Here is a 57671-nt window from a genome sequence, read left to right as displayed (position 1 = left end):
GGTTTGAATGGTGTACAAAAGCTACTACAACCAAAGCCACTACCATTGCCAATCCGGATAAGCTCACAATTCGGTAGCTTTTACCGTCAAACGAACCACCGTTCAGGATACTGTGTTTCATTCCGTAGAAAATATACAAGTCGAAACCAATCATCATCCAAACAATCAAACGGATCCAGGTATCCAATGGCAGGAACACCATCATAAACAAACATACCCCAACACCTAATATTGGCACTAACGGCACCAATGGTGTTTTAAATGCTCTTGGCGCATCCGGCATTGTTCTTCGCATTACAATAACACCAAGACATACCAGGATAAAGGCAAATAAGGTTCCGATACTGGTCATTTCTCCAACCACACGAGCCGGAACAAAAGCAGCAAACAAACTAACGATCAACATGAACAACAAGTTGTTTTTAGCCGGTGTTCTATATTTTGGATGTACTTCCGAGAATACTTTTGGCATTAAACCATCTTTACTCATCGAGAAGAATACACGACTTTGTCCCATTAACATTACTAAAATTACTGAAGCATATCCTGCTAAAATCGCAAGAATAATCGCTTTATTCAACCACGGATAAGCTGGCGTAATCATACCCGACGCATCGGCTACTCCCATATGATCAATTGCAATCGCCACCGGTGCAATTCCATCGGCTCCGGCAAAAGCAGAATAATTTACCACTCCGGTCATTACGTGCGCAAACAAGATATAAAGTACCGTACAAATGATTAACGATAGTAAAATACCGATCGGCATATCTCTTTTCGGGTTTTTCGCTTCCTGAGCGGCCGTCGACACCGCATCGAAACCAATATAGGCAAAGAATACGATCGCCGCAGCACGGATGATTCCTGTAAATCCAAATTCACCGAAAGTACCGGTGTTTTCCGGAATATATGGTGTATAGTTTTCCGGACGGATATATTGCCATCCCAATGCTATAAACACCAAAACCACCGATACTTTTAGCAATACGATAATACCGTTTACCAAAGCCGATTCTTTTGTTCCGCGCATTAATACCAATGACATAACCATTACAATAAGCACCGCAGGAATGTTAATCAAACCACCTTCAAAAGGCGAATGCGTTAACTGTTCACTGAGATGAATACCATAACCATCTAAAAATTTCGTAAGATAGCGCGACCAACTGATGGAAACGGTTGCCGCACCAACGGCATATTCCAGCACAAGATCCCAACCGATAATCCAGGCAACGAATTCCCCCATAGTAGCAAACGAATAGGTATAGGCACTACCTGCAACCGGAATCATTGATGAAAATTCGGCATAACATAAACCGGCAAAAAGACATCCGATAGCCGCTACAACAAAAGAAATGGTAATCGCCGGTCCTGCATTGGTTGCTGCAGCCAAACCGGTAATCGAAAACAATCCTGCTCCAATAATCGCTCCTACGCCTAACGCGGTTAATCCCGACGCCGTTAATGTTTTCTTTAATCCTTTTTCTGATTCCGAGGCTTCTTCGATGAGTTGCCCCAATGGTTTACGTTTCCAAATAGACATAAATATAGTTTTTCGGTTTTTTTAGTTTCCAAAAATATAATTTTTTAAAAACATTCACATATAAAATACAGTTTAATCCGAAAAATGTCGCTTTTAAAACGTTTTTTGTAAGATTAAAACCAAAAACCTACGCTAAACCAGGTGCTACCATCTTTGGTTTCGGGCGACCAACTGTATTTCACTTCAATTGGTCCGATAAGGGTTTCAAAACCATAACCCAGTGCATATCCGGAATAATTGGCATTTAAAAACCAATCGGTCGTATTAAAGATTTTCTGACCTACATAGGCGTAGTTTGCCGTAAAGTTGATATGGTGTTTTTTGTAAAATTCGTAATCCAGTGTTGCGCTTCCTTTGATATAGCTGTCACCGGCAATACTCAGAAAATCGTACCCGTAAAAATGGCGGAAATTATTAATCATCTGATAACCATAGCCACCCAGTACAAAATTATAATACGGCACGCCTTCTTTTCCGATCGTAAATCCGGCTTCCGACTGTACTTTTAACGAAATCGTTTTATAAAATGTTTTTACAATACCGGCGTCTGCTTTGGCAATAGAAAACTGACTTAAACGATCGTGACCGTCTTTTGTATAGGCCGTGGTATGGAAATCACCTGAAAAATACCAGCCTCTTTTCGGGAAATATTTTTGATCGAACGAATCGTATTTCAGATTTCCGAAAATGGAGAAATAATCGTCACTACTAATCACCCCTCCAATATTTTCGAGAGTAGAAGATCGGATTTTCAGATGTTTATGTTCCAAACCGGCCCCGATCAGGAACTTCTGAGCGAAAACCGTTTGCAGGTAAATTTGGTTAGTAAAATCCGAAAAATCAACATTAATCGATTTTAGCCCCAGGTTTGTCAATATTTGTCCGTCGCTAAAATCGGTTGCCACATTTTTATTAAAGCGGTTGTAGCGGGAATTAAACCCGAAACTCCAGTAAAAACCATTATCGATATAATAATTCAGGTTATACCGGAAATTGTCTCCCAAAATGACATCTAGTGAAACCACGTCGTTTTTGAGCAGAAACTTTTTCTGTGTCAGATTGAGCAATACCGCACTTTTATATAGTTCATCGTAATGCAATCCAAACTTCAAATACCGGTTTAGCGGATTTTCTTTTAAGTTCAGTACCAGATTATCGCCTTTCTCGGCTTCTTCAAAATAATACGAAATTGAACTAAAGTTTTGTGTAGCATTCAGATTATTGATTCCTTTATCCAGCGTCGCATTTGTGATTTTTGAATTCTGATGAAAGCGCAGTTTTCCCAAAACATAGGCTCTGGTATAGCCTTCAATACCGTTGATTTCAATTTTGGAAATTTGTAACGTATCGGTAAGTCTTCGAGGCTCGAACAGTACCGATTTACTAGCGATGGCTCCCAATTTTGCCAGATCTTCATACACGGAAAAAGCCGCTTCTTCTCCTTTTTTGATGATTTCGCCACCCTGATCAAACGAGATCACGGAATACCCTTGAATATTGGGTTTGATATAAATATCGGTCGCTTTCTTTTTGGCTTCCATCTGTCCGATCATCGAGAAATTCGTGATCTGCAATAGCACGCCCGTAGCTCCGCCAATCGTATTCCGATCTTTTAGTCCGTCCTGTACATCGACACCGATAATAATATCGGCCCCCATTTTTTTAATTTCTTCAAGCGGGTAATTGTCTACCACACCGCCATCAATCAAAATACGGCCATCGATTTCCACCGGCGAATACAACGACGGGAAAGCGCCACTGGCCAAAATTGCCTGTGGTAGTATTCCTTTATTCAAAACCACTTTATGTCCGTTTTCAATATCGGTTGCAATACAAACAAAAGGAATGGGCAGATCGTTAAAATTGCGAATATGTCGCACATGATTGGTAAGTCGCGTCAACAGGTTATAATTATACAACCCTTTTGATAGAGCTGTAGGAACTCCTATTTTAAAATTATTAAACGGAAGCGATAACGCATATACTTCGTCATTGCGTTTTTCAAAAAAACTTTTGGATGTTCGCGGAATATAATCCTGTAACAAGGCATCCGAATCGACTTCGCGGAATATCGAATCCAGCTGTCGCGCCGAATATCCGGAGGCATACAAGCCCCCAATAATAGCTCCCATACTGGTTCCTCCGATATAATCGACCTGAACACCTGCTTCTTCCAGCACTTTTAACACTCCAATATGTGCCAGTCCCTTTGCACCACCACCACTCAATACAACTCCGACTTTAGGTCTTTTATCCTGTGCTTGTACCGCCTGTATCAAACATAGGCTCAGAAGTAGCAGTAGTATTTTTTTCATATCACTTGGAAGAATTGGTTGCCTTGTAAAATTCGGTAATTTTTTTGGCTTTTGAAAGTCCTACGACCTCAGAAATTTCTTTTTCCGATGCCTGCGTCAGTCTTTTTACCGATTTAAAATGCTTTAACAGTGTAATCATGGTTTTTTCGCCGATACCCGGAATGGTTTCTATAGAGGTCTGCAAAGCGTTTTTACTTCTTTTATCCCTGTGGAATGTAATCCCGAAACGGTGTGCTTCGTTCCGAAGATGCTGAATCGTTTTCAGGGTTTCGGATTTTTTATCGAGATATAACGGAACCGAATCACCCGGATAGTAGATTTCTTCCAGTCGTTTTGCAATTCCGATAATGGCAATTTTGCCGCGCAATCCCAATTCTTCCAAACTTTTCAGGGCCGAGGACAGCTGTCCTTTTCCACCGTCGATAATGATCAGCTGCGGTAAGGATTCGTTTTCGTCAAGCAGGCGTTTATAACGACGGTATACCACCTCTTCCATTGAGGCAAAGTCGTTGGGTCCTTCGACAGTTTTAATATTAAAATGGCGGTAATCCTTTTTACTCGGTTTCCCATCTTTAAACACCACACAGGCCGAAACCGGGTTCGTCCCCTGAATATTGGAGTTATCGAAACATTCGATATGACGCGGTTCGACCGACAAACGCAAGTCTTTTTGCATTTGCGCCATGATTCGGTTGGTATGTCGGTCCGGATCGACAATCTTGATTTGCTTCAGCTGATCCAAACGATAGTATTTGGCATTTCGTTCGGACAAATCCAGAATTTGTTTTTTATCGCCCAGTTTGGGTACGGTAACTTTTATCGTTTCTCCCAAATCCATTTCGAACGGCACTACGATTTCTTTTGAATTGAGATGAAAACGCTCGCGAAGTTCCACTACAGCTAGTTCGAGCAACTCCTGATCGGTTTCCTCGAGTTTCTTTTTTAACTCCATCGTATGCGAACGTACAATCGCTCCATGCGAAATCTGAAGAAAATTGATATATGCCATACTTTCGTCCGATACAATCGAAAACACATCGATATTCGAAATTTTCGGATTTAAGATGGTCGATTTGGCCTGGTAGTTTTCCAGCACTTCGATTTTTTCCTTTATTTTTTGTGCTTCTTCAAACCGCATTTCCGAAGCAAGTGTGATCATCAGTTTTTTAAAGTCTTTTAAACTTTCTTTAAAATTACCTTTTAGGATTTCCCGAATCGCATTAACGTGTTTCTGGTAGTTCTCAAGTGATTCGTAGCCTTCGCAAGGGCCTTTACAATTCCCGATATGGTATTCGAGACATACTTTAAATTTTCCGCTATCGATATTCGACTTACTCAAATCGTAATTACACGTCCGCAACGGATATAACTCCTTAATGAGTTCCAACAGCGTATTTACCGTTTTAAAACTGGTATACGGTCCGAAATACTCCGATCCGTCCTTTACCATATTACGAGTTGGAAATATCCGGGAAAAGGGTTCTTTTTTAATACAAATCCACGGATAGGTTTTATCATCCTTTAACAACACGTTATACCGCGGTTGCAATTTCTTGATCAGGTTGTTTTCCAATAAAAGTGCATCCGTTTCCGTAGGAACAACTATATGTTTAATGGATACGATTTTTTTGACCAGAACGTTTGTTTTGGCCGTATCGTGTATTTTATTAAAATAGGAAGCTACCCGTTTCCGTAGGTTCTTGGCTTTTCCGACATATAAAATTTTTCCATCTTTATCGTAATATTGATAAACACCCGGACTATCGGGTAAGGTTTGTATCTGAAGCTCTAAAGAAGGAATACTCATTGTACGTCTGCTATTTTCGGAATTGCATTCAAATTTACAAATAACATTTCTGATAACCGAAAAACAGTGTCAACTTAGCCGGCATACGGTAGAAATAGTTACTTTTATCTTTTGTTTATATTTATGAGTTACCAGCACAAAGGCATTACGATACTAAAAGAGACTGTATTACCGGGTGAAAGCAAAACCATCAATATGGAAATTGCAAAGCTTCACACAATGACCAAATTAAAAATTCCGATCATTGTAGAACGTTCCAAAATAGCCGGACCAACCGTTTTATTTACGGCCGGATTACACGGCGATGAAATTAACGGAACGGAAATTGTCCGACAACTCATCGTACAGAAGATCAACAAACCCAAAATCGGGACGATTATCTGTATTCCGATCATTAACATTTTCGGATTTGTCAACAAAACGCGTGAATTCCCGGATGGACGGGATTTGAATCGGGTTTTCCCAGGTAGTAAAACCGGTTCGCTGGCCAGTAGGTTTGCTTATTATCTACTAAAAGAAATCATTCCTCACGTGGATTATGCCATCGATTTTCATGCCGGTGGCGCCAGTCGTTTTAATGCGGCGCAAATCCGGATCATTCCAGATAACACCGAATTAAAAGCACTGGCTGATGTTTTTCACGCACCGTTTACATTGTTCTCCAAAAATATCAACGGTTCGTTTCGCAGTGCCTGTCATAAACTGGGTGTAAAAATGTTGCTTTTTGAAGGCGGAAAATCCAACGACATCAACAACAGCATAACCGAACAAGGTGTAGACGGTGCCAAAAGAGTATTGGCCTACCTGCACATGCTAAACGACCGCCAAAAAACCAATACGCCAGAAGACAAAATTATTTATATTGAAAAATCGACCTGGGTACGCGCCCGTTTTTCCGGTTTGTTTCACAGCAATACCGAAATTGGTCAATATGTAGAACGCAGCGATTTGCTTGCGGTGGTTTCCGATCCGTATGGCAAAGAAGAACACAAGCTAAAAGCACCAAATTCCGGTTATATTATCAATGTAAACGAATCGCCAATTGTATATCAGGGTGATGCGATTTATCATATTTCAACGACATTAAGCCATGACAACTAAACGCGAATTGCGAAAAAAATATAAAGAACTGCGAAAAGCACTTTCACCGGAAGCGATCGAAACCAAAAGTCTCGAAATCGCCAACCGTTTATTGCAGGTTGCCATCTGGAATCACACCTATTATCATTTGTTTCTTCCGATTACAGAGCAAAATGAAGTCGACACTGAGTTTGTTTTACAAATCCTGGCTGGTAAAGACAAAGAAACGATTATTTCAAAATCGGATTTTGAAACCGGAAAAATGGTACACTATTTGTTAACCGATAGTACGAAGATCCAGAAAAACGAATACAACATTCCGGAACCGGTAGACGGGATTGAAGTTCCGTCATCAAAAATCGATGTGGTTTTTGTTCCGCTATTGGCTTTTGACACGAATGGACATCGTGTTGGCTACGGAAAAGGCTTTTACGACCGGTTTCTTTCGGAATGCAAGAAAGATGTGATCAAGGTTGGATTGTCGTTTTTTGAGGCCGAAAATGCGATTGCCGATGTATTTGAGAGCGATATCGCTTTGGATTATTGTATCACCCCAGATAAAATTTATCGTTTTTAGCTTATGAAATCATTTGTCGTACTTTTAGTTTGCAGTTTTGCACTTATGCTTTCCGGTTGTAGTACAACGGTTCATACTACCCGAAACTCCAATTCCGGTAAGCCACTTCCTCCGGGTCAGGCCAAGAAAATTTACGGGACCAAAAGCGCCAAGCCTTTTGCACCGGGACAACAGAAATAAAAAAAGCGTCATCTCTGACGCTTTTGCTTTTTTATTTTCCGAAGGCTTTTTTGTTAAACACAATCAGCATTCCTACGGCTACGGATATCGCCATATCGGCTACGTTAAAAATCGCATTAAAAAAGGTGAAGTGTTTACCTCCCCAAAGCGGTAACCATTTTGGCAGGTTACCTTCCCAGATTGGGAAATACAACATATCGACTACTTTTCCGTGGAACCAGGTTCCGTATGGATTGGAAGCAAATAAAGTTGCCGGTTCGTGAATACTGTCATTAAAGATCACACCATAGAAAACCGAGTCAATAATATTTCCGAAAGCACCGGCCAGAATTAATGCTACCGCTACGATCAGGTAGTTGGAACTTTTTTTCTTTACCGAATCATACAACCAGTATCCGATTCCGCATACGGCTACAATCCGGAACAAGGTTAAGAACAGTTTACCGTAGGCTCCGGGTATTTCGACCCCCCATGCCATTCCTTCATTTTCGATAAAATGAATACGGAACCAATCAAAAACATAGACTTCATCGTTGAGTGCGAAATTGGTTTTAATATAGATTTTAGAAAGCTGATCAACAACCAGGACCAGTATTACTAACAAATAAGCTTTTCGTAAGGACATTTTCAATAATTTGACAGCAAAAATAAAAGAATTATATAATAAAAACGCTCCTTACGGAGCGTTTTCGGGATATTTTGAAAAGATTAACGTTGTAAATTTTTCGCTTCGATACTCATAGTCGCATGCGGAACGAGTTTTAATCTTTCTTTACTTATTAATTTTCCGGTAACTTTACAGATACCATAGGTTTTGTTTTCAATTCGGATTAATGCATTTTTCAAATCCCTGATAAACTTTTCCTGACGGATGGCCAACTGAGAGTTTGCTTCTTTCGACATGGTCTCACTTCCTTCCTCAAAGGCTTTGAATGTTGGCGACGTATCATCGGTACCATTATTCAGGTCATTCAGATAAGCACTTTTAATCAGATCCAAATCGGCTTTTGCTTTTTCCATTTTCTTTAAGATGATCTCTCTGAACTCGGCTAAATCAGCGTCGGAATATCTTATTTTTTCATCCACCATAATTTCTTTTTATTTTGAAATTAATACTCTAGTTTTAATGTCATCAAACTCAATTTCTATACCATTGTTGAGCTGTTCTTCAAAAATTAAAGTTTCGGTTAACGTTTCTGCTTTGATATAGTCTTCATTGCTTATGACTGCATTTTCCAATTGCAGGTCTTTTTGCAGATGCACTTTAATTTTGTCCGTTACTTCTAATCCCGAATCTTTACGGATATTCTGGATACGGTTAACTAATTCCCTGGCGATACCTTCTTTTCTTAATTCATCGGAAATCGTAATGTCCAATGCCACTGTAATCCCACCGGAATTTGCTACCAGCCAACCCTCGATATCCTGAGAAGAAATCTCAACATCTTCAGTTGTTAAATTAACACTTTTTTCTGATATAACAAGCGTTAACGTTCCTTCTTTCTCCAATTGGTTGATTTGCTCCTGAGAAAAATTTTGTATCTCCTTAGAAATCAAACCCATATCTTTCCCAAATCGCGGCCCTAAGGCTTTAAAATTTGGCTTGATTTGTTTTACCAATACCCCGGAAGCATCGTCCAACAACTCGATTTCCTTCACGTTTACCTCAGCTTTGATCAAGTCGGAAACCGCTTCGATTTCAGCACGTTGCTCATCGTCAAGCACCGGAATCATTACCTTTTGCAATGGTTGACGCACCTTAATCATTTCTTTTTTACGCAGGGATAATACCAGCGATGAAATGGTTTGCGCCTTCTGCATTCGACTCTCTAACGATTTATTAACAAAGTTTTCAACGTATACCGGAAACTCGGCCAAATGTACACTATCGTATTTTTCCGACTGTGTAGCCTGGGTTAAATCTTTGTAAAGTTTATCCATAAAGAACGGTGCAATCGGTGCGCTTAATTTCGCTACCGTTAGCAAGCAACTGTATAACGTTTGATATGCCGCAATCTTATCCTGCGCATAGTCACCCTTCCAGAAACGTCTTCTACAAAGACGTACATACCAGTTACTCAGGTTTTCCTGAACGAAATCGGATATCGCGCGCGCCGCTTTCGTCGGTTCGTAATCGGCATAATAGTCGTCTACATTTTTAATCAATGTATTTAATTCCGAAAGGATCCACTGATCAATTTCCGGTCGTTCTTCCAATGGTACTTCCGCTTCTGTATAACTAAAGCCATCTATATTAGCATATAACGCAAAGAACGAATACGTATTATACAACGTTCCGAAGAACTTACGACGCACTTCGGCCACACCATCGATATCAAATTTCAGATTATCCCACGGATTTGCGTTGGCAATCATATACCATCGGGTCGCATCAGGCCCGAACTCTTTTAAAGTTTCAAACGGATCGACTGCATTCCCTAATCTTTTGGACATTTTTTGTCCTTCTTTGTCTAACACAAGCCCGTTCGAAACCACGTTTTTATACGCCACTTTATCGAAAACCAATGTAGCGATAGCATGCAAGGTGTAAAACCATCCGCGTGTCTGATCGACTCCTTCGGCGATAAAATCGGCTGGAAACGCCAACTGATCGTCTATCAATTCTTTATTTTCAAACGGATAATGCCATTGTGCATATGGCATCGCACCACTATCGAACCAAACATCGATCAGGTCGCTTTCGCGTTTCATCGGTTTACCACTAGCCGATACCAACGTAATGTTATCCACTACATTTTTATGAAGATCCACCAACTCGTAGTTGGTTTCACTCATATCACCTATTACAAAGCCTTTAAACGGATTTTCACTCTGAACTCCGGCAGCAATAGCTTTTTCAATTTCAGTGTATAATTCTTCCACGGAACCAATAAGCATTTCTTCGGTTTTGTCTTCTGTTCTCCAGATTGGCAACGGAATCCCCCAATAACGGGAACGCGATAAATTCCAGTCGTTTGCATTTTTTAACCAGTTTCCGAAACGTCCCTCACCGGTTGCTTTAGGTTTCCAGTTGATCGTTTCGTTTAAGTCGAACATACGGTCTTTTACCTCGGTTACTTTAATAAACCAGGAATCCAACGGATAATACAGAATCGGTTTATCGGTTCTCCAACAGTGTGGATAACTGTGTACATATTTTTCAACCTTAAAGGCTTTATTTGCTTCTTTTAAATGGATCGCAATTTCAACATCTACCGAGCGCTCCGGCGCTTCTCCGTCGTTATAGTATTCGTTTTTAACGTATTTACCTCCCATTTCAGGTCCCATTTGTTTGACAAACTTACCTTGTAAGTCTACCAAAGGAACCGGATTTCCGGCATCATCCAATACCAACATTGGTGGCACTTCCGGTGTGGCTTCTTTCGCTACCCTGGCATCGTCTGCACCAAATGTAGGCGCCGTATGCACAATTCCGGTACCATCTTCCGTCGTTACGAAATCACCCGAAATCACGCGGAACGCATTTTCCGGATGCTGATACGGTAACGCATAGTCCAATAATTGTTCGTAACGGGTTCCTACCAGCGTAGCTCCTTTTACTTCGGTTAAAACGGTATACGGTATTTTTTTATCTTCTGCTTTGTAATTCACAAAGTCTTCTTCGTTTTCAGACAGGAAATATTTCCCGGCAAATTGTTTTGTCAGTAAGGGTTTTGCCAACACCACATTGATCGGCTCGAAGGTATACTGGTTAAAGGTTTTCACCAATACATAATCGATTTTCGGGCCAACGGTTAACGCGGTATTCGACGGCAACGTCCACGGTGTAGTCGTCCATGCTAAAAAGTGGACCACTCCGAAACCTTGTAAAGCTTCCGGCAATGTTGCATCGATCGCTTTAAACTGCGCTACAATGGTTGTATCAGTCACATCGCGGTAACTTCCCGGTTGGTTCACTTCATGTGAGCTCAATCCGGTTCCGGCTTTTGGCGAGTATGGTTGAATGGTGTATCCTTTGTACAGCAAATCTTTATTGTAGATCTGTTTTAAAAGCCACCAAACGGTTTCCATATATTTGGATTTGTAGGTGATATACGGATTTTCCATATCCACCCAATACCCCATTTTTTCGGTCAGGTCGTTCCACACATCCGTATAGCGCATTACGGTTCGCTTACACGCTTCGTTGTATTCGGCTACCGTGATCTTGGTTCCGATGTCTTCCTTGGTAATTCCCAGTTCTTTTTCGGTTCCTAATTCTACCGGTAATCCATGCGTATCCCATCCGGCTTTACGCTTTACCTGGTATCCTTTCTGAGTTTTATAACGACAAAAAATATCTTTAATAGAGCGTGCCATTACGTGGTGAATTCCGGGAAGACCATTTGCCGATGGCGGTCCTTCGAAAAACACAAACGGCTGGTTTCCTTCACGGGAAGTAATACTCTGTTCAAAGATGTTCTGTTTTTTCCAAAATTCAAGCACTTCAGATGCTACTGTTGGCAAATCAAGTCCTTTGTATTCAGTAAATTTCGTACTCATTTTATCGTTTTTTCTAATCAATTTGCGAAAGTAAGGATTTTTGAATAATTCTTAGTTAAGACAATTAGAAAATAGATGGTTTACAAGGACTTTTTGTTGTTTTTTACTGAAAAACTTCTTTGAGTACTTCCAGCGACCGTGGTTTTTTAAATCCGTCGAAGTGAAAGGTGTAATAATCGAGTAGTATTTTGAGCAGTATTTGTCGTTCTTTTCCGTTAAAGATCTTTTGATCACTATCAAACTTCAGCTCTTTTAACTTCTTAAACAACAGTGTCTCCTGTTCCGTCAGACAGGTAATTCCATGAAAAGGCACAAACATCCCTTCGGTCATTTCAAAAAAGGCATATTCGTCATTGGAAACATCCGGATAAAATCCGAGGAATTTAGTGATTTCCATCAGCAGCATCAGGTGAAAATTGGCCACTTCATCGTGCGTATCCAACCAAAGCAACGCGGTTTCCAAAAACGCAAAGAGGTTTTCGTTCTGTTCTTCTTCCCGGATACAATTATGAAGCATTTCGGAAATAAAAATCACGATGGTACTCTTCACCACATCGACATTAACCGTCATATAGGGTGTTGCCAGTTTTACTTCTTTAAACCGTTCGAGTGTTCCTTTATTTTTGTGACTGGCTTCGATTTCCAACAACGTCAGTGGCTGGAAATAGGCAATTTTCTGATTACTTTTTTTTCCGGAAAAAGCACTTTGCACAAAATAGGATTTTAGCCCGTCGGATTGGGTAAAACATTTTACAATCAGGCTTTTTTCCTGAAACCGGATGGAACTAAGCACTATTGCTTTTGTTTTGACAAGCATCTTATAATTAAAATTTCCCGGTCGGATTACCGAATCACCATTACTTTTTTGACTTTGGTTTCAGAGCCGTCTTCCGAAGAAATAAAGATCATATACACCCCGGAAGCCACTTTATATTTCCCAAATGCACGCGTATCCCATGTTATCGTTCCACCTTGTGAAGTCGTTTCGTATACCAGGTTTCCTTCGATATCGGTGATTTTCACATTGGCCTTATCGATTAGTCCACTAATGTTTACATCACCTTCAAATCCCGGACGCACCGGATTTGGAAACACATAAACATTATTCAGATTCTCATTGGCCTTTGTTGCCGTTCCCTGAAACGAAACCATTCCTTTATCGGTAGCAAAAAATACTTCTCCGGTAACGCCGTCAATTTCAATATCATTGATATTATTACTGGGCAAAGGGGAATTTTCCTTCGTAAATTTATGCAATACACTCTGTCCGTTTGGCGACACCTGAAAAACCCCACCACCGGCAATAGACAACCACTTGTTGTTTGATCCGTCGACTGCAATATCCAGAATTACCTGTTGGTAAAAAAGTTCCTGAGCCAAACCGTCTTCCAAGATGATAATGGCATTAGTGGTTAAACTGGTTTCGGTTAAAAAACGATCTACACTCGGCAAAATCCGCAAGCCTTTATTCGTTCCGATCCAAAGCTGGTTCCGGGTATCAACAGCAACCGTTCTAACATCGTTATCGGCAAGATTTCCGCTATCCGTACCACTCTTTATTGTAATAAACTTATTTCCATAGTTTTCGTTAAATCCGATTAGCCCATTACTCACCGACGGAATCCATTTGGTATTGTTTTTATCGACTATCAGCGGTCCGTAACTATTGGTTTCCGGTTGTACGGTTGCATTAGACAAATCATAGGACACCCATTGATTGTCGGCACGAAGTACTTTGAGCCCTTTTGCCACCAAACTATTGGTCATCCAAAGATTTCCTCTTCGGTCAAAAGCAGGGCCATTAATACGGATATCATTATTATTAGGCGGCGGTAACGATTCCAACCCGTTATTACCCGTATTTAGCTGTGTATAAAGCGTAACCACTGCATCATTTTCTATTTTTAAAAGCCCGGAATAATACGAACTCACAAAAACCTGATTTTCATTATTCGGATTAAGCGTCACCCTACTAAGCGATTTCGCTCCGCTTAACTCTTCATAAGGAATCAACGACCAGCCACTACTTTCTTTAAACTTACTGATACCATAGGCGTCCAATGGATATGGATTATAATACCGATCGTAATCCCCATAAAGTACCCAAAGCGCACTCGGTGCCTTTTTCAGAGAGAAGATTTTATTCCGCACCGGACCGTCAGGAGTATTATTTTGAAAGACCATACTGTTGGTTGTAGTCGTACTATACATTCCTTTATCCTTAGTACCGATAAAAATATTATTTCCTGTTGCCACACCACAGGTAAATGTGGTCACAACATCGGGTATTTGGGTGATATGTGCCAGCAAAACCATTGCCGGATCAAATACATAAACATGATTTGCCGACGTATATACCAATCGGTCATTAAAACTTTTAAAATCCACAGCCTGTTGCATAGTCGTATACACTTCCTGAATGGCTGCATTGGTATAACTATACATTCGGTTATTGGCATTTGCTAACAACAATCGGTTATTGAATGTTACAGCTCCCAACCACGATCCGGCATCGAATTCCTGCCATTGCGAAAAATCAATCAGATTGGGATTGGCCACACTAGCCCGGCGAATTCCGTTATTGCGGGTAACTGCGTAGATCATACCATTAAAAACGGTGGTTTGCAACACCTCAACCTCCTGACCTGTAGGACCTATAAAATAAGTATCCCCGAACTCCATCGTTGCCAGATTATACACACAAAGTCCAAAATCACAAGAGATATAGAGTTTTCCGTCGTTTTCGTAAAGATGATTGATTTTTTTCTTATTGGGTGCGATGGATGGCTTATTGACGATATCCACCACATTAAACACACTTCCATCTGCCTCGTTAACAACCAACAATAAGCCATTATCATTTCCTACAAACGTCTTATTTTTAGTAACACTAAAATGCATGGCCGTAATCGTTTCGGCTTTAAATCCATTAATAGAAGTTGTAGTCTTTAACTCATTTGTCACCAGACTTTTTGAAAAAACCGCATTTTCCGAGGTCGCAAAAACCCGTATAGGAGTTGCCGCAATATCCGTGACCTCGGCAAACGAAAAAAAGCCTCTCCAAAGCTGGTTTTGTTGCGCAAAAAAAGGAGTTACAAACAGTAATGTAAGGATGCTATATAATATTTTTTTCATTAACCGCAGATTGATTTACAAATATAGACTAAAACGCAATTATTTCATTTTTTGTATGTCGTATATCTGTCATCGATTTAACTTTTACCGCTTTGTGAAAACAAAAAATCCCGTTTATCGATTATATTTTCAATATAACGCTTTTTTTTATCACAATGAAATTATGTTTTTATATATTTGTCAGGAAAAGTTATATCTTTTAGTTAAAAATGCGAAGAAAAATTCTATTCCTCCTTTTTACCCTTGCGTTAGGGAGCAGTACATCGGTTAAAGCGCAATTCGGATTTTCTCACGAAATAGGAGTAATTGCGGGTCCTGTAGCTTTCCAGTCGGATTACGGGGAAAGAGACAACCTGAGCACAGATGCCGGCAATACCGGATATGGTATTGGTATCGTACACTATTTGAATTTTTCCTACAGAGCCGACTGTAGTTGTTATACTCCGGAGACTTATTTCAATGATCACTTCAAATTACGAACGGAATTATCTTACAATAAAACCAAACTAAAACACTTTGGAGAATGGGTTGACAACAAACGGCAATCGGTCATGGCAAATCAACTAAGAGGAATGCGCGGATCCACAGCAGTAACCGATTTAGGGATGCAGTTGGAATATTACCCGTTTAGCATTCGTGATTTTTCCGTTACACCGGGCGCCTGGGCACCGTTTGTAAGTTTAGGAGCGCATTTTAATTATTTTACAACCGAAGCTTATTCTACTTTAGGTCCCAATTTAGGAACCAATCCAAATGTAACACCCGAAAAATATATCGGAGCCGTACGTAATGACAGCGGAACAACCTGGTCGATTGTATCCAGTGTTGGAACCCGTTACAAGCTTACCGAATTATCCGATTTAATGATTGACCTTCGTATGCAATATTATTTTTCCAACTGGGTTGATGGTATGAGTCCGGATCCGACACGCTATCCGGAAAACAAACACAACGACTGGTTGGTTTGGTTAAACGTAGGTTACATTTACTATTTAAACTAGTATAAAAATATTGATCATAAAATAAAAAACCGGGATTTCAGAATCCCGGTTTTTTATTTAAGCTAATGCCTGTTTTAAATCTTCAATCAGATCTTCGATATCTTCTACCCCTACACTCAATCGAACCAGATCATCGGAAATACCGATTTCTTTACGTTTGTCTTCCGGAATAGAAGCATGTGTCATTAAAGCCGGGTGATTGGCTAATGATTCCACGCCACCTAACGATTCTGCCAGCGTAAATACTTTTACTTTTTCCAGGAAGTCGATAGCGTCTTCTTTTTTGCCGGATTTAAATGTAAAAGTTACCATTCCACCAAAACCACCGATCATTTGTTTTTTGGCAATTTCATGAAACGGATGTGACGGTAATCCCGGGTAATATACTTTTTCCACTTTCGGATGATTTAAAAGGAACTCGGCTACTTTCTCACCATTTTCACAATGTCTTTGCACACGAAGGTGTAAGGTTTTGATTCCGCGTAAGACTAAAAAGGAATCCTGAGGTCCTAAAGTTGCTCCGGTAGCAAACTGTTGAAAATGCAACTGATCGCCTAATTCTTTATCTTTTACAATTAGCGCTCCGGCAATAACATCCGAATGTCCGCCAAGGTATTTTGTAGCCGAATGCATTACGATATCCGCACCCAAATCCAATGGTTTCTGCAAATACGGTGTTGCAAAAGTATTATCCACTGCAAAAAGGATTTTATGTTTTTTCGCGATGGTAGCAATCGCAGCAATATCCGCCAGTTTCATCAACGGGTTTGTTGGCGTTTCCACCCAAACCAGTTTCGTATTGGCATTGATAAGGGATTCGAATTTATTCAGGTCATTCATATCCACAAAATGGAAAACGATTCCGGAGTCCTTATAAATACGGGTAAACATACGGTAGGTTCCGCCATATAAATCGTCCATTGCGATTACCTCATCACCGGCTTTTAACGAGCGAAGCACACAATCGGTTGCCGCAAGTCCGGACGAAAATGCCAAACCACGGGTTCCGTTTTCAATACTGGCCAATGCATTTTCCAAAGCCGTTCTTGTCGGGTTTGCCGCGCGGCTGTATTCGTATTCGTTTAAAGGAACACCCGGACTGGTTTGCACATAGGTCGATGTCTGATATACCGGTGGCATAACGGCTCCCGTACTCGGGTCGTGATGTTGTCCTCCGTGTATTGCTTTTGTATTAAATTTCATATCTTTTTTGTGATTTTTATCGTATAAACTAAGCAAATTTACTTTTTATTTTCTGTCAACCGCATAGAAAGCCGTACCTTTATATATTATTAACACATTTTTACCATGAAACAGATCGTTTATTTTCTACTTATCGGACTTTTCGTTGTTAGCTGCGAAAAAAAGGAATTGCAATTCGAAAATATCACTTATGAAAAGCAGAGTAAAAAGCCGTGTGATTCTACGTGCACTCAGGTAAAAATAAATGTTCCGATAGCCGAAAACAGTCCGATTACAGAAGATAGTATTAATAATGCGGTATTTAACACCGTTCGCGAGATTGTTTATTTTGGAGAACAACCGTATACGGCATCCAACTATCCGGAATTGATGGAAAATTTTGTAAAATCATATACCGACCTGATCGCTCAGTTTCCAAACGACAAGATGCCGGCCTGGGAAGCAACCGTTGAAGGCGAAGTAGTTTACCATTCGGAAAACATCATTAACATCACCTTAAAACATTATACGTTTACCGGAGGTGCCCATGGTTATGCCGGTGTACGTTCAATAATATTACAACCGAAAACCGGAAAAGTTATCCCTACAGAAGGCTTTATAAAAGACAAAAAAGGTTTTCAGGCGTATGCCGAAAAGAAATTCCGTGAAAAATTCAATATTCCGGCCGGAAAACCGATTAACGAAAACGGACTAATGTTCGAAAACGAAGTCTTCCAGCTTCCGGAAACCTATATCTTTTCCGAAAAAGGATTGGTTTTATACTATAACACCTATGAAATCGCTCCCTATGTCGATGGTCCGAGAGAATTGTTATTACCGTATGACAGTATAAAACCGTACCTGATTCTTAAATAAATTTTCGGATACCCAACATAATACCGGCATGAATTCCTTCGTGGTAATTGTTAAATTCAATTGCCTGTTGCGCATTGGTAATCACAAAACCCGACATAGTGGTAAAGTCAGTATAGTCTCGGAAAATTCCCGCGTTATAATCGGCTTCCGTTTGATCGATTGTTGACGTTAACAATTGTTTGATTGTTTCAACCTCATCGGCTGTCACATCGGCTTCCGGTTTGGTTCCGCGTTTATAGGTATCCACCATCGCATCCGAAATTTGCATTGGCAATCCCGACAATTTATAAACCAACATTTGCTGTACGACTACGATATGCGCAATATTCCAGATTAGGTTATTACTAAATCCTTCCGGAACTTTATTTAACTGCTCGAGTGTATTATTTTCCAGTACATCCAGTAGTTTCCGACGGTTCATTCGGGTGATTTCAAAGCTTGTTTTCATGTTTTGTTTTTTCGCTAATGTAAGTAAAAGTCCTATTCGAAAAACAGCACTGTTCCTTTTTTACCAACTAAAATATAGACGGCCATATCTATTATTTCTTTGGTTTATCGTTACTTTTGCAGTTGTATTATAGTACGGAACATACCATGAGAAAAATATACTATTTAAAAACCTGCGATACCTGTAAGCGCATCTTAAAGACAATTCCCAATCTGGATACCTTTGTATTACAAGACATCAAAGAAAGTCCGATTACCGTAAAGCAACTGGAGGAAATTCATGCGCTAACGGGCAGTTATGAAACACTATTTAGCAAAAGAGCCAAACTCTATAAAGAAATGGGGCTTAAAAATGAGACCTTATCCGAACCGGATTTTAAACGGTATATCCTGGAACACTACACCTTTTTAAACCGTCCGGTTATTTTGGCCGACGGAAAAGCATTTGTAGGCAATAGTCCCAAAGTAATCGAAGCAGCGATTGCTTTTGTAAGCTAAATGAGCAAACGAACCTATGCTTTGATGGCTGCCTGGATGGTAGCTATTATTTATGGTGTTACATTTACTATCGCCAAAGATGTGATGCCGACGTATGTGGATGCGTTCGGTTTTATTTTTATGCGCGTTGGCGGTTCGACGGTATTATTCTGGCTCACCGCACTCGGAATGGCACTGGCAAATCCGTCGCAAAGTCAGAAAATCGACTTAAAAGATTTCCCACGGATTATTGCAGCGGCATTTTTTGGTGTGGCTTTTAATATGCTAACGTTTTTTAAAGGCCTGAGCTATACTTCCCCGATTATGGGCGCCGTATTAATGGTGACCACACCAATGATCGTACTCGTTTTGTCGGCTTTTATCATGAAAGAGAAAATGCAGCGTCAAAAGATCTTCGGCATTATCCTCGGCCTGGCCGGAACCTTGCTTTTGATTTTATACGGTCGATCCATGATCAATGCACCAAATGCTGCTTTGGGTAACTTTTTGGTCTTTATCAACGCGGTATCCTATGGTTTTTATCTGATTCTGGTTAAAAAATTAATGGACAAATACAGCGCCTACGCCTTTGTAAAATGGATTTACCTGTTTGGATTTCTGATGGTTACCCCATTTGGCTGGCAGGAATTCCAGCAAATCGACTGGCCTTCCGTTCCGTTTGACATTTACTGGAAAATCGGTTTTGTGATTGTGATCTCAACGTTTTTAACCTATCTGTTAAACCTGCTATCCATGCGGGAATTAAAACCTACCACGGTAGCCGTTTTTATTTACCTGCAACCGTTTTTCGCTTCCGTTTTTGCGATCGGACTAGGGAAAGACGAATTAAGCTGGGTTAAAATCGGCTCGTCTTTACTGATCTTTACCGGGGTTTATCTGGTTACACAGAAAAAAGTAAAACCAACGGAATCAAAAGGCTTTGATTAAGTTTTTTAACAGACTAAACTCTTTTTAGTACATTTGTAGCTATTACATTTTTATATGATACAATCGATGACGGGTTTTGGTAAAGCATCTTTGCAATTGCCAACCAAGAAAATTACCATAGAAATCAAATCCTTAAACAGCAAAGGTCTGGATCTTAATGTTCGGATGCCGTCTGTTTTCCGCGAAATGGAACTGGGTCTACGCAACCAGATCGCACAGCAACTGGAACGCGGTAAGGTGGATTTCTCGATGTATATTGAAGTAACAGGAGAAGAGACTTCTACCAAAGTGAATGCTCCGATTGTAAAAGCGTATATCCGTCAGATGCGGGACATTTTACCGGAAGCCGATGCTACGGAATTAATGAAAATGGCCGTACGAATGCCCGATGCTTTAAAAACGGAAAGAGACGAAATTGACGAAAACGAATGGCAACAGATTCAGTCGGTTATTAACGATGCATTGGTAAACATCAATAATTTCAGAAAAGACGAAGGTGCTTCTCTGGAAAAAGAATTCCGTTTGCGAATTGGCAATATCCGTTCGTTTATGGAACAGGCACTGCTATTGGATCCGGAACGAATCCAGCTGATTAAAGAGCGTTTGCAAAATGCCATCAACGAATTGCAGGCCAATGTTGATGAAAATCGTTTTGAACAGGAATTAATCTACTATCTGGAAAAACTGGATATCACCGAAGAGAAAGTTCGTTTGGGCAACCACCTGGATTATTTTTTGGAAACGTTATCCGGAAATGAAGCCAACGGACGTAAACTTGGTTTTATCACCCAGGAAATGGGCCGTGAAATCAACACTATGGGATCCAAATCCAACCATGCCGGTATGCAGAAACTGGTGGTACAGATGAAAGACGAATTAGAAAAAATTAAAGAACAAGTACTAAACGTTTTATAACTACGGTACCCAACAATACAACAATGAATACAGGAGGAAAATTAATTGTTTTCTCGGCACCATCGGGTTCGGGAAAAACAACCATTGTCAGACATTTATTAGGAAAAGACGATTTAAACCTGGAATTTTCCATATCGGCTACGTCCCGCGCACCGAGAGGTGAAGAGATCGACGGAACCGATTATTACTTTATTTCACTCGAAGATTTTAAAAAACATATCAAAGCCGAAGATTTTCTGGAATGGGAAGAAGTATACCGCGATAATTTTTATGGTACACTAAAAACCGAAGTGGAACGTATCTGGGCCAAAGGAAAAAATGTTATTTTCGACATCGATGTAGCCGGCGGATTGCGTATTAAGAAAAAATTTCCGGAACAAACGTTAGCTGTTTTTGTAAAGCCGCCAAGTATTGACGAGCTGAAAATCCGTTTGAAAAAACGTTCCACCGAAAGCGAAGACAAAATCAACATGCGCATCGCAAAAGCTTCGGTAGAATTGGCTACGGCACCGCAATTTGATCGAATCATTAAAAATTACGATCTCGATACCGCCAAACAGGAGGCTTACGAACTGGTTCGCGATTTCGTACAATAAGCAATAGAACTCCCATGAAAATAGGGCTTTATTTCGGAACTTTCAATCCCATTCATATCGGACACCTGATCATTGCCAATCATATGGCCGAAAACACGGATATGGACCAGATATGGATGGTTGTAACGCCACATAATCCGCACAAAAAGAAAACTAGTTTGCTGGACGACTACCATCGTCTGCAAATGGTTTTTCTGGCAACCGAAGACTATCCCAAAATAAAGCCTTCCGATATAGAATTCAAGCTGTCACAACCCAATTATACGGTAAACACATTGGCGCATTTACAGGAGAAATATCCAAACCATGAATTTTCTCTGATTATGGGTGAAGACAACCTGAATTCACTTCACAAATGGAAAAACTACGAAGTAATCCTTCAAAACCACACTATTTTTGTTTATCCGCGCATTTCATCCGAAGTCATCTCCGGGGAATTTATCAACCATCCGAAAATCCATCGGGTTGGCGCTCCGGTAATTGAATTGTCTTCAACTTTTATTCGCGACAATATCAAAAACGGTAAAAACATCAAACCAATGTTACCGGTTAAAGTATGGGAATATATCGATCACAACCTATTCTATAAAAAGTAATCATTAGTGTTGCTCTTCATCCAGACAATTGGATTTACAAATACTAAAAAACATCGCCCAGTTATTACCTGGAAAGTTATCCCCTTTCGCCCAGGCGGTTTCACTCTGACCCGGTCTGGATACTTCGGCATGTGCTGCAATACAAAAGCAATCGCCTAATCCGGACTTAGCAATCGTATACACCACCTGTTGTACACCCGAAGGATTATTTGTAGCCAATGGAAATTTCCCCGGAATCGGATTTCCGGTACTTGTTTGCGGAATCAGATTACAAGCGCCCACATACAAATGTGTTGCTTTTATCTTCCAGTCATTTATAGCATTATAAATTACATACACATTATTCGCATCCATTTTCACATAAACATTCCCGGCAAGGTAAAATTGCCCTGCCATCAGATCGGTAGTATAACAGGCATTGGAAACATCAAAAACGGTATTTTCCGTTTTGTTCATTTCAGAACCCGGAGTATTGGAAACAACCGGTTCGTTTTCGCAGGCAGCCATGAACAACAAGGCGCTGCAAAATAGCAGTGAGCGTACTATTGTTTTCATCATCAACGATTTAATTGGTTATACACAAATTTACACACAAATTTACACACAAATATTCAAACACTTAAAAACCAGATCATTATATCAACAACGCTATTAAAACAACCGACAAACGGCAGTTTATTTTATCATTATATTAACGTCATTTGCTGGCACGTTAAATACCTTTGTTAAAAAATATACTATGTTAAACTTCGAATTATATAACCCGACCAACTTAATTTTTGGGAAAGGGCAAACGGAAAAACTAGGACAGTTGGTTCCGAAAAACAGCAAAATTTTACTGGCTTATGGTGGCGGAAGCATCTTTAAAAACGGTGTTTACGATCAGGTTAAAGCCGCTTTAGAAGGTTTTGAAATCGTAGAATTTGGCGGTATCGAACCCAATCCGCGCTACGAAACCCTGATGAAAGCCGTAACGGTAATCCGCGAACAAAAACTGGATTTTATCCTGGCTGTTGGCGGTGGTTCGGTTATCGACGGTGTCAAATTTATATCGGCAGCCGTACATTTCGACGGAAATCCAATGGAAATCCTTCACAAACGATTATTGATCAAAGAAAACGCGATGCCGTTTGGAACGGTATTAACCTTACCGGCTACAGGAAGTGAAATGAACTCCGGAGCGGTGATCACCATTAACGAAACGCAGGAAAAACTATCGTTTGGCGGTTCGGCCTTATTTCCGAAATTTTCCATCTGTGATCCTACGGTTATAGCATCCTTACCAAAACGCCAGTTACAAAACGGTGTGGTGGATGCTTTTACGCATGTTATGGAACAATACCTTACCTATCCGCACGATGCTTTATTACAGGATCGTATCGCCGAAGGTATCTTACAAACCTTAGTTGAAATCGGACCGGATGTGGTAGAAAATCCAACCGACTATAAATTGGCAGCCAACTTTATGTGGAGCTGTACGATGGCCTTAAACGGATTAATTCAAAAAGGCGTTCCAACCGATTGGGCAACGCATATGATCGGGCATGAACTAACCGCCTTATACGAAATTGATCATGCCCGAACTCTGGCTATTATCGGTCCAAACCTATACCGTGTGTTGTTTGAAACCAAAAAAGAAAAACTGGCACAATACGGCGAACGGATCTGGAAGGTAACCGGCGAAACGGTAGAAGAAAAAGCCACTCAGGCCATCGAAAAAACCGTTCAGTTTTTCCATACGATGGGAATGGATACCAAAATTTCCAATTATACCCTCGACTATCAAAAAACAGCCGATTTTATCGTCGATCGTTTTCAGGAAAGAGGATGGAAAGCGATGGGCGAACGTCAGAACATCACCCTTGAAAAAGTACGCGAAATCGTAGAAATGAGTTACTAATCCTTTCCGTATTCTAAAACGAAAGGCGCTCCCGAAAAAAATCCGGAGCGCCTTTCTTCACCAAAAACAAAAAATAGTAACTTATTTTAACTTAACTTGAGTTCCTCCTGTTTAACACGCTTCAATCCGCCTTCTTTAAGGTACTGGATAAATCCTCTTCCCTGAAATTCGTAGGTCGTACCCGAAGCCTGATGAAACAATCGAATTCTACTGTCATTAATAACGGTTAATCGAAACGCTTCATTGCCCCAGAAATCATAATCTAATGTTAAATTTTTCGCATTAGGATTTCCGTAGATATTATGGATTCCGTATAGTCCTGTAAAATCCCAATAAATGTTATTTACTGGCGTTCCAGGCGTACTTTGTGACGATCTGAAATTATTTCCACTGGATAGAAACTGGAGAAAATTTTCATGATCAAAATCGTTTAAAGCACCATACTGACTGGTATATACTTTTTCCCAGGCTTTGTATTCCTGTAGGAAATAAGTAATATTATCGTAAAACAAACGGTTGTAATCAAATCCATTGCGTTGGTAACCAACCAGATAATAGGACGTATTCTGATTTCGGTCGTATAATCGGATTTCATTGGCACTCAATCGATGTACTTCCAGATTATATTGTCCGTAGACACTGTGAAAAAAACGAATGGTTTCCGGATAAAAATCATAATAACCCACATTTATTCCATAGCCGTTTCCGGTAGAACCGATTCCGACCAGGTTGTTATTTGCGAATAACGTTCCATCGACAAACGAAATCGTAAAAGCCCGTGACAAAAAAGGTATCTCTCCGTTTCCGGTTGTCCGGTTGTAATCCACATACCACAATTCATAACGGTTCATCAGTTGCGGAAGTGTTTCATTTCCGCCAACATAACCGTCATCATAGTTTATAGAACAAGACGATAACAGTATGGGTGTAATGACTAAAGCTAAAAGTAATTTTATCGTTTTCATAACTTCGGGGTTTTTGTTATAACACGGTAACCAATTTGCGTGCCACTTTTCTTTTTTCGGATTTTCGGATTGGATTTTAACAGTGGGAAGCACTTTTACAGCCTATACTTTGTACTTCCTATGTTTTTAAGTACATTTGGATTCATAAATTGAAATCGATAATGAGTGACCATCCAAAATTTGCAGTAATAGGCGGGGGAAGTTGGGCTACGGCCATTGCAAAGATGTTATGCGTAAACCTTTCGGAGATAGCGTGGTACATGAGAAGTACCTATGCTATCGAACATATCAAACAAAACAGACACAATCCGAATTACCTGAGTTCTGTTGAATTCGATACTACTAAATTACTTTTAACCAACGATATAAATGAGGCGGTTGCTTATGCCGATTATGTGATTTTTGCCATTCCATCGGCTTTTTTAAGCGGGGAACTGGAAAAACTAACGGTTAGCCTTGAAAACAAGATCATTTTTTCAGCAATTAAAGGGATAGTTCCGGAAACCAGTCTGATTGTTGGTGAACATTTTCATAAAACCTATAACATTCCATACGACAATATTGGCGTTATTACCGGTCCGTGTCACGCAGAAGAAGTAGCTTTGGAGCGTTTATCGTATCTGACAATAGCCTGTGGCGATATGAAAACCGCCAAAGGAATGGCCAAAAATCTAAACAGTCATTATATTAAAACCAAAATTTCGGACGATATTGTCGGTACCGAATATGCCGCGATGTTGAAAAACATCTATTCCATTGCCGCCGGAATTGCACACGGTTTGGGTTATGGCGATAATTTTCAGGCTTTATTGATGAGCAATGCGATCCGCGAGATGAAAAAGTTTATCAAAAAAGTACACAAAATGAAGCGCAACATTAACGATTCGGCTTATCTGGGTGATTTACTCGTAACCGGATATTCTGTTTTTTCCCGTAACCGTATGTTTGGAAACATGATTGGAAAAGGCTATACGGTAAAATCGGCGCAAATGGAAATGAGTATGGTTGCCGAGGGTTACTATGCGACCAAAAGTGCCCATAAATTAAACGAAGAATACAAAGCCAAAACGCCAATTATAGATGCCGTTTACGACATCTTATACGAAGGAAAAGAACCGAAAAAAGTATTTAAAAAACTGACGGAAAAATTGGATTAAAAAATTTTATTTTTACCCGTTTACGCTAAAAATACCGTTCTCAGGATCCTAAAAAGATTTTAAACTACTGAAAATCAATATTTTAAAATCTTTTTAGGATTCTTTTTTATTTGTAAGCACCTGCAAAACAAACCTTATAACAACCTGAAAAACAATAACTTACACCCTTTTCCCTTGGGTAAAAAAAGAAGTCATATTTTCGCAAAAACTAAAAAAACCAACAATGGATCATTTAATCAATCATCCGGGTATTCTAACCGCTTTTTCCGTTATCATTTTTATCATGCTATTGCTCGATCTTGGTGTTTTTAACAAGAAGAGTCATGTGGTTTCCAACCGCGAAGCACTTATCTGGTCTATCGTATGGATCTCGCTGGCTATGGGCTTTAGCGGGGTTATCTATTACTTTATGGGATTGGAACAATTCACCCAGTTTCAATCGGCCTACTGGATCGAAAAAGCGCTATCGGTCGACAACCTCTTTGTGTTTATTCTTGTTTTCGGTTTTTTTAATGTGCCGAAAGAACTACATCATAAAGTACTTTTTTGGGGAATCATCGGTGCGTTAGTATTCCGTGCGATTTTTATTTTCACCGGTGTGGAATTGATCAATATGACCTACTTACCGGAAATGGATCTTTTTGGTCATGCCGCCCGAATTAATGTAGTGCTATCCATTTTTGGGATTTTCCTGGTTGTTGCCGGTATCAAATCCTGGTTTGCCGAAGATGGTGACGACGGTGACAAAGACTTTACCAAAAGTCCCGGTGCCCGACTAGTTCATCGCTTTTTTAAAGTAAGCGAAAACTACGATGGTGATAAGTTTTTCACGATTGAAAACGGAATCAAAATGGCAACACCGTTATTGGTTGTTGTTGCGGTAATCGAATTTACAGATCTTATTTTTGCAGTCGATAGTATTCCGGCGATCTTCGCTATTGCTCCGGACGATCCGTTTATCCTGTACACGTCGAATATTTTTGCAATTTTAGGCCTTAGAGCGCTTTATTTCCTTTTGGCCAACTTCATGTATATGTTTAGCCGATTAAAGTACGGATTAGCCGTTATTTTGAGTTTTATCGGTATTAAAATGCTTATCTCCCCGTTCTTTCATATCTCCTCTCCGGTTTCGTTACTAATCGTAGGTGGTATTTTGATTGTATCGGTTGTAGCTTCCTTGCTTTTCCCGGTAAAAGAGTAAAAAGTCAAGAATTCCCTATATAACACCTGACAGGTTTTGAAAACCTGTCAGGTGTTTTTTATTCAGACAAGAGTTTTTTATTTTACCTGAATTTCATCAATAAAAATATAGGCATCGCCACCCGCACCCTGATGCCAGTCTGGTAATTTCCCATAATTATAGGCTACTATTTTTACATAACGCGCCGTACTGTTTTTGAAAGCCGCTTTAAACGAACGAATTGCCACATCGGTATTTTTAGCATCAAGTGTATTGATTACCGTAGCTACCGGTTTAAAATTTATATTATCATCTGAAAGGAAATAATCCACCTTAACCGGCATTAGAATCCACGCACGGCTATCCTGTAAAAAACGGGCATCAATTTGTGAAACCGATTGCACTTTATTCAGATCGATCACCGCTTCAAAATTTTGCCCCTGATAGCCTTGCCAATCCCCTTTCCGCCAATTTTCGGTACCGAGAATCCCGTCTATCAATCCATCCGGTCCACCCGCGTGGTATTGCGAATGATTTTTAGAAGCAATCGTCACCGTCCAGTCGTTTTCCTTTTTAAAATAGGACGCTTCTACAGTTGCACTTTTCTTTCCGTTATTTTCGGCATAGGCGCGAATAACTGCCGATTTCCCAATCGTAACCGGTTTGGTATACGGAACAAATTGTTTTTGCGAAGCGGAACCATCCGAATAATATAGTTTATCCTCCTTGTCTCCGGAACGGATCGTAATCGTCTGTTTGTCTTTAAACGCTTTACTTTCGGCTTCAATTACCGGAACCGGCACAATCTTATCCGACGCATTGGTATTCACTACTACAACATCCGCATTCAATCCCAGATTTTTAAGTTTATCTGCCGTTGTTTTTTTGGTAATGGTTCGCGTGGTTCCATCTTCCAGATGAATCAGCACTTTATCAAAATAAGGTGTGGTCGTACTCCATACGGGTAATCCCGGTGTAACGGCATAAATCCCCATACTACTCAGAATATACCACGCACTCATTTGTCCGCAATCTTCATTTCCGATCAATCCGTCCGGGGTATTTTTATAAAAGGTATCGAGAATGTATTTTACTTTTTCGGCCGTCTTTTCCGGTTTTCCGATCGCATTATACAAATAGGCCATATGATGACTCGGTTCGTTCCCGTGCGCATATTGCCCTATCAGTCCGGTAATATCGACCTGTTCCCTGCCGGTTGTTTCCGAAGGCGCCACAAACATTGCGTCGAGTTTTTTCTCAAATGCATCCTTTCCACCATAGGCTTCAATCATACCCGGTATATCCTGAGGTACAAAAAAGGAATACTGCCAACTGTTTCCTTCCGTAAAATTGTTATTCACTTCTCTTGGATCAAATGGTTTGTCCCAACCACCGTTTTTCTTGGGGCGCATAAATCCAATCTGATTGTCAAAAATATTTTTCCAGTTTTGCGAACGTTTGATAAAATAATGATAATCATCCACTTTGTTTAACAACATCGCCATTTGTGCGATACACCAGTCATCGTAGGCATATTCCAACGTTTTGGAAACACTCTCGTGTTCGTCGTCAATACTGATAAAACCATTTTTTTTATAGGCCTCCAATCCCAGGTGATCCAGCATGGCGCTATGTTTGGCCGCCTGAAACGCTTTTTCATAATCAAACCCTTTAATTCCTTTTGCCATCGCATCGGCGAGTACCGAGACCGAATGATACCCGATCATGCAATCGGTTTCATTGGACGCCAGTTCCCAAACCGGCAAACGACCACCCTGTTCGTATTGTTTGATAAACGTATTGCAATAATCGGCTGTTCTTTTTTTATCGATAAGCGTGTACAGCGGATGCGCACCCCTGAATGTATCCCAAAGCGAAAAGACGGTATAATACTCGAACCCCTCGGCTTTGTGTAATTCGTTGTCACGTCCGCGATACAGCCCATCCACATCCATAGCGATGTTGGGTTGCATCATGGTGTGGTATAATGCGGTATAGAAAATTGTTTTTTTGTCTTTATCGGAAGTTGTAATTTCAATTTTGGACAGCTCTATATTCCAAATGGTTTCCGCCTGTTTTTTTACGGCATCGAAATTCCAGTCGGGCATTTCGGCCAGCAGGTTTTTTTTAGCTCCTTCATAACCCGTAGGCGATAACGCTACTTTTACCAGAATCTTTTCCCCTTTTTTTACTTCTTTCGAAAAACTTATCGCTAGTTGGGATCCGGCAAAAAAGGTATCGGTATTTTTGGGTGGTGCGAATCCATTATTGCGGACATTGGTAATTTGCATCGGCACGCTGAACACCATTCGTGCATACACATATTGATCCCTTGCCCAGGCTTCACTTCTGCGAAGGACTTCAATGGTCTGATTGTCGATTATCCGAACATCGCCCATTAACAGTTTGTCGCGATGATTCAGATCCAGAATAATATTTGCCTTACCCGATTGATTAAACGTATATTCCTGTAAGCCTACACGAGTAGTAGCGGTTAAGCGGACATCAATATTGTGGTTATCGAGTTTTACGGCATAATAGCCAGCCGATGCTTTTTCGTTTTTATGCGAAAACGGCGAGCGATACTGATCGCTATTGAGTTGGGGTTCCCCCATAGTAGGCATCAGCATGATGTCCCCGAAATCGGAAACTCCGGTACCGTTTAGGTGCGTATGCGAAAAACCATAGATAACCGAATCGGAATAATGGTAACCGCTACATCCGTCCCAACTACCGTCGATACGGGTATCGGGTGAAAGCTGCACCATTCCAAACGGAATCGTTGCTCCGGGAAAGGTATGACCATGACCTCCGGTTCCTATAAAAGGATTTACGAATTGTGCGTAGTTATTTTTTTGCGAAAACAGCGTGGCTGTCTGAAGTAAAAGGAAGCAAAAAAGAATCTTTCTCATGCGGATGGTGCTGTAAATTTTCCATAAAGTTGGAAAAATTTCGCGAACAGACCAATTCCTACCCTAAAATTACTTCCCTAAAATTCCTCTTTTTGTCATCACCGGAAGATCGACTAATGCTTTATCATTAATCGTATTGGTGCGGAAGACATAGGTTTTATCGAATAATTTCCCGTCCTGAAAATAGGTTACCATAAATTCATTGTTTAACTGCAGGACATTGTTTTCCAGCAATTCGATTTTAACAGACGAGTTTGGCTCTACTTCTTTAAAAGCGTGACGGAAGGTTCCGGTTTTACGGTCTTCACCGTTTATTTTCCCATAGGCTCTGGAAACCACCAATGCCATTTCCAATTTTACATCGCTGTCGTTAATCAGATAGGCATACCATGAATTTTCCATAAAGTCGTCGTTCCACTCCTGAATAGCGGCTACATATACATTTTTTACTTTTGGGATCGTGATATCTTTTTTCATTTTTTAACGGGGTATAATAGTGTAAAAGCGAATAGTGTGACCTATTCGCTTTTTTATTTTTTAAATGCTGGATTTGAATTGTTCTAAAAACCGGACGTCATTTTCATAGAACATACGAATGTCTCCGATTTGATATAGCAACATGGCAATTCGTTCGATACCCATACCGAAAGCGAATCCGTTGTATTTATCGGCATCGATGCCACAGTTTTTCAAAACATTCGGATCGACCATTCCACATCCCATAATTTCCAGCCAACCGGTTCCTTTGGTAATACGGTAATCGGTTTCGGTTTTTAATCCCCAGTAAATATCCACTTCAGCACTTGGCTCGGTGAATGGGAAATAGGATGGACGCAGACGGATTTTCGATTTTCCGAACATCTCTTTTGTAAAATACAACAAGGTCTGTTTTAAATCGGCAAACGAAACATTCTGATCAATATACAAACCTTCCACCTGATGGAAAATACAGTGTGAACGGGATGACACTGCTTCGTTACGGAACACTCTTCCCGGAGAAATGGTTCGGATTGGCGGCTTATTATCTTCCATATACCGCACCTGAACAGATGACGTATGGGTACGCAATAATATATCCGGATTGGTCTGGATAAAGAACGTATCCTGCATATCGCGCGCCGGATGGTATTCCGGTAAATTTAACGCGGTAAAGTTATGCCAGTCGTCTTCGATTTCCGGACCTTCGGAAACGTTGAATCCGATATTGGAAAAAATATCGACAATCTGATTTTTTACAATTGAAATCGGATGGCGTGATCCGATCACCAATGGTTCGCCCGGACGCGACAAATCGCCATAAATACCTTTAGTTTCTTCTTTACTTTCTAAAGCATCCTGAATGGATTTTACTTTATCTTCCGCGGTTGTTTTCAATAGGTTGATCACCTGACCGAATTCTTTTTTCTGATCGTTGGGAACATTTTTAAATTCGGCAAACAAGTCTTTCAGGAGGCCTTTGCTTCCTAAGAACTTGATACGGAATGTTTCCAGGGTTTCTTTATTATCTGTAGTAAAAGCCTGCGCTTCGCTAATGTATTCTTTAATCTTATCAATCATCGTTCTGTCAATAAAGGGCAAATTTACGGATTTTGGATTCAGATTCTACTGCTTTTGCTGATTAATTTACCGGTAAATTGTGCCTTTTGTCCTTTTTTTGTTTTATTCGATCAATCCTTTTTCAAGGAAATAATTTACAATAGCCTCTTTCATCAACACCGATTGTTCCCCTGCTTTTAAGGGCGGTAATTGCTCTTTTACCGTATAATGCGGCCAGCCGTCTTCGTCAAAAAAAGAAAATTCATAATAACCATAGGGTTCCAACAGACGACAGATCGCGATATGCATCAGATTGATCTTTTCGTCTTTTTTGAATTTTGTTTTAATTTTTCCCAGTTCCTGAACGCCGATCAGGTAAATGATTGCATCCAGATCCAACATTTCGCCATCGGCAAAACGTTCGGATAATATCGTGACCAGCGTATCCCAACGCTGTTTTAATTGTTCGTCTCTTGACATCGTATCTCATTTTAACTTCCCAACGGAAGTGTTTTATCAAAAATAAGCTGCAAAGATACTAAGTTCCGCTATGCTTTTCTTATTTCTTTTATCTTTGCTTTTTACACTATACTCCATGAGCTTTTTTGACATTCTACTTGCCGCTGTTTTACTATACGGATTTATCCAGGGTTTCCGCCAGGGATTGTTTACTGCGTTTGCCTCCCTGGTCTCTTTGATTGTAGGGATTATTCTGGCAATCAAATTTTCGCATCTGGTACGATCGTTTATCGAGAATCTTGTTTCCTGGAATCCGAAGTATATTGAAGTAACTGCTTTCGGACTCACATTTATCCTCGTTGTTGTGGGCATAATCCTATTAGCCAAACTATTTACCGGAATTGCCAGTTTTGCGCAAATGGGCTGGTTAAATACGATTGCCGGCGGTGTTTTCGGAATCTTAAAAATGGCTTTAATCCTGAGTATATTACTAAATCTTTTCCAGAAAATTAACATCAATAATTATTTCCTATCGCAGGAAACGATGGATAAGTCTTTGTTTTACAATCCGATTCAGAAAACCTCTCAACTGATTTTCCCAAGTGTACAGGAATGGTACGAGGATTTTAAAACGATCGATGCCGACAAAGAAACTTCATCGGCATCGTAATGATCCCTTCGATTGGTTATTATTATTTTCACAAATATGTGAATTTTTTTAAATTAAAACAACGATACCGATAAAAAATTTACCGGTACTATAGTTATGGTAGTGTCTCAAAAAACGGTTTCTATTTATCATACTTAAATATAGGTAATTGTAATTTTTGACAGCAACTTACCACTCTTATCATCGATTTTTTTTTTTTCAACCGGATAGTCGCTGCTATTATACTCGATCTGGGAAGAAATTGTCTTTGAAACTTCCATCTTGGTTTCGTTATTGTATACTTCCTCCTTGATGCTATTATTTTTTTGATTTAATAGATTCATTTCTCCAAAAAATATTTAAAGTAAGGGGTCATATTACTATAAGGGTTCTTTTTATCATCATAAACATACTTCTTTTTAATTCTTGACCCTGGTACTTCTCCAATCAGTAACTCTTCTACATTTCCATTTTGGTCAAATTTAAACGTCTCTTTTCGTAATAGTCGCCATAAATCACCACCTTTATAGAATTCTTCTATGCATTTTAAAACCCCTTTTTCATACGTATAATCGGTTTTATAATTTTCATTTGAAATACGAACCAACTTATCGCCTTCATAAATTCCTGTAACACTTTTACTTCTAGGAGTTCCAACCTGATAGTTCGCCTTTGTGATTTTATCACCCGTATACGTGAATTCAAGCTCAATCTTTGTCATTTCAGACAATTCGGATATACCAACCAGTTTATCCTTTTCATAGCTAAAATTCTTTATAACTTCAGTTGTATTACCATCATCATCATACAATTCCTGAATAATGTTTTTCACCTTCATTTCTAATGATTTTTTCACGTCATTACTTTGACTACTGTTACCGCTATCATTGGAACAGGCCGAAACACCTATCAATAAAGCAGTTAAAAATGCTTTTTTTATCATAATTTGCTATTTTGTTACAAACAAAAAAGCAAAAAATTTTATTGTAACCTTAGTATATTTTTTAGCTATATAAATCGCAATCGGTTTATTACAAAGGGGTTGTAGGGAGTATTATCAGGAATTTTCGGAAACCTCAAAACACATATAGCACTCATAATAAACACGATAGCGATTCCAAAGTTTTACAAAATATAGCATCAATTAGCATTGATCGTTCCTTTTTTAGAATTCAAAAAGACCGCAAATCAACCAACACATGTCCCATATTGACACAGTTATTCAAAAGCATTCTTATACGAATACCAATACAATACAATTGGGTTATGCTTTGAAGGTATAAAAAATGCCGGTAGTACTACCGGCATCTTATAATCTTATTTTAATTCTTTTATAGCTTCTTTTTCGATCCAACCCTCTTTATCATCGGTCAGCTGAATTTTCCGCCAGTTATCGAGCGATTCGATCACAAAGACTTTGGCACCTTCGTGTAATACAAAAGCATCTGAAGCCGTTGCTTTGGGTTCGCTTTTCACCGGAACAACCTCAGCAAAAACAATAGCCGGTCGTTCGCTATTATAATTATCTTTTTCTGCAATAGCCGCCGACACACTGATTAGCATCGTCAACAGCACAACAAACATCCCGAAGAAAAAGATTCGCTTTACTACAGTTTGACTGGCAAAATAATAACCAATAAAACACAACAGAAAAAAAGCAGATGATCCAACGGCAATCCATGCCCATTCTTCATAATGGAATACATCCAACAGATCATTAATCATTTTGGAAAAACCAACTTTCGGCACAACTTTAATCTCATCGATGGTCATTTTCTGCGCAAAATGCAGATTTGTCTGCGCGGCATGATCCTTCGGGTTTAGTAACAACGCCTTTTCATAATTGTAAATAGCCGGTGCCACTTTATGCATCTTATAATAGGCATTTCCCAAGTTAAAATACAACTCTGCCGATTGTTTTCCGGATTGAACCACCTGTTCGTAACTGGCGGCCGCGGCTTCGTATTTTTCTTTTTTATAGAAGTCATTCCCTTTTTCAAAAGCAGTCTGTGCCCAAAATGCCTGGGAAACGAAAAGGACGATATACAATAGCTTTTTCATAACGGTTAGTTCGTGATTTGTTTTTCCAGTCCGGAAATTACGGTTACAGCTTTATCATAATCCTGTTGCATGGTACCCACCGAAGCCGGTGTATAGCGTGCAAACTCACAACTATCCATCAATCCTAAAAAGTTTTGAACCGTTTCCGGCGTTGCTTTTTTAGACAACAGCAATTCCTGAATGTTTTCCTTACTCATCTCCGATGTTTCAATATGCAATTTTGCTTTTAAGAAATTATGCAATGCTTTTTCCATCGCCACATAAAAGGCTTCTTTATTCCCCATTTGCTTATTGGCTTCCGACAGGAATCGTTTGGCTAATTTATTCGACTGACGGATTTTATTACCCACCACATCGCCATCGATAGCTTCTTTTTTCTTACGTGCCAATACAATTATCGGAATGATCAGGAATGGTGCCACCAATAAGGAATAGAACAAACCGGAACCTAAGAATCCTTTTTGATGGATGCTGGTCAGATTGGTTTTGAGTTTGATAAACTGAAACTGATCGTTTGCCACCACATTTTGTTTTCCGGTTACCGAAGCCACCTGATTATCACCTGACGTTGGCGACGGCCCGTCCATCACATTGATCATTATTTCCGGCGAATTGATCGTCTTATATTTATTGGCACTCAGATCGAAATAGGAGAAAACCATTGGCTTGATCAGATAATTTCCTTTGTATTGCGGAATGATTGCATAGGCATCCGACACTTCGCCCTGCATACCGGAAAGCGGTGTAGTTACTTTTTCTTTATGCTCCGGATCGTACATTTCGAGCGCACTTGGCACTACCGGTTTTGGCAGGTTAAACAATTTCAGGTTTCCTTTTCCGGAAACACTCACCACCAGATTCAGTGATTCACCCGCTTTTAAGGTCGTTTTCGATGGTGTAACTTTAAAGTCGAAATCACCAACTGCACCGGTAAAATCGATAGGCTTTCCGGCTTCCGGTAAAGTGCGTACATTAATCGATTTGGCTCCGGCCGAAACCGTTTTATTACCGCTGGCATATTCCATACGTCCGAAGAAATCCCGACGTCCGGTTGGCAAGTCGACTTCGATGTCGAGTGAAAGTGGTTCTATTTCGAGTTTTCCGGCTTTTTGCGGATATAACACCGTTTTACGCAACACCACATAACGATAGTCTTCACCGTTGTATTTTCCGTTTTCCACAACCAGTTTTTTGATATCGATATTCTGACTCCAGAAATCGTTGTATTTTGGACTGGCCATTTCGCGCCAGTTTCGCACACTGGCGGTGTTACTCACATATAACTTATACACCACCGTTATCGGTTCGTTGATATACGGATTGGTTTTGGAAATTTCGGCTACCAGATGAATTCCCTCGCCCGTTTTTTGTTGCGGATAATACGGATTTACTTCTTCCTGTACCGCATTGGTAACCGTTACTTTTACCGGGTTCGTTTTATAAACTTTCCCGTCAATTTCGATAGAAGCCGATTTGATGATGACCGGTCCTTTTTTTAACGGCATCAGAAAATAGGAAAAGGATTTATTAAATGATTTTTTTCCGTTAATCCACGAATAGCTCACCGCCTGATTCGGGCCACCCACAACCCGGAATCCTTCAAAAGCTGGTGGGCTGAAATTATCCCCGTCTTCGTTCATTGTAAAATCAATACGAAGGCGTTCATTAATCCCAAGGGTATTCTTACTCACGGTTGCTTCAAACTGCACCTGAGCAAAAAGCCCCTGAAAGCATAATAATAGCAGAAAAATAACTCTATTCATTGTTGTTTTGTGTCACTACTTTAGTTTGTCCGACAAGGTATACTTTTTTGTCCGATTACCAATCTTTTTCATTTTTAACAGGACTTCCTTTGACCTCTCTAGCCTTCACTTTGTCCTGAATTTTTTTCTCTTCATTATTTAAAGCGTCCAGGAGGTTTTCCATTCGTTGTTTGGAAGCGCCACTTGGTTTTGGCTGGGCGTTCGGTTTGTCTTTATCGCCCTTATCTCCGTTTTTGTCTTTCGGATCGCCTTTATCGTCTTTTTTATCCTGACCTTTATCTTTATTCTGGTCTTTTTTATTGTCGCCTTTATCTTTGTCTTTATCCTTATCCTTCTGATCCTGCTTGTCTTTATTCTTATCCTTGTTTTTGTCCTTATTGTTATTTTTCGGCGGATTCTCTTTTAACTTCTGTTTGGCCAAGGCGTAATTATAACGGGTTTCCTCGTCATACGGATTGTTTCGCAACGCATCTTTATAGGCTTCCACCGCTCCCGAATAGTTTTTCTCCAGCATAAAAACATTACCAAGGTTGTGCATTGCTTTGTGCTTTTGCCTTTTTCCTTTGGCGTTTTCAATCGCTTTCATATAGGCAAACTTCGCTTCCCCGGGTTGGTTTTGCCTGTAAATGGCATTACCGAGATTATAGGATGAAGTCGCTCGTGTTGGCACTTTAGATTGCGAGATACGATAATCTGCTTCGGCTTCCGAATAGTTTTTTTCGTCGAAAGCTTCATTGCCGCGTGGCAAGTTCCGGTCTTTGACCTGAGCCGCCATCACCAACGAAAACAACAGAAAACAACAACTAAACCACTTCTTCATTATTCTTTTTCATTAAATAAATTCAACTTTTTAACCCAGGCTGTTTTGCGTTCCAGCAAGAAAACGTCCAATAATAAAAGTGCAAATGCAATCCCTAAAAACCATTGGTATTGCGATTGGAAATCGGCTATCTGCTGACTTTCGAAGTCGGTTTTTTCCAGATTGTCCAATCCGTTTTTCACAAACTCCACTACTTCTTTGGTATTTCCGCCGTACACATAACCGCCACTGGCACTTTTTGCAATATTTTTCAAAGTCTCCGGGTATAATTTGGTTACCACGGTTTCGCCTTTGGAATCTTTTTTATAGCCTTCTATTTTCCCATGATTTCGCAATGGAATCGGCCCGCCTTTTTCGGTTCCGACACCAATGGTCAGGATTTTGATTCTTCTTTTTTGAGCTTCTTCCACCGCATCTTCAAAACCTTCCCCGTGATCTTCCCCATCGGAAATCAACACGATTAGTTTACTCGTTTGCGGATCGTCAAAATAAGACGTTGCCAATTTAATTGCTTCAGACAATGCAGTTCCCTGCGACGACACCATATCGGTATTCATACTTTGCAGGTACATCTTCGCTACACTATAATCGGTTGTAATCGGCAAAACCGGATAGGCACTTCCAGCGTAGCCTACAATCCCGATACGGTCACTTCCCAATTGGTTGATAATCTGCGAAACCAACTGTTTACTCTTTTCCAAACGATTGGGTGCAATATCTTCCGCCAGCATACTTTTAGAAATATCCACGGCAAAAACGATATCCACTCCCTGACGTTTTACGGTTTCCATTTTGGTTCCGATTTTCGGGTTGACCAAAGCCAGAATGATTCCCGCCAATGCCAATAGCAACACCACCAGTTTTAATACCGGTTTAAAAATGGATTTCTCCGGGCTTAATTTTTTAATCAGATCGAGATCACCGAATTGTTTTTGCTTTTTCCGTTTCCAATAGAGATTGATCAGGAAAAGGACTACCAAAAACGGTATGACGCCCAACAGGTAAAAATATTTTGGTTCTTCAAATTGCCACATAATCAGATAAAACTTCTAAAAATAGTTTTTCGTAATAAAATTTCCAAAACCAGTAAGCCTAAGGCCAGGAATACAAGCGGTCTGTATTTCTCATCGTAGTTAAAATAGCGCATTTCTTCTATTTCGGTTTTTTCCAGTTTATTGATTTCGTTATAGATATTTTCCAGACTCTTATTGCTGGTTGCTCTAAAGTATTTTCCATCAGTGGTCGCTGCGATTTCTTTCATCAGCTTTTCATCAATTTCCACCTGCATCATACGAAACAGGAATTGTCCGTTTGGCGCGATGGCATATGGAAACTCCGCCATTCCATTCGTTCCGATTCCGATTGTATAGACTTTAATTCCGTATTCTTTCGCGATTTCGGATGCCATTCTCGGATCGATAAACCCGGCATTATTCACACCATCGGTTAACAGGATTACCACTTTACTTTTGGCTTTACTATCTTTTAATCGGTTTACGGCAGTTGCCAATCCGACACCAATACCGGTTCCGTCCTGTAAAACATTGTCGTACTTTACACCTTTTAAAGCTTCAAGCACCACGGCTTTATCACTGGTTACCGGCGTTTTGGTATAACTTTCGGCTGCATAAACCACCAATCCGATCCGGTCGTTCGGACGTTCTTTTACAAACTCAGAAGCTACTCGTTTCAGCGCTTCCATTCGGTTTGGCTTTAAATCTTTGGCCAACATACTTCCGGAAACGTCAATTGCCATTACAATATCGATTCCACTGGTGGTACGGGTTTTATTGGTTACATCGGTCGACTGCGGACGCGCCAAAGCGACAATCATCGCGCTCAACGCCAGAACACGCAGTACAAACAACAACGGTTTTAACTTTGGTAAAATCGAGGTTGTTCCTTTAAATCCTTTAACCGAACTGATTTTTAAGGTTGCCGACTGTTTATTTCTTTTCCAGAAATACCATGCGATAACCACTGGCAATACCAAAAACAGCCAAAAAAACTCGGGATGTAAAAAAGAGATATTCTTCATCATTCGGTTACTTTTCTAAGTTCAATGGATTTCACAATCCTGTCGGCTATTTCTTTTGCATTCTCATCTCCTTCACGGTATACCAGAGCAATTTCCTGTATTCCGAATTTCTGGGAGAAGATAATAATCTGGTATTCCATTCGTTCGTCTTCGTTTTTCGCAGGATTAAAGATCGTCATCGTTCCATAACCTCTTTTTCCGGTAAATCCGTCTTTGATTTCGAAATCGTCTGTTTTTACGATGATTCCTTTGGCTCCGACAGTTTTTTCAAATCGGGTAATATTCTCATTCAGAATGGCATCGTTATCTGCGCGAAGTGAATCTTTAAACGTGGTTGTATTCACGGCAATACTAAAATTATCGATCAGACTTCCATACAGGAATTTCTGAGTCGACTTGATATTGGCCGGTAAATTCGTCTGAACGCGTTCGTCGCTATATCGTTTTAACACTTTTGGCGTTTCGATAATCACCGACGGTTCTCCGTATTCACTTTTTACCCATTCGCCTTTTAACAGGTCTTTGGTACTGTGTCCGATTAGCTTGTCTTTAATAAAGTCCAGTCCGTCGGTCGACAGGAAGTAGGTAAATGCGGCAATAAAGAGTACAAGACTAGTCCCTGTTGCAATCAGAATGCGACGTACTTTTTGTTGTTTGATGATTCGTTCTTTTCGCAAGCGTTCGTCAACAATCGCTTGTTCAACTTCTTTCGGGATGGATTTTTCGATCGTAAAGATGATCCCTTCAATATTTTTACGGTCGGAGGCAATTTCGAAATCCAGCGGTTTGGATTTGGCGAATTTTACCAGATCGGCATTATTAAGGATTTTTTCAAAGGTTTCGAACGTATCCTTTTTGATACCCATTTTCTTTTTGATCACCGCTTCTTTTAAGGCAGCAAGTAATTCGGCCGTCGTACTTTCCATCGCCGGAACCTGAATGGTTTCTTCAATATAGGTACGCGTGATATCGGTCATTTCAGAATAATAGGATTTTACATCCCCATTTTGCAAAAGCTCTTTTTTCTCCAGATTTTGTAGCAGATTCGTTGCTTTTTCAATAGGTGTCGCATAAATCTCTTCTACTTTTTTGTCTTTGTTCTGATAGCGTTTTAGCAACCAGTTCACCAAAAAACCGGCACCAATTATCAAAGCCAGAATAATACTATATTTCCAAACGTTGCTGATTGGCTTTTTAACCGTGATCACCGGTTTGATATCATACATCTGTTGTTTGGTCGTATCGACCACCACCCCCATAACCTGAATCGCAAGTGAATCGGTCAGGAACTGTTTGTTATTGATGATCACCGGTAATTGCGGTACCGTATATTTTCCGGTATCAAACTGCGTCAGGCCGTATCTTTTGATTAGCTCGTATTGGTTTGCTTTTTTGATGGTATCCACCGGATAGGATTCCAGTACTTCCAGATAGCCAAATGTTTTGCTATCCGGGAAGTAGACATGCGTCGTACTGTCTACTGTTGTTTTTAACGTCAGGTTAAACTGCGATCCTATTTTGATCTTTGTCGAATCGACCGTAGCCTGCACCGGTTTTTGCTGTGCGAAAACCACAGTTCCGAGCAGTAAAAACAGCAGTATGTAAAACTTATTCTTTATCATTTCTAGGTTCTTGCTTTAAAATAACCCAATAATTTGGTCACATACGATTCGTCCACGCGGGTACTTACCGTTCCGGAGCCACAACGGGAAAATGTTTCTTTAAAATATTTTACGTTTTCCTGATAATGTTTTTCGTATTCCATCCGAACCGATTTCGAATTAGTATTGACTAATAGTGTTTCGCCGGTTTCAGCATCTTCCATAGGCACCATTCCGATGTTTGGCATTTTTTCTTCGCGGACATCGTATACCCGAACTCCGGTTACATCGTGTTTTTTTCCGGCGATTTTCAGGGTTTGCTCATAATCGGAAGCCATAAAATCGGAAATCACGAATACGATGGCTTTCTTTTTCATCACTCCTGACAAAAATTTCAGGGCTTGTGACAAATCCGTTTTTTTACTTTTTGGCGTAAACTCGATTAGTTCGCGGATGATGCGCAACACGTGGGATTTCCCTTTTTTAGGCGGAATAAACAATTCAATCTGATCTGAAAACAGGATCAATCCGATTTTGTCGTTGTTTTGTGTCGCTGAAAAGGCCAGAGTAGCTGCGATTTCGGTTACCACATCATTTTTAAGCTGATTACGGGTTCCAAAACTTTCCGATCCACTGATGTCGACCAGCAACATCATCGTGAGTTCGCGTTCTTCTTCGAAAACCTTGATATACGGTTCGTTATAACGCGCCGTTACATTCCAGTCGATCGCCCGAACATCGTCGCCAAACTGATACTGGCGCACTTCCGAAAACGTCATCCCCCGTCCTTTAAAAGACGTATGGTATTCGCCCGAAAAGATATGATCGCTCAGTCTCCGGGTTTTGATTTCTATTTTTCGTACTTTTTTTAAAAGCTCTTTGGTATCCATTCTAAGAGTGATTACAGATTAACGATCGATCCTGATGCCAGGCAAAAGGGGCCAAATCAGCAATCTATATTCTAAGGCACTTCGATTTCGTTTACAATTTTATTGATGATCTCTACAGAAGTGATGTTTTCAGCCTCTGCTTCGTAGGTAATTCCGATTCTGTGACGCAACACATCGTGAACTACGGCGCGTACGTCTTCCGGGATTACATAACCACGGCGTTTGATAAAGGCATAACATTTGGCCGCCGTAGCCAGATTGATACTTCCCCTTGGCGAAGCTCCGAAGCTGATTAATGGTTTTAAATCGGCCAGTTTGTATTTTTCCGGATAACGGGTAGCAAAAATGATATCCAGGATGTATTTTTCAATTTTCTCGTCCATATAGACTTCGCGAACCGCTTCCTGTGCTCTTCGGATCTGATCCAACGAAATCACGGCGTTCACTTTTTCGTAGCTTCCTTTCAGGTTTTGACGGATTACCATACGCTCGTCTTCCATTTTAGGATAGTCGATTACCGTTTTTAACATAAAACGATCGACCTGCGCTTCCGGTAACGGATAGGTTCCTTCCTGTTCTACCGGGTTTTGCGTAGCCATTACCAGGAACGGTTTGTCCAGTTTAAAGGTTTCGTCGCCAATGGTTACCTGTTTTTCCTGCATGGCTTCCAGTAAAGCCGATTGTACTTTTGCCGGCGCACGATTGATCTCATCCGCTAATACGAAATTGGCGAAGATCGGTCCTTTTTTTATCGAGAAGTCATTTTGTTTGATGTTATAGATCATGGTTCCCACTACGTCCGCCGGTAAAAGGTCGGGCGTAAACTGAATTCTGCTGAAAGAACCTTGAACCGCTTGCGACAGGGTATTGATGGCTAATGTTTTTGCCAATCCGGGAACTCCTTCCAAAAGGATATGCCCTTGTCCTAAAAGCCCGATTAATAATCGTTCTACCATGTGCTTCTGACCTACAATCACCTTGTTCATCTCCATTGTCAGCAGATCGATAAAAGCACTTTCTCTCTCTATTTTTTCATTAATTGCTCTAATGTCTAAAGTAGCTGTGGTGTCGTCCATTTTTATGTTTTTTTGAGCCGTGAAATTAAATAAGTTATTTTAACACTGCAAATTGAAAATTTATTTAGTGTTTTGTTGTTAACAATTGGTTAAAAGTCTTGGTAACACTTTCATTTTAAGCCTGAATTATGATTTTGTTTTTATATTTTTAAGATCTGAAATTTAATTACCATGAAAACAGTTCTTATCACGGGTGCTACAAGCGGAATCGGAAAAGCGACAGCAGTGCTTTTGGCCCGTCATCAATATCGTCTGATTATCTGTGGACGAAGAAAAGAAATTCTCGAAACATTAGAAAGCGATTTAGCAAAACATACACAAATTACGTCACTTGTCTTTGATGTGAAAGACAAAGATTCGGTTTTTAAAGCCATTTCGTCCCTTCCGGAGGACTTTTCAAAAATCGATATTCTGATCAATAATGCAGGAAATGCTCATGGACTGGATCCGATTCAAACCGGAAACACCGACGATTGGGATGCGATGATCGACATTAACGTAAAAGGATTGTTGTATGTTTCGAAAGCGATACTGCCGCAAATGACCGAACGCAAATCCGGTCATATTATCAACATCGGATCGACCGCCGCAAAGGAAGTTTATCCGAACGGAAATGTTTATTGCGCGAGTAAACACGCTGTTGATGCGATTACGCAAGGCATGCGGATCGACCTGAATGCTTTTGGAATTAAAGTAGGCGGTATTCATCCGGGTATGGTTCACACAGCTTTTTCGGAGGTGCGTTTTAAAGGCGATACCGATCGTGCCGATAACGTATACAAAGGTTTTCAGCCCTTACTGGCCGAAGACATCGCGGATATTATCCACTTTGTGATCTCAAGACCGTATCATGTTAACATTGCCGACCTGATGGTATTATCGACCGCTCAGGCTACGTCTACCATCGTGAACAAAAATTTATAACATCCGTTTTATTCGATGATTAACAAGCGCCTGCTTATTAAAAACCTATTGGCTCACAACGATGAGAGCAGCTTCTATGACAAAAAACGTCAGTTGAATCTGCATACCAAAGAAGGCAAGGCAAAGTTTTTAAAACACATCTGTGCATTATCGAATTCCAACCCGACTAACAATTCGTATATTGTGGTGGGTGTGGAAGATCAGGACAACGAAATTGTGGGCGACGACTTTTTCGACGACAGCCGGATTCAGAATCTGGTCAATGCTTTTTTGGATAATCCACCGCGGATTCAGTATGAAAATGTTCCGTTTCCGCATTTACCAAAAGATAAGGTCGTTGGATTGGTTACGATTCGGCCGACGCATAAAATTTCATCTTTTAAAAAAGCGATATATACCATTCCGGCCAAAGCCATTTTTATCCGTCGGGGGAGCAATTCGATCCCGATTGATGAACCGGATTTTTTTCAGGAACCTATGGTCAATTCGAATACCGAAACGGTTATCAGTATCGAAAACAACTCCCGCAACAGCATTGAATATACGTTGGAAGGCGTTATCGATTTTATGAATAACCGTCATAAGGATATGAATCCCAAGTATAAGGTTTTCAAGGAATTTTTTATCGTTTGCTGGGCTGGAAACAAAAAGAAAATACGGGATAAGACATTCTTTTCCCGGGTTGATATCGAGTTAATCAACGAACAGGTCAAACTTTTTTACTCGGCATTAGACGAAGTGACGGTAGACTATACGGACGATTGTTTTAGAATTACCGAATACCTGCTATTGGGATTAAACGACAAAACGAGTTATTACCCGTTGGAACAGGTTAGCATCCGGTTTTATGACAATGGTTATTACAAGATCGACAACCAGATGCTTTTCGAGCCACCGGAATTCAACCGGAAAATGTTATTTCATATTTATAACTCCAATTTAGCATTAATCCGTAAATTGCAAAAAGGTTTACCGTTGTCTGAACGCGAGAATAAAGACCTGGAAAACCTACCCTCGACCCTGATGATCTGTTATCTGAATGGATTTGAAGAGGCCAAACAAAAACTTATTGATGCCAAACTGCTCCTTAAAGCGCATGAAAACCCTACGGTTTATGTGTCGTTTAAAGAAGCCATGCGCATTTTACGAAAAATGAAATACGGAATGAATAATGAGTAGAACGTTAGTTATTGGAGATATACACGGCGGACTGAAAGCGTTACACCAGATTCTGGAACGTGCCGAGGTTACTACAAACGATAAATTAGTGTTTTTAGGCGATTATATTGACGGATGGAGTGATTCGCCTCGTGTAATTGATTTTTTAATTGAACTGGACAAAACCCACGATTGTTTTTTTATCCGCGGCAACCATGAAGAAATGGTTTTGCGCTGGTTAACGGCTGGCGACGATAATGCCGAATGGCGTATCCACGGCGGACAATCGACTGTAGATGCCTATCAGGATCTCGACATTCACACTAAAGACCGTCATGTAGGTTTTCTGGCGCGTTTAAACGACTATTATATCGACGAACAGAATCGTCTGTATGTTCATGCCGGTTTTACGAATCAGAAAGGGGTTTACTACGAGTTTTTCCGCGGGATGTTCTGTTGGGACCGAACGTTATGGGAAACGGCTATGTCATTAAATCCGGCGCTATCGAAAGACGATTTGTTTTACCCGAAACGCCTTACGCTATATAAAGAAATCTTTATCGGTCATACACCCGTAACCCGAATTAGCGAAACTGTTCCGGTGAACAAAGCCAATGTCTGGAATGTCGATACCGGAGCTGCATTTAAAGGCCGTCTATCCATTATGGATGTAGACACCAAAGCCTTCTGGCAAAGCGATCCGCTACACGAACTGTATGCCAACGAAAAAGGACGTAACTAAGCGTTTCGTCTGATTTTTATACCTTTGCAAAAATTTTGAAATATGAGAAAACACATTATTCTTTTAGGCGTACTATTGAGCGGCCTTTTTGCCAATGCACAATCCAAGAACGAGGTTAAGGTTAATATTTTAAATACGATCGTACTGGCATCGGTAGAATTAGGCTACGAGCATTTTCTGGACAATGACCAGTCTATCGGAGTTGAATTCCTGATCAACGACCGCTTTTCCTATACTTCGGAAAAAAGCGGTGGTGCCAAAGAATTTAAAACCAATAGTATTTTAGCTTCCTATAATTTTTATTTCGGAGCCAATGGTGAAAGTAATTCCGGCTATTATGTATCGCCATTTTTAAAATACCGCTTTGGTGATTTTAACGAAAAAGAAGTTATTAATGATGTGGAAGTAACCCATACGACCGATATGAACAGCTTTATCGTAGGCTTGGGAACCGGATACAAATGGGCCTGGAACAATAAATTTGCGATTGCTCCTTATGCCAACATTGCCCGTAACTTTAGCAGCGCTGTAAACGATCGTTTTAGCGCGATTGAATTTAATGCCGGAGTAAGTATCGGGTATCGTTTTTAAAACTTTATACTACACCTGACAGGTTTTGGAAACCTGTCAGGTGTTAGAACTTTAAATAACATTTGATCATCAGGTGTAAGAAACAAAAAAGGGGCTGTCTATTTTGTAGACAGCCCCTTTTTATATTACGATTTATCGATTATAAATCAAACTTGATACCTTGTGCCAATGGCAACGCTGTTCCGTAGTTGATGGTATTCGTTTGTCTTCTCATATACGCTTTCCACGCATCCGATCCTGACTCACGTCCTCCACCGGTTTCTTTTTCACCACCAAAAGCACCACCGATTTCAGCACCAGACGTTCCAATGTTTACGTTAGCGATACCACAATCAGACCCTGCATGCGAAAGGAACAATTCCATTTCTCTCATGTTGTTGGTAAAGATCGACGAAGACAATCCTTGCGGTACTCCGTTTTGCATCGCGATGGCCTCTTCGATAGTTGAATATTTCATTACATATAAGATCGGTGCGAATGTTTCTTCCTGAACGATATGGAATTCATTTTTCGCCTCGATGATACATGGTTTTACGTAACATCCGCTTTCATATCCTTCACCTTCTAAAACACCACCTTCAACGATAATGTTTCCACCTTCCTGTTTTGCTTTTTCAATAGCATTCAGGTAATCGTTCACCGCACCTTTGTCGATTAGCGGTCCAACGTGGTTGTTCGAATCCAATGGATTTCCGATTTTTAACTGTCCGTATGCATTTTTCAATACGTTTATCGTTTTGTCGTAAACACTTTCGTGAACGATTAAACGTCTTGTAGAGGTACAACGTTGTCCGGCAGTTCCTACCGCTCCGAATACCGCTCCTACCAATACCATACTGATATCGGCATGTTCTGAAACGATAATCGCGTTGTTTCCTCCTAATTCCAGGATCGTATTTCCGAAACGCTCCGCTACGGTTTTGGATACGTGACGTCCGATTCTTGTAGAACCTGTAAACGATACTAACGGAATACGTTTATCGTTATTGATTAAATCACCAGACTCATTACCTACCACTAAACAGCTAACTCCTTCCGATACATTGTTGTTACGCAATACTTCTGTAATAATGTTCTGACAAGCTACGGCACACAAAGGTGTTTTTGAACTTGGTTTCCAGATACAAACGTCTCCACAAACCCAAGCCAACATCGAATTCCAGCTCCACACGGCTACCGGGAAGTTAAAAGCAGAGATAATCCCTACTACTCCAAATGGATGCCATTGCTCATACATTCTGTGCATTGGTCTTTCGGAATGCATGGTTAAACCGTAAAGCTGACGGGATAATCCTACTGCGAAATCACAGATATCGATCATTTCCTGAACTTCACCCAAACCTTCCTGAAGGCTTTTACCCATTTCGTACGAAACAAGTTTTCCTAGAGGTTCTTTATATTTTCTAAGTGCTTCACCCATTTGGCGCACAATTTCTCCTCTTTTCGGAGCCGGGATCAATCGCCATTCTTTAAACGCTTCTTCAGCCGTTTTCATGGCTGCTTCGTAATCTTCTTTTGTGGATGATTTTACTTTTCCGATTAATTCTCCGGTTGCAGGAGAATACGATTCGATAATTTTACCATTTGAAAACCAGTTTGAACCGGTTGATGTTCCTTCGTTTATTTCTTTAAGCCCTAATTGTTGTAGCGCTTCCTGAATACCGAATTGGTCAATTGCTGTTGCCATTATTCTAAGTTATTTTCGTGTGTTTTTATTTTTCACAAAGTTACTGTTTTTTGTTTAGGATTATAGAGGATTAACTTTTACGCTTCTGTTTCCACAACAATAACCTTTGTATTTTTCTATTTTTTTGCCACAAAACGCGGATCGGATTCCATTACGGTACCACATTTCTCACAGGTTCGCAGGGTTTCCGAATTATAAAAATGCTGGAAATGCGGCAGGAAGTCTTTTTCGATATCTTTTAATTCGAAATACACTTCATATAATTTGTGGTTACAGTTATCGCAATGCCATAGTAATCCGTCGGTAAATCCTTTTCCGGCTCTTTTCCGTTCGATTACCAGTCCGATGGAACCTTCGCTCCTCACGGGCGAGTGTGGTACTTTTGCAGGATGCAGATACATATCGCCTGCTTTAAGCGGCATTTCTTTACGAGCGCCATCTTCCTGAATTACGATTGTAATATCGCCTTCCAATTGGTAAAAGATTTCCTCCGTTTCATTATAATGATAATCCTTACGCGCATTGGGACCAGCCACAATCATCACGATAAAATCGTTCGCGTCTACGTATATATTTTTATTACCAACCGGCGGTTTTAACAAATGCCGGTTCTCATTAATCCACTGATTCAGATTAAAAGGGGGTTGAATAGCCATAGGTTAAATGTTTGCACTAAAGTACAAAAAAGGAAAAAGGCAGGTTAAAAAACCTGCCTTTATTATTACTTCACTTCTTTAATCAGATAAATGTACACTGGAAAGTGGTCACTAAATCCGACTTCTCCATTGGAGTTACGTAGCGGATAGCCTTTATACTGTCCGGAACTCTGGATCAGATACGGTTTATTAAATACGCCTGCTTTCCAGAAACGCAATGACGAATAATCTTTACGGATCAATGGCTCGCTCACGATGATCTGGTCGAATAAATCCCATGCATCACGGTAAGCTAATGTACCGATACCGTCTTTAGACATTTGCTCCATTGGGTTAAACATACCGAATTCTTTTACATCTTCTTTTTTCCCTTTGGCACCTAAAGCCTCTTTTACACTCTTATTATAAGGACCATCATTCAAGTCACCCATAGTGATTACTTTGGCATTCGGGTTGATTCGGTAAAGGGAATCGATAATTTTTTTATTTAAAGCACCGGCAGCTTCACGGAACGGGCTACTTTTTTTCTCACCTCCGGAACGTGACGGCCAGTGATTTACGATAACACTGATTTCTTCCCCATCCAATAATCCGGTAACCAATAACTGGTCACGGGTATAGATTCTTCTGGTTTTCACATCAAGGTTTACATTTACTTCTACCTTATCGTCACCTTCTTCTTTGTCTTTTTTATTCAGACCCTGCTCATTTTCATATATATATAATGGTATATTTTTATAGCTTAACGGTCTGAAGTGTTTTTTCTGATATAAAAGCCCTACATCGATACCCCTTTTGTCCGGAGAATCAAAATGAATCACACCATAATCTTTTTCGATCATTCCCGGTTGCTTCACCAGGTCTTCCAATACCCCTCTGTTTTCAACTTCGGCACATCCCACGATAACCGGAGCATGTGGATTTTCGCTGGTTCCGATTTCCGGAATGACACGGCTTAAATTAGCCAGTTTTTTCTGATACTTCGCTCTGGTCCAGCGCTGTGTACCGTTAGGCAACCACTCCTCATCATTATTTGGCCCATTGATTGTATCAAACAGGTTTTCCAGGTTGTAGAACGCCACGGTGTACACTTTGAATTTTTTGTTTTGCGCGTAAATCCCATTAAATGAGAAATATACAATTAAAAGCGCGATGAAATTTCTAATTTTCATGTAAGGTATATTAAATTAACATCAAGTTTGAGACAAACTCCGGGCCAAAAGTAAATAATATTATTAAAAGATGTACATTTGCAGGCTGTTAAGTTTTTATTAAGACTTAGCAAACAAAAAATTAACTTAATTTTATTTATGAAAAAACTTGTATTTAGTATTTTATTTGTACTGCAAGCCGTTTTTGTTTGGTCACAACACTCCCCAGCACTAAAGGGAAAAGTTGTTGATTCTAAAACGCAAAAACCATTAAGAAATGTTGTTGCGACCATCACGAGCACCAACCAGTCTGCTTTAACCGATGCAACTGGGGTTTTCTCTTTCGATGTAGCAACTGAAGGACAACAAACGTTGACTGTAGGAAGTACCGGGTACACTACCCAGACTTTTACACTTAGCATTGTGAAAGGACAATCTTTGGATTTGGGTGTAGTTTTCTTAGAAGAAGACATTACATCTGAGCAACAACTAAGTTTGATCACGATCACAGAAAACGATCTTGGAGATGACAACAGTGGTTCCGAGAGTACAGCAGGTTTGCTACAAGCATCCCGTGACACTTACCAACAGGCTGCTGCCTTCAACTGGGGTCAGGCCCGATTCCGAATCAGAGGTTTGGACAACGAGTATGGTACTACTATGATTAATGGTATCGTAATGAACAAACTTTTTGACGGAAGACCACAGTGGAGTAACTGGGGAGGTCTTAATGACGCGACCAGAAACCAGGAATTCACAATGGGATCGGCTCCTTCCGACTATACCTTTGGTAACATTTTAGGTACACAGGAAATAAACACTAGAGCTTCTTTTTACCGCCCTGGAACACGTGTTTCGTTTTCGGGAACCAACACCAACTACAGCTGGAGAACAATGGCTACTTATGCTTCCGGAATGAGTAAAGACGGATGGGCATTTGTAGTTTCAGGATCCAGAAGATGGGCTAAAGAAGGTTACTTCGAAGGAACAGATTATTCTGCTAACTCTCTTTTCGCAAGTATCGAGAAAAAATTCAATGATAAACACAGTATCAACTTTACATCTATCTACGCACAGAACAGCAGAGGTAAAAACTCACCAAACACTCAGGAAGTTACCGACTTAATGGGTATTGAGTACAACTCGTATTGGGGATGGCAAAATGGTAAAAGAAGAAACTCAAGAGACAAAAACGTTGATGAGCCCATCTTAATGTTAAGCCACTACTGGAAAATCAATGAGAAAAACACGTTAAACACGAATATTTCTTACCAATCAGGAGGAATCGGGAATTCCAGATTAGATTATAACGGAGGAAACAACCCTGATCCTACTTACTACAAAAACTTACCAAGTTATTATTTAAACTTACACAATATTCCAGCTGACGGTTCTTTACCAACGCATACTCCAAACTATGCACAGGCTGAAATCGCAAGAGTGGATTTCATCAACAACAGCCAGATCAACTGGGAGAGAATGTACCATGCCAACGACATCAACAAACGTAGTATCTACGCTTTATATGAAGACCGTATGGAAGATGTTACCTGGACTGCAAACTCCATCTTAAATTCACAATTATCGGATAACATTACTTTAAATGCAGGAATCAACTTCCGTTCATTAAAATCGGAAAACTTCCAGAAAATGTTAGATCCACTGGGAGATTATGGTTTTATTGACACCGATTTATTCTACGAAGGAAACGGCTTTACAGCTGGACAGTCACAAGCTGACTTAAACAACCCGAACCGTGTTGTTTACGCTGGTGACCGTTACGGATACAACTACATCATGCGCGCTATCGTTGCGGATGCCTTTACACAGTTTAAATTTACGTACAACAAATTCGATTTCTATTTAGCACAAACATTCTCTCAGACAAGATACCAAAGAGAAGGTCTTTACAGAAACGGATTATATGCAGACAACTCGTACGGAAAAAGCGACAAGTTAGAGTTTAACAACTACGGATTCAAAGGAGGACTTACCTACAAAATTACAGGTAAGCACATGTTTAGCGTTAACGCTGCTTATATGACTAAAGCGCCAATGCTAAGAAACGCATTCAACAATGCTCGTTTAAACAACAGTATCGTTAGCGGATTAGAAGATGAGAAAATTTCAAGTGTTGATGCCAGTTATATCATCAGAGCACCAAAATTAAAAGCACGTTTAACCGGATTCTACTCTAAAATCGAAGATGCAACTAAAGTTGGTTTCTTCTATGCAGAAGGTTTAGGAGCTATTGAAGATGGTGGTAACGACAGTGAAAATGACTTTGTGGCTGAGATCACCAAAAACATCGACAAACAAAACATCGGTTTAGAGTTAGGTTTAGAGTACCAATTGTCTAAAACAATTAAAGTTACCGGTTCTGCTTCATATGGCCAATACATCTACAGCAACAACCCAACAGTATTGCTTAACATCGATTCACGTCAGGCTGCCGGACTTAATCCAATTGTTAACTTCGGAGATTCTTACCTTAAAAACTACAGACAAGGTGGTATGCCACAACAGGCTTACTCTCTCGGAATTGAATATAGAGATCCTAAATTCTGGTGGATCGGAGCGAATGCAAACTACTTAGATGACAGTTATGTTGAAGTAGATCCGCTAATCCGTACCAACAACTTCTTTATGCAACCTGGAGGTTCTGGAGTATCCTATCCGGAAGTTACAGAAGAGAGAGCGCGTCAGTTATTAAGCCAGGAGAAATTCAATTCATTCATGTTAGTAAACCTTACCGGCGGTAAATCATGGAGAATTAGCGGAAATACGTTAGGTTTCTTTGCAAGTGTTAACAACATCTTTGATGTGACTTATAAAACAGGAGGTTTCGAACAAGCGAGAAATGCGAACTATAGAGAGTTAAATATGGATTATGCAAGCGGTACCCGTTCCTTCGGATCGAAATATTTCTACGGTTACGGCAGAACGTATTTCGTAAATGTTTACTTAACATTCTAATTTTAACCAGTAAAGAAGAACTCACATGAAAAATTTTAATATAAAAACACTTTGTGTTGCTTTGGTTGCCTTAGGCGCTTTGAGCAGCTGTACAAAAGAAGACGATACTAATTTACCGCCAATTGTTCCGGCTATCTATTTTGAAGATTTCCAGACTGCTGTGGCGAATACCCCATTTGACTTTGAAGGATGGACAAACTTCGCACAGGTAGGCACTAAAAAATGGATTGAAAACGCTTATCAGGGTAATGGATATGCTGAGTTTACGCCATTCAACAGTGGACAGGCATCGAATGTTGCCTGGATCGTAACGCCGGGAATTAACATCGACGGAGCCATTAAAAAACGTTTAACATTCGACGTGGCACAACACCACGTAACCGATTTGGCAAACAATAAATTAGAAGTTTTTATTTCTACCGATTATGACGGAACAAATGTAACAGATGCTACCTGGACTCAGGCATCCTTTACACCACCTTTAGTGGGAAGCACTAATAACTACGACTTTTTTAAAGCGGGTGCTATCAGCCTGGCAAACTACTCCGGAACAATCTATATCGGATTTAAAGCAACCGGAGGAACAGCTACAGCCGTTTCCGGAGCTTATATGATTGACAACGTAAAAATATTCTAAGCTAAAAAAAACAACGATGAAAATTTCAATTAAATCCCTTTTATTCGCATCACTTTCAGCTGGAATATTAACCGGCTGTGTGAATGGCGATCATTATCCTAAAGCGGATACTCCTTGTTATACGTTAACACCGACTAAAACAGTGGCTGATATTTTTACAGTGGCTACTGCTACCCCAACACAAGTTACAACCGACGATATCATCGAAGCTTATGTAGTATCGAGCGATGAAGGTGGTACATTTTACAAAACGGTTTCATTGGAAACACTTGACAAATCGAGAGCGTTCAGTATTCCGGTTGATATGTATAACATCTACACCGAATTCGAACCGGGAAGAAAAGTATATGTAAACCTAAAAGACCGTTATATCGCGATTGCACAAAGTTCATTGGTAATTGGTGATCTATATCAGGGAAATGCTGTAGGACGTTTGGTACCGGAAGAATTCAGAAGAACAGCAAAAGCATCTTGTGATTTCGTAAACGAAGATGAATTAGTATCACACATGACAATTGCTGAGGCATTAAACAACAATCACATCAACAAACTTATCGAGTTTGACAATGTGCAGTTTAATGATGCTGCAATGGGATCGAACTATTACGAGGCAAACAGTTCTGCTACAATTGGTGGTGCTACTAACTGGAAACTTACAGACAATACCGGTCATGAAATTATTTTCAGAACCAGTGAATTTGCTAAGTTTGCAGGTAAACCGGTTCCAAACAAAAGCGGAAAGGTTCGCGGTGTATTAACAAAATACAACAGTGACTTCCAATTCCTTGCCCGTACAGAAAGAGATATTATGTTGGAAAACCCAAGATTCTATATCAGTACCGCTCAAGGAGGAACCAACATTCAGTTTTCAGGATCTTTCACAGAAGATTTTACAAGTTATGCGGTTAACTTAACAGCTTTCCCTAAATATGTAAACGATCAGACCATTGGAGGAAGATACTGGCAGCTAAAACAGTTCCCGGCTAATACAGGAAACAAATACATCGAGATGACTTCTTTTGGAAGTGGTGGTGTAACCGCTAAAACATATTTCTTTGTACCCGTTGATTTTACTGCTGCCAATACATTTGCTTTCAAAACGCTTGCTCGTTTTTATCAGGGTAATGTATTAAAAGTATATTATGTAACGGCTGCAAACTATACTGCCGGCGGACCAATTAACCTGGCTAACTTTGTAGATATTACCTCTTCATTCAGTATTTCTACACCAGCTACAGGACAATCGGCTTCGACCTTCCAGTCTAGTGGTACGTACAACATCCCTGGTAGTTTAACAGGTAACGGTTATTTTGTTTTCGAACATTCGGGAACACCAACTATTACAACTACTATGCAGATTGATGATATCACTGTAAACTAAAAAATATAAAATCTATTTTTAAAGCAGCCAATTGGCTGCTTTTTTATTTCCAATACACCCGACAGATTTTAGAAACCTGTCCGGATGTAAACGTATATTGCATTTCTTGCTCCCCTAATGTCTTTTTTTGTACACTTCTGAAAACAAAAATCTGATTATCTTTATCCTACTCCATTTAAAACGCCAGTCATGATAGATTTTAATACGCCACATAGAAAAATACATCAAGGTAAAAATGTTAAGCGCTTTCGCGAAATGTTAGGGATCAAACAGGAAGCACTTGCCCTATCGTTAGGTGAAGACTGGTCCCCAAAAAGAGTGTCATTAATGGAACAAAAAGAAAGTATAGAAAGCAATATACTGGAACAGGTTGCGGCCATTTTTAAAATACCGGTAGAAGCAATTGAAAACCTTGATGAAGAACAAGCCGTGAATATTATAGCAAATACTTTTCATACAAATGACAATGCTACTGTTGGCATCGGCGGTAATAGTAGTAATGGCGGTAACAGCAGTAATGGTAATGCTGATAATCGAATCTTTCACCCTATCGATAAATTAGTTCAACTACACGAAGAAAAGATCACCCTGTACGAACGGATGCTAAAAGAGAAAGATGATATAATTGATCGGTTGGAAAAACTGATTGAAAGAAATAACGAATTTTAAAAGGCTTGAAGTCTTTTTTTATGCCGAACTTGTTTTGGAAACCTGTCAGGTGTAAAGCTTAGAAGAAAAATACTAACATGATGATCAATGAAAGCACTTTTAAAAAGAATAGTCATCAACAAACATTCTATACCCCTCAAAACATCGTTTTTAAGCCTTAAGTGACATTATTTCGAATCAGACAACATAAACCTTATAAAGACAAAAACATCTTTTAAAAGGACAAATAAAAAAGGCGACCGATTGGCCGCCTTTGGTGTATGTTACACCTGACAGGTTTTGGAAACCTGTCAGGTGTTAATAATATTTACTTCTTAACAATCAGGAACTCCGATCGTCTGTTTTTCGCGTATTCTTCTTCCGTACAGTTATCGCCGCAGTTAATCTTAGGCTCACTCTCTCCGTAACCTTTTCCGGAGATTCTGTCCTTAGCAATTCCTTTGGAGATAATATACTGAACTGTAGATTTTGCACGACGGTCAGATAAATTCATGTTGTATTTATCACTACCTCTGCTATCGGTATGGGATTTAACCATGATCACCATAGCTGCGTTATTTTTCATTACCTGAACTAACTTGTCTAACTCAAAAGCACCTTGTTGGGTAATATTGCTCTTGTCGTATTCAAAGTAAATATCGTTTAAGATAACTTCAGTTTCCGTAACAATAACATCGATTGGCTGTAAGTCGGCGCTGATGTTCACAATACCTCCTTTGGTTTTGCTAACCGGGAAGTTGTTGCTTTCATAACCGTCTTTCGCCACTTGAATCGTATAAGCTTTATCACACTCAACAGCGTAGGATACCGTTCCGTCAGCTTCGGTTGTTTTAGTCGAAATAATGTTGTTCTTCTCGTCTAAGATCGCTACACGGGCACCCGATAATTTAGCACCTGTTTTTGCATCTCTAACCAACGAAACCACTTCCACACCACAAACCGGAATTGCCATATAGATGTTGTCTACTCCGCCACGGTTACTCGATACAAATCCGATGTTTTTAGTCGTGTTAAAACTAAACGCAAAATCGTCTTTCTCTGAGTTTACCGGCTTTCCAACGTTAGTGGCTTCCGTTCCTTTGTTTAAGTCGATCACATACACATCCATTCCTCCAAATCCCTGACGGGCGTCTGATGAGAAATACAATTTGTTGTCATCGGTGATAAATGGGAAACTCTCATTTCCTTCGGTATTGATCTTCTTACCCAGGTTCTCCGGTGTTCCGTAAGTACCATCCGAGTTGATCGCCACTTTCCAGATATCCACGCCACCAACTGAACCGGGCATGTTTGAAGAGAAGTAAAGTGTTTTACCGTCTTTACTCAAACTTGGGTTACTGGTAGAATAGTCTTTACTGTTAAACGGAAGGGCTTTGATGTTACTCCATTTGCTTCCGTCTTTGGTTGCTTTGAAAAGTGCTACCTGTCCGAATTTCAATTTCTGAGTCTTGTCTTTTTCAAACAAACCTTCGTTAAAACTCTCACTGGCAAAATACATCGTATTACCGTCGGCACTAATGGTAGCCGGTCCGTCGTGATACTTTGTGTTCACACTCTCTACCGGTGTCGGCTGACTAAAAGTTCCATCGGAATTATACGTGGCACTGTACAAATCCAAAAACGGTTGTTCGTTCCATCCGTAGGTTTTACGCGAAGTGTTTCGCGCTGAGGCAAAATAAAGGGTGTTATCGTTGGTTAAAACCGCTCCAAAATCCGATTTATCACTGTTGATATCCATGTTTTTGATATCAAAAGATTTTGCCTTTTCGTTTAGTTTTGGCAAATAATTCGGGTTTTGTTTAAAGGCAATAGCACGTTGATCATTCGGAGCCATACTCGCAAACTTCTGCATTTGTTTGTTGGCTTCGTCATATTTACCCTGTGCTTTTAACATCTGGGCATAACGGTAATAGG

General features: G+C 40.1%; 51 protein-coding genes (1 of these 51 running past the window's edge). 22 read left to right on the top strand and 29 right to left on the bottom strand.

Features of this window, described 5'->3' with window-relative positions; translation table 11 throughout:
• The 3 genes from E6C50_RS15120 to uvrC all read right to left on the bottom strand — a co-directional run.
• Nucleotides 1-1543, bottom strand: partial view of an amino acid permease gene (locus E6C50_RS15120; protein WP_136404074.1) — the 5' portion only. Its footprint begins 95 nt before the window's first position; the window shows 1543 of its 1638 coding nt (coding positions 1-1543); its start codon is at nt 1541-1543; the stop codon falls past the left edge of the window.
• A gap of 113 nt (nt 1544-1656) precedes the next feature.
• Nucleotides 1657-3858 (bottom strand): patatin-like phospholipase family protein, encoded by a 2202-nt coding sequence (locus tag E6C50_RS15115; protein WP_136404073.1) that lies wholly within the window; start codon nt 3856-3858, stop codon nt 1657-1659.
• 1 nt (nt 3859) lies between these two features.
• Entirely contained in the window at nt 3860-5665 is a 1806-nt protein-coding gene (uvrC, locus tag E6C50_RS15110) for an excinuclease ABC subunit UvrC (protein ID WP_136404072.1), read from the bottom strand.
• A 123-nt stretch (nt 5666-5788) separates the two neighbouring features.
• Here uvrC and E6C50_RS15105 point away from each other — a divergent pair, with 123 nt between their 5' ends.
• From E6C50_RS15105 to E6C50_RS17775, 3 genes are read left to right on the top strand one after another with little or no spacing between them, the layout of a single operon-like run.
• Entirely contained in the window at nt 5789-6766 is a 978-nt protein-coding gene (locus E6C50_RS15105) for a succinylglutamate desuccinylase/aspartoacylase family protein (protein WP_230979020.1), read from the top strand.
• Nucleotides 6756-7322: a 5-formyltetrahydrofolate cyclo-ligase gene (locus E6C50_RS15100; RefSeq protein ID WP_136404071.1), complete on the top strand. Its 567-nt coding sequence runs from the start codon at nt 6756-6758 to the stop codon at nt 7320-7322. Before E6C50_RS15105 ends, E6C50_RS15100 begins: the two co-directional genes overlap by 11 nt.
• 3 nt (nt 7323-7325) lie before the next feature.
• Complete coding sequence (locus E6C50_RS17775) at nt 7326-7502, top strand: YgdI/YgdR family lipoprotein (RefSeq protein ID WP_168732834.1); 177 nt, start codon at nt 7326-7328, stop codon at nt 7500-7502.
• A 31-nt stretch (nt 7503-7533) separates the two neighbouring features.
• Here E6C50_RS17775 and E6C50_RS15095 read toward each other — a convergent pair whose 3' ends face one another.
• The 5 genes from E6C50_RS15095 to porZ form a co-directional block, all read right to left on the bottom strand.
• Entirely contained in the window at nt 7534-8127 is a 594-nt protein-coding gene (locus E6C50_RS15095) for a lipoprotein signal peptidase (protein WP_136404070.1), read from the bottom strand.
• Between the two features lie 83 nt (nt 8128-8210).
• Nucleotides 8211-8591: a TraR/DksA family transcriptional regulator gene (locus tag E6C50_RS15090; protein WP_136404069.1), complete on the bottom strand. Its 381-nt coding sequence runs from the start codon at nt 8589-8591 to the stop codon at nt 8211-8213.
• A gap of 9 nt (nt 8592-8600) precedes the next feature.
• On the bottom strand, nt 8601-12005 hold the full coding sequence (gene ileS / locus E6C50_RS15085) for an isoleucine--tRNA ligase (RefSeq protein ID WP_136404068.1): 3405 nt from the start codon (nt 12003-12005) through the stop codon (nt 8601-8603).
• A gap of 103 nt (nt 12006-12108) precedes the next feature.
• A complete protein-coding gene (gene recO / locus E6C50_RS15080; RefSeq protein WP_136404067.1) occupies nt 12109-12822 on the bottom strand; it encodes a DNA repair protein RecO in 714 nt (237 codons plus the stop codon).
• A gap of 26 nt (nt 12823-12848) precedes the next feature.
• The gene (gene porZ, locus E6C50_RS15075; RefSeq protein WP_136404066.1) at nt 12849-15140 is read right to left on the bottom strand and encodes a type IX secretion system anionic LPS delivery protein PorZ; all 2292 of its coding nucleotides are present in this window, start codon (nt 15138-15140) and stop codon (nt 12849-12851) included.
• A 209-nt stretch (nt 15141-15349) separates the two neighbouring features.
• Between porZ and E6C50_RS15070 the strand changes: the two genes are divergently transcribed.
• Nucleotides 15350-16141 (top strand): THC0290_0291 family protein, encoded by a 792-nt coding sequence (locus tag E6C50_RS15070; RefSeq protein ID WP_136404065.1) that lies wholly within the window; start codon nt 15350-15352, stop codon nt 16139-16141.
• Nucleotides 16142-16198: 57 nt separating this feature from the next.
• Here E6C50_RS15070 and E6C50_RS15065 read toward each other — a convergent pair whose 3' ends face one another.
• The gene (locus E6C50_RS15065; protein ID WP_262712828.1) at nt 16199-17380 is read right to left on the bottom strand and encodes a cystathionine gamma-synthase; all 1182 of its coding nucleotides are present in this window, start codon (nt 17378-17380) and stop codon (nt 16199-16201) included.
• 69 nt (nt 17381-17449) lie between these two features.
• Between E6C50_RS15065 and E6C50_RS15060 the strand changes: the two genes are divergently transcribed.
• A complete protein-coding gene (locus E6C50_RS15060; RefSeq protein ID WP_230979019.1) occupies nt 17450-18199 on the top strand; it encodes a DUF3298 and DUF4163 domain-containing protein in 750 nt (249 codons plus the stop codon).
• On the opposite strand, the gene E6C50_RS15055 is transcribed toward E6C50_RS15060, so the two are convergent.
• On the bottom strand, nt 18192-18647 hold the full coding sequence (locus E6C50_RS15055) for a DinB family protein (protein WP_136404063.1): 456 nt from the start codon (nt 18645-18647) through the stop codon (nt 18192-18194). The genes E6C50_RS15060 and E6C50_RS15055 overlap by 8 nt on opposite strands.
• A 146-nt stretch (nt 18648-18793) precedes the next feature.
• On the opposite strand from E6C50_RS15055, the gene E6C50_RS15050 reads away from it, so the two are divergent.
• Genes E6C50_RS15050 through nadD form a run of 5 tightly spaced genes read left to right on the top strand, consistent with a single transcriptional unit; the run spans nt 18794 to nt 22178 of the window.
• Nucleotides 18794-19144, top strand: a complete 351-nt coding sequence (locus E6C50_RS15050; protein WP_136404062.1) for an arsenate reductase family protein — start codon at nt 18794-18796, stop codon at nt 19142-19144.
• Entirely contained in the window at nt 19145-20071 is a 927-nt protein-coding gene (locus E6C50_RS15045) for a DMT family transporter (RefSeq protein ID WP_136404061.1), read from the top strand.
• Nucleotides 20072-20125: 54 nt separating this feature from the next.
• A complete protein-coding gene (locus E6C50_RS15040) occupies nt 20126-20986 on the top strand; it encodes a YicC/YloC family endoribonuclease (RefSeq protein ID WP_136404060.1) in 861 nt (286 codons plus the stop codon).
• Nucleotides 20987-21009: 23 nt separating this feature from the next.
• Entirely contained in the window at nt 21010-21582 is a 573-nt protein-coding gene (gene gmk / locus E6C50_RS15035) for a guanylate kinase (protein ID WP_136404059.1), read from the top strand.
• Nucleotides 21583-21596: 14 nt separating this feature from the next.
• Nucleotides 21597-22178, top strand: coding sequence for a nicotinate (nicotinamide) nucleotide adenylyltransferase (gene nadD / locus E6C50_RS15030; RefSeq protein ID WP_136404058.1), 582 nt, complete (start codon nt 21597-21599; stop codon nt 22176-22178).
• Between the two features lie 3 nt (nt 22179-22181).
• Here the strand turns inward: nadD and E6C50_RS15025 are convergent, their stop codons facing one another.
• Complete coding sequence (locus E6C50_RS15025; RefSeq protein ID WP_136404057.1) at nt 22182-22733, bottom strand: hypothetical protein; 552 nt, start codon at nt 22731-22733, stop codon at nt 22182-22184.
• A 184-nt stretch (nt 22734-22917) separates the two neighbouring features.
• Between E6C50_RS15025 and E6C50_RS15020 the strand changes: the two genes are divergently transcribed.
• Nucleotides 22918-24078 carry an iron-containing alcohol dehydrogenase gene (locus E6C50_RS15020; protein WP_136404056.1) on the top strand — a complete coding sequence of 387 codons (1161 nt, stop codon included), beginning with the start codon at nt 22918-22920 and terminating at the stop codon, nt 24076-24078.
• 86 nt (nt 24079-24164) lie between these two features.
• On the opposite strand, the gene E6C50_RS15015 is transcribed toward E6C50_RS15020, so the two are convergent.
• The gene (locus tag E6C50_RS15015; RefSeq protein WP_136404055.1) at nt 24165-25043 is read right to left on the bottom strand and encodes a nicotinic acid mononucleotide adenyltransferase; all 879 of its coding nucleotides are present in this window, start codon (nt 25041-25043) and stop codon (nt 24165-24167) included.
• A 161-nt stretch (nt 25044-25204) separates the two neighbouring features.
• On the opposite strand from E6C50_RS15015, the gene E6C50_RS15010 reads away from it, so the two are divergent.
• On the top strand, nt 25205-26200 hold the full coding sequence (locus tag E6C50_RS15010; RefSeq protein ID WP_136404054.1) for an NAD(P)H-dependent glycerol-3-phosphate dehydrogenase: 996 nt from the start codon (nt 25205-25207) through the stop codon (nt 26198-26200).
• A 223-nt stretch (nt 26201-26423) separates the two neighbouring features.
• On the top strand, nt 26424-27401 hold the full coding sequence (locus E6C50_RS15005) for a TerC family protein (RefSeq protein ID WP_136404053.1): 978 nt from the start codon (nt 26424-26426) through the stop codon (nt 27399-27401).
• 77 nt (nt 27402-27478) lie between these two features.
• Here the strand turns inward: E6C50_RS15005 and E6C50_RS15000 are convergent, their stop codons facing one another.
• The 4 genes from E6C50_RS15000 to E6C50_RS14985 form a co-directional block, all read right to left on the bottom strand.
• Nucleotides 27479-30292, bottom strand: a complete 2814-nt coding sequence (locus tag E6C50_RS15000; protein WP_136404052.1) for a GH92 family glycosyl hydrolase — start codon at nt 30290-30292, stop codon at nt 27479-27481.
• A gap of 69 nt (nt 30293-30361) precedes the next feature.
• Nucleotides 30362-30769: a hypothetical protein gene (locus E6C50_RS14995; RefSeq protein ID WP_136404051.1), complete on the bottom strand. Its 408-nt coding sequence runs from the start codon at nt 30767-30769 to the stop codon at nt 30362-30364.
• A 60-nt stretch (nt 30770-30829) separates the two neighbouring features.
• Nucleotides 30830-31849 carry a phenylalanine--tRNA ligase subunit alpha gene (gene pheS / locus E6C50_RS14990; protein WP_136404050.1) on the bottom strand — a complete coding sequence of 340 codons (1020 nt, stop codon included), beginning with the start codon at nt 31847-31849 and terminating at the stop codon, nt 30830-30832.
• Nucleotides 31850-31951: 102 nt separating this feature from the next.
• Nucleotides 31952-32308, bottom strand: coding sequence for a hypothetical protein (locus tag E6C50_RS14985; protein ID WP_136404049.1), 357 nt, complete (start codon nt 32306-32308; stop codon nt 31952-31954).
• 115 nt (nt 32309-32423) lie between these two features.
• Here E6C50_RS14985 and E6C50_RS14980 point away from each other — a divergent pair, with 115 nt between their 5' ends.
• Nucleotides 32424-32957 (top strand): CvpA family protein, encoded by a 534-nt coding sequence (locus E6C50_RS14980; RefSeq protein WP_136404048.1) that lies wholly within the window; start codon nt 32424-32426, stop codon nt 32955-32957.
• 319 nt (nt 32958-33276) lie between these two features.
• Here E6C50_RS14980 and E6C50_RS14975 read toward each other — a convergent pair whose 3' ends face one another.
• The 9 genes from E6C50_RS14975 to E6C50_RS14935 all read right to left on the bottom strand — a co-directional run bounded on the left by E6C50_RS14975 (nt 33277) and on the right by E6C50_RS14935 (nt 43185).
• Nucleotides 33277-33879 carry a hypothetical protein gene (locus E6C50_RS14975; protein WP_136404047.1) on the bottom strand — a complete coding sequence of 201 codons (603 nt, stop codon included), beginning with the start codon at nt 33877-33879 and terminating at the stop codon, nt 33277-33279.
• 374 nt (nt 33880-34253) lie between these two features.
• Nucleotides 34254-34997, bottom strand: a complete 744-nt coding sequence (locus E6C50_RS14970) for a tetratricopeptide repeat protein (RefSeq protein WP_136404046.1) — start codon at nt 34995-34997, stop codon at nt 34254-34256.
• 5 nt (nt 34998-35002) lie between these two features.
• A complete protein-coding gene (locus tag E6C50_RS14965; protein WP_136404045.1) occupies nt 35003-36760 on the bottom strand; it encodes a BatD family protein in 1758 nt (585 codons plus the stop codon).
• A 55-nt stretch (nt 36761-36815) separates the two neighbouring features.
• A complete protein-coding gene (locus E6C50_RS14960) occupies nt 36816-37580 on the bottom strand; it encodes a tetratricopeptide repeat protein (RefSeq protein WP_136404044.1) in 765 nt (254 codons plus the stop codon).
• Nucleotides 37580-38614 (bottom strand): VWA domain-containing protein, encoded by a 1035-nt coding sequence (locus E6C50_RS14955; protein WP_136404043.1) that lies wholly within the window; start codon nt 38612-38614, stop codon nt 37580-37582. Before E6C50_RS14955 ends, E6C50_RS14960 begins: the two co-directional genes overlap by 1 nt.
• Before the next feature lie 2 nt (nt 38615-38616).
• On the bottom strand, nt 38617-39618 hold the full coding sequence (locus E6C50_RS14950; RefSeq protein ID WP_136404146.1) for a vWA domain-containing protein: 1002 nt from the start codon (nt 39616-39618) through the stop codon (nt 38617-38619).
• Nucleotides 39618-41240 (bottom strand): BatD family protein, encoded by a 1623-nt coding sequence (locus E6C50_RS14945; protein ID WP_230979018.1) that lies wholly within the window; start codon nt 41238-41240, stop codon nt 39618-39620. The genes E6C50_RS14950 and E6C50_RS14945 overlap by 1 nt, the downstream gene beginning before the upstream one ends.
• A 2-nt stretch (nt 41241-41242) precedes the next feature.
• The gene (locus E6C50_RS14940) at nt 41243-42109 is read right to left on the bottom strand and encodes a DUF58 domain-containing protein (RefSeq protein ID WP_136404042.1); all 867 of its coding nucleotides are present in this window, start codon (nt 42107-42109) and stop codon (nt 41243-41245) included.
• Between the two features lie 71 nt (nt 42110-42180).
• On the bottom strand, nt 42181-43185 hold the full coding sequence (locus E6C50_RS14935) for an AAA family ATPase (protein WP_136404041.1): 1005 nt from the start codon (nt 43183-43185) through the stop codon (nt 42181-42183).
• A 171-nt stretch (nt 43186-43356) separates the two neighbouring features.
• Here E6C50_RS14935 and E6C50_RS14930 point away from each other — a divergent pair, with 171 nt between their 5' ends.
• From E6C50_RS14930 to E6C50_RS14915, 4 genes are read left to right on the top strand one after another with little or no spacing between them, the layout of a single operon-like run.
• On the top strand, nt 43357-44109 hold the full coding sequence (locus E6C50_RS14930) for an SDR family NAD(P)-dependent oxidoreductase (RefSeq protein WP_136404040.1): 753 nt from the start codon (nt 43357-43359) through the stop codon (nt 44107-44109).
• Between the two features lie 15 nt (nt 44110-44124).
• On the top strand, nt 44125-45288 hold the full coding sequence (locus tag E6C50_RS14925; protein WP_136404039.1) for an ATP-binding protein: 1164 nt from the start codon (nt 44125-44127) through the stop codon (nt 45286-45288).
• Nucleotides 45281-46009 (top strand): metallophosphoesterase family protein, encoded by a 729-nt coding sequence (locus E6C50_RS14920; RefSeq protein ID WP_136404038.1) that lies wholly within the window; start codon nt 45281-45283, stop codon nt 46007-46009. The genes E6C50_RS14925 and E6C50_RS14920 overlap by 8 nt, the downstream gene beginning before the upstream one ends.
• A gap of 42 nt (nt 46010-46051) precedes the next feature.
• Nucleotides 46052-46600, top strand: a complete 549-nt coding sequence (locus tag E6C50_RS14915; protein WP_136404037.1) for a DUF3575 domain-containing protein — start codon at nt 46052-46054, stop codon at nt 46598-46600.
• A gap of 139 nt (nt 46601-46739) precedes the next feature.
• On the opposite strand, the gene amaB is transcribed toward E6C50_RS14915, so the two are convergent.
• The 3 genes from amaB to E6C50_RS14900 form a co-directional block, all read right to left on the bottom strand.
• Nucleotides 46740-48287 carry an L-piperidine-6-carboxylate dehydrogenase gene (gene amaB, locus E6C50_RS14910; RefSeq protein WP_136404036.1) on the bottom strand — a complete coding sequence of 516 codons (1548 nt, stop codon included), beginning with the start codon at nt 48285-48287 and terminating at the stop codon, nt 46740-46742.
• A 116-nt stretch (nt 48288-48403) separates the two neighbouring features.
• Complete coding sequence (locus E6C50_RS14905; protein WP_136404035.1) at nt 48404-48943, bottom strand: 3-hydroxyanthranilate 3,4-dioxygenase; 540 nt, start codon at nt 48941-48943, stop codon at nt 48404-48406.
• A 65-nt stretch (nt 48944-49008) separates the two neighbouring features.
• Entirely contained in the window at nt 49009-50115 is a 1107-nt protein-coding gene (locus tag E6C50_RS14900) for an endonuclease/exonuclease/phosphatase family protein (RefSeq protein WP_136404034.1), read from the bottom strand.
• 138 nt (nt 50116-50253) lie between these two features.
• On the opposite strand from E6C50_RS14900, the gene E6C50_RS14895 reads away from it, so the two are divergent.
• From E6C50_RS14895 to E6C50_RS14880, 4 genes are all read left to right on the top strand, one after another.
• Nucleotides 50254-53070, top strand: a complete 2817-nt coding sequence (locus E6C50_RS14895; RefSeq protein WP_136404033.1) for a TonB-dependent receptor — start codon at nt 50254-50256, stop codon at nt 53068-53070.
• 25 nt (nt 53071-53095) lie between these two features.
• Nucleotides 53096-53707: a hypothetical protein gene (locus E6C50_RS14890; protein ID WP_136404032.1), complete on the top strand. Its 612-nt coding sequence runs from the start codon at nt 53096-53098 to the stop codon at nt 53705-53707.
• Between the two features lie 16 nt (nt 53708-53723).
• A complete protein-coding gene (locus tag E6C50_RS14885) occupies nt 53724-55088 on the top strand; it encodes a DUF5689 domain-containing protein (protein WP_136404031.1) in 1365 nt (454 codons plus the stop codon).
• 189 nt (nt 55089-55277) lie between these two features.
• On the top strand, nt 55278-55757 hold the full coding sequence (locus E6C50_RS14880; protein WP_136404030.1) for a helix-turn-helix domain-containing protein: 480 nt from the start codon (nt 55278-55280) through the stop codon (nt 55755-55757).
• Between the two features lie 307 nt (nt 55758-56064).
• Here the strand turns inward: E6C50_RS14880 and E6C50_RS14875 are convergent.
• Nucleotides 56065-57671: OmpA family protein (locus tag E6C50_RS14875; protein ID WP_136404029.1), on the bottom strand; the 1607-nt coding region annotated here is incomplete at its 5' end.

This window comes from Flavobacterium supellecticarium, assembly GCF_004801375.1.
In the GTDB taxonomy this organism is placed as follows: domain Bacteria; phylum Bacteroidota; class Bacteroidia; order Flavobacteriales; family Flavobacteriaceae; genus Flavobacterium; species Flavobacterium supellecticarium.
Note: the sequence above shows the minus strand (reverse complement) of the source record. Positions and strands in the feature narration are given on the sequence as shown.

Excerpts from the sequence above, each read along its gene's own strand:
- E6C50_RS15115 (WP_136404073.1), bottom strand. The coding sequence starts at position 3,858 with ATGAAAAAAATACTACTGCTACTTCTGAGCCTATGTTTGATACAGGCG.
- uvrC (WP_136404072.1), bottom strand. The coding sequence starts at position 5,665 with ATGAGTATTCCTTCTTTAGAGCTTCAGATACAAACCTTACCCGATAGT.
- E6C50_RS15105 (WP_230979020.1), top strand. The coding sequence starts at position 5,789 with ATGAGTTACCAGCACAAAGGCATTACGATACTAAAAGAGACTGTATTA.
- E6C50_RS15100 (WP_136404071.1), top strand. The coding sequence starts at position 6,756 with ATGACAACTAAACGCGAATTGCGAAAAAAATATAAAGAACTGCGAAAA.
- E6C50_RS17775 (WP_168732834.1), top strand. The coding sequence starts at position 7,326 with ATGAAATCATTTGTCGTACTTTTAGTTTGCAGTTTTGCACTTATGCTT.
- E6C50_RS15095 (WP_136404070.1), bottom strand. The coding sequence starts at position 8,127 with ATGTCCTTACGAAAAGCTTATTTGTTAGTAATACTGGTCCTGGTTGTT.
- E6C50_RS15090 (WP_136404069.1), bottom strand. The coding sequence starts at position 8,591 with ATGGTGGATGAAAAAATAAGATATTCCGACGCTGATTTAGCCGAGTTC.
- ileS (WP_136404068.1), bottom strand. The coding sequence starts at position 12,005 with ATGAGTACGAAATTTACTGAATACAAAGGACTTGATTTGCCAACAGTA.
- recO (WP_136404067.1), bottom strand. The coding sequence starts at position 12,822 with ATGCTTGTCAAAACAAAAGCAATAGTGCTTAGTTCCATCCGGTTTCAG.
- porZ (WP_136404066.1), bottom strand. The coding sequence starts at position 15,140 with ATGAAAAAAATATTATATAGCATCCTTACATTACTGTTTGTAACTCCT.
- E6C50_RS15070 (WP_136404065.1), top strand. The coding sequence starts at position 15,350 with ATGCGAAGAAAAATTCTATTCCTCCTTTTTACCCTTGCGTTAGGGAGC.
- E6C50_RS15060 (WP_230979019.1), top strand. The coding sequence starts at position 17,450 with ATGAAACAGATCGTTTATTTTCTACTTATCGGACTTTTCGTTGTTAGC.
- E6C50_RS15055 (WP_136404063.1), bottom strand. The coding sequence starts at position 18,647 with ATGAAAACAAGCTTTGAAATCACCCGAATGAACCGTCGGAAACTACTG.
- E6C50_RS15050 (WP_136404062.1), top strand. The coding sequence starts at position 18,794 with ATGAGAAAAATATACTATTTAAAAACCTGCGATACCTGTAAGCGCATC.
- E6C50_RS15045 (WP_136404061.1), top strand. The coding sequence starts at position 19,145 with ATGAGCAAACGAACCTATGCTTTGATGGCTGCCTGGATGGTAGCTATT.
- E6C50_RS15040 (WP_136404060.1), top strand. The coding sequence starts at position 20,126 with ATGATACAATCGATGACGGGTTTTGGTAAAGCATCTTTGCAATTGCCA.
- gmk (WP_136404059.1), top strand. The coding sequence starts at position 21,010 with ATGAATACAGGAGGAAAATTAATTGTTTTCTCGGCACCATCGGGTTCG.
- nadD (WP_136404058.1), top strand. The coding sequence starts at position 21,597 with ATGAAAATAGGGCTTTATTTCGGAACTTTCAATCCCATTCATATCGGA.
- E6C50_RS15025 (WP_136404057.1), bottom strand. The coding sequence starts at position 22,733 with ATGAAAACAATAGTACGCTCACTGCTATTTTGCAGCGCCTTGTTGTTC.
- E6C50_RS15020 (WP_136404056.1), top strand. The coding sequence starts at position 22,918 with ATGTTAAACTTCGAATTATATAACCCGACCAACTTAATTTTTGGGAAA.
- E6C50_RS15015 (WP_136404055.1), bottom strand. The coding sequence starts at position 25,043 with ATGAAAACGATAAAATTACTTTTAGCTTTAGTCATTACACCCATACTG.
- E6C50_RS15010 (WP_136404054.1), top strand. The coding sequence starts at position 25,205 with ATGAGTGACCATCCAAAATTTGCAGTAATAGGCGGGGGAAGTTGGGCT.
- E6C50_RS15005 (WP_136404053.1), top strand. The coding sequence starts at position 26,424 with ATGGATCATTTAATCAATCATCCGGGTATTCTAACCGCTTTTTCCGTT.
- E6C50_RS15000 (WP_136404052.1), bottom strand. The coding sequence starts at position 30,292 with ATGAGAAAGATTCTTTTTTGCTTCCTTTTACTTCAGACAGCCACGCTG.
- E6C50_RS14995 (WP_136404051.1), bottom strand. The coding sequence starts at position 30,769 with ATGAAAAAAGATATCACGATCCCAAAAGTAAAAAATGTATATGTAGCC.
- pheS (WP_136404050.1), bottom strand. The coding sequence starts at position 31,849 with ATGATTGATAAGATTAAAGAATACATTAGCGAAGCGCAGGCTTTTACT.
- E6C50_RS14985 (WP_136404049.1), bottom strand. The coding sequence starts at position 32,308 with ATGTCAAGAGACGAACAATTAAAACAGCGTTGGGATACGCTGGTCACG.
- E6C50_RS14980 (WP_136404048.1), top strand. The coding sequence starts at position 32,424 with ATGAGCTTTTTTGACATTCTACTTGCCGCTGTTTTACTATACGGATTT.
- E6C50_RS14975 (WP_136404047.1), bottom strand. The coding sequence starts at position 33,879 with ATGATAAAAAAAGCATTTTTAACTGCTTTATTGATAGGTGTTTCGGCC.
- E6C50_RS14970 (WP_136404046.1), bottom strand. The coding sequence starts at position 34,997 with ATGAAAAAGCTATTGTATATCGTCCTTTTCGTTTCCCAGGCATTTTGG.
- E6C50_RS14965 (WP_136404045.1), bottom strand. The coding sequence starts at position 36,760 with ATGAATAGAGTTATTTTTCTGCTATTATTATGCTTTCAGGGGCTTTTT.
- E6C50_RS14960 (WP_136404044.1), bottom strand. The coding sequence starts at position 37,580 with ATGAAGAAGTGGTTTAGTTGTTGTTTTCTGTTGTTTTCGTTGGTGATG.
- E6C50_RS14955 (WP_136404043.1), bottom strand. The coding sequence starts at position 38,614 with ATGTGGCAATTTGAAGAACCAAAATATTTTTACCTGTTGGGCGTCATA.
- E6C50_RS14950 (WP_136404146.1), bottom strand. The coding sequence starts at position 39,618 with ATGAAGAATATCTCTTTTTTACATCCCGAGTTTTTTTGGCTGTTTTTG.
- E6C50_RS14945 (WP_230979018.1), bottom strand. The coding sequence starts at position 41,240 with ATGATAAAGAATAAGTTTTACATACTGCTGTTTTTACTGCTCGGAACT.
- E6C50_RS14940 (WP_136404042.1), bottom strand. The coding sequence starts at position 42,109 with ATGGATACCAAAGAGCTTTTAAAAAAAGTACGAAAAATAGAAATCAAA.
- E6C50_RS14935 (WP_136404041.1), bottom strand. The coding sequence starts at position 43,185 with ATGGACGACACCACAGCTACTTTAGACATTAGAGCAATTAATGAAAAA.
- E6C50_RS14930 (WP_136404040.1), top strand. The coding sequence starts at position 43,357 with ATGAAAACAGTTCTTATCACGGGTGCTACAAGCGGAATCGGAAAAGCG.
- E6C50_RS14925 (WP_136404039.1), top strand. The coding sequence starts at position 44,125 with ATGATTAACAAGCGCCTGCTTATTAAAAACCTATTGGCTCACAACGAT.
- E6C50_RS14920 (WP_136404038.1), top strand. The coding sequence starts at position 45,281 with ATGAGTAGAACGTTAGTTATTGGAGATATACACGGCGGACTGAAAGCG.
- E6C50_RS14915 (WP_136404037.1), top strand. The coding sequence starts at position 46,052 with ATGAGAAAACACATTATTCTTTTAGGCGTACTATTGAGCGGCCTTTTT.
- amaB (WP_136404036.1), bottom strand. The coding sequence starts at position 48,287 with ATGGCAACAGCAATTGACCAATTCGGTATTCAGGAAGCGCTACAACAA.
- E6C50_RS14905 (WP_136404035.1), bottom strand. The coding sequence starts at position 48,943 with ATGGCTATTCAACCCCCTTTTAATCTGAATCAGTGGATTAATGAGAAC.
- E6C50_RS14900 (WP_136404034.1), bottom strand. The coding sequence starts at position 50,115 with ATGAAAATTAGAAATTTCATCGCGCTTTTAATTGTATATTTCTCATTT.
- E6C50_RS14895 (WP_136404033.1), top strand. The coding sequence starts at position 50,254 with ATGAAAAAACTTGTATTTAGTATTTTATTTGTACTGCAAGCCGTTTTT.
- E6C50_RS14890 (WP_136404032.1), top strand. The coding sequence starts at position 53,096 with ATGAAAAATTTTAATATAAAAACACTTTGTGTTGCTTTGGTTGCCTTA.
- E6C50_RS14885 (WP_136404031.1), top strand. The coding sequence starts at position 53,724 with ATGAAAATTTCAATTAAATCCCTTTTATTCGCATCACTTTCAGCTGGA.
- E6C50_RS14880 (WP_136404030.1), top strand. The coding sequence starts at position 55,278 with ATGATAGATTTTAATACGCCACATAGAAAAATACATCAAGGTAAAAAT.